This is a genomic window from Collimonas sp. GW821-FHT02H07, from assembly GCF_059421505.1.
Map to the genome: position 1 here is coordinate 256 of NZ_JBWKVC010000015.1, position 57414 is coordinate 57669.

The 57414-nt window shown below is 58.8% G+C and carries 52 protein-coding genes, 1 tRNA gene, 1 pseudogene and 1 riboswitch (1 of these 55 only partly in view); of the genes and pseudogenes, 27 read left to right on the top strand and 27 right to left on the bottom strand.

Features of this window, described 5'->3' with window-relative positions:
* Window positions 1–362 precede the first annotated feature (362 nt).
* The 12 genes from gspG to AC07V8_RS20615 are packed head-to-tail and all read left to right on the top strand — an operon-like array spanning window position 363 to window position 11249.
* Window positions 363–827 (top strand): type II secretion system major pseudopilin GspG, encoded by a 465-nt coding sequence (gspG, locus tag AC07V8_RS20560; protein WP_494680076.1) that lies wholly within the window; start codon window positions 363–365, stop codon window positions 825–827.
* A gap of 9 nt (window positions 828–836) precedes the next feature.
* A complete protein-coding gene (locus tag AC07V8_RS20565) occupies window positions 837–2069 on the top strand; it encodes a type II secretion system F family protein (RefSeq protein WP_494680075.1) in 1233 nt (410 codons plus the stop codon).
* A gap of 5 nt (window positions 2070–2074) precedes the next feature.
* Entirely contained in the window at window positions 2075–3790 is a 1716-nt protein-coding gene (locus tag AC07V8_RS20570) for a GspE/PulE family protein (RefSeq protein ID WP_494680074.1), read from the top strand.
* On the top strand, window positions 3771–4604 hold the full coding sequence (locus tag AC07V8_RS20575) for a hypothetical protein (RefSeq protein WP_494680073.1): 834 nt from the start codon (window positions 3771–3773) through the stop codon (window positions 4602–4604). The genes AC07V8_RS20570 and AC07V8_RS20575 overlap by 20 nt, the downstream gene beginning before the upstream one ends.
* Before the next feature lie 12 nt (window positions 4605–4616).
* Window positions 4617–5156 (top strand): hypothetical protein, encoded by a 540-nt coding sequence (locus AC07V8_RS20580; protein ID WP_494680072.1) that lies wholly within the window; start codon window positions 4617–4619, stop codon window positions 5154–5156.
* A gap of 5 nt (window positions 5157–5161) precedes the next feature.
* Complete coding sequence (locus tag AC07V8_RS20585) at window positions 5162–5710, top strand: hypothetical protein (RefSeq protein ID WP_494680071.1); 549 nt, start codon at window positions 5162–5164, stop codon at window positions 5708–5710.
* Between the two features lies 1 nt (window position 5711).
* Window positions 5712–6245: a hypothetical protein gene (locus AC07V8_RS20590; protein ID WP_494680070.1), complete on the top strand. Its 534-nt coding sequence runs from the start codon at window positions 5712–5714 to the stop codon at window positions 6243–6245.
* Between the two features lie 17 nt (window positions 6246–6262).
* Window positions 6263–9097, top strand: coding sequence for a secretin GspD/PilQ domain-containing protein (locus AC07V8_RS20595; protein ID WP_494680069.1), 2835 nt, complete (start codon window positions 6263–6265; stop codon window positions 9095–9097).
* The gene (locus AC07V8_RS20600; protein ID WP_494680068.1) at window positions 9094–9564 is read left to right on the top strand and encodes a type II secretion system protein; all 471 of its coding nucleotides are present in this window, start codon (window positions 9094–9096) and stop codon (window positions 9562–9564) included. The genes AC07V8_RS20595 and AC07V8_RS20600 overlap by 4 nt, the downstream gene beginning before the upstream one ends.
* A 2-nt stretch (window positions 9565–9566) precedes the next feature.
* Entirely contained in the window at window positions 9567–9989 is a 423-nt protein-coding gene (locus tag AC07V8_RS20605; protein ID WP_494680067.1) for a type II secretion system protein, read from the top strand.
* Window positions 9967–10509, top strand: a complete 543-nt coding sequence (locus AC07V8_RS20610; protein ID WP_494680066.1) for a type II secretion system protein — start codon at window positions 9967–9969, stop codon at window positions 10507–10509. The genes AC07V8_RS20605 and AC07V8_RS20610 overlap by 23 nt, the downstream gene beginning before the upstream one ends.
* Complete coding sequence (locus AC07V8_RS20615) at window positions 10506–11249, top strand: response regulator (RefSeq protein WP_494680065.1); 744 nt, start codon at window positions 10506–10508, stop codon at window positions 11247–11249. The genes AC07V8_RS20610 and AC07V8_RS20615 overlap by 4 nt, the downstream gene beginning before the upstream one ends.
* A 112-nt stretch (window positions 11250–11361) precedes the next feature.
* Here the strand turns inward: AC07V8_RS20615 and AC07V8_RS20620 are convergent, their stop codons facing one another.
* Both AC07V8_RS20620 and AC07V8_RS20625 read right to left on the bottom strand, forming a co-directional pair.
* A complete protein-coding gene (locus tag AC07V8_RS20620; protein WP_494680064.1) occupies window positions 11362–11649 on the bottom strand; it encodes a high-potential iron-sulfur protein in 288 nt (95 codons plus the stop codon).
* Window positions 11650–11742: 93 nt separating this feature from the next.
* The gene (locus AC07V8_RS20625; RefSeq protein WP_494680063.1) at window positions 11743–13095 is read right to left on the bottom strand and encodes a cytochrome C; all 1353 of its coding nucleotides are present in this window, start codon (window positions 13093–13095) and stop codon (window positions 11743–11745) included.
* 557 nt (window positions 13096–13652) lie between these two features.
* Between AC07V8_RS20625 and AC07V8_RS20630 the strand changes: the two genes are divergently transcribed.
* The gene (locus AC07V8_RS20630; RefSeq protein WP_494680062.1) at window positions 13653–13925 is read left to right on the top strand and encodes a fucose-binding lectin; all 273 of its coding nucleotides are present in this window, start codon (window positions 13653–13655) and stop codon (window positions 13923–13925) included.
* A gap of 263 nt (window positions 13926–14188) precedes the next feature.
* Here the strand turns inward: AC07V8_RS20630 and AC07V8_RS20635 are convergent.
* The 9 genes from AC07V8_RS20635 to AC07V8_RS20675 all read right to left on the bottom strand — a co-directional run bounded on the left by AC07V8_RS20635 (window position 14189) and on the right by AC07V8_RS20675 (window position 20598).
* Window positions 14189–14264: transfer RNA gene (locus AC07V8_RS20635), tRNA-Lys, on the bottom strand.
* Window positions 14265–14353: 89 nt separating this feature from the next.
* Window positions 14354–15100: a tol-pal system protein YbgF gene (gene ybgF, locus AC07V8_RS20640; RefSeq protein WP_494680081.1), complete on the bottom strand. Its 747-nt coding sequence runs from the start codon at window positions 15098–15100 to the stop codon at window positions 14354–14356.
* 2 nt (window positions 15101–15102) lie between these two features.
* Entirely contained in the window at window positions 15103–15621 is a 519-nt protein-coding gene (pal, locus tag AC07V8_RS20645; RefSeq protein ID WP_211444727.1) for a peptidoglycan-associated lipoprotein Pal, read from the bottom strand.
* 51 nt (window positions 15622–15672) lie between these two features.
* Window positions 15673–16956 carry a Tol-Pal system beta propeller repeat protein TolB gene (tolB, locus tag AC07V8_RS20650; RefSeq protein WP_494680061.1) on the bottom strand — a complete coding sequence of 428 codons (1284 nt, stop codon included), beginning with the start codon at window positions 16954–16956 and terminating at the stop codon, window positions 15673–15675.
* Window positions 16957–16959: 3 nt separating this feature from the next.
* Window positions 16960–17892 (bottom strand): cell envelope integrity protein TolA, encoded by a 933-nt coding sequence (gene tolA, locus AC07V8_RS20655; RefSeq protein WP_494680060.1) that lies wholly within the window; start codon window positions 17890–17892, stop codon window positions 16960–16962.
* Between the two features lie 10 nt (window positions 17893–17902).
* Entirely contained in the window at window positions 17903–18334 is a 432-nt protein-coding gene (locus AC07V8_RS20660; protein WP_494680059.1) for an ExbD/TolR family protein, read from the bottom strand.
* A complete protein-coding gene (gene tolQ, locus AC07V8_RS20665) occupies window positions 18334–19035 on the bottom strand; it encodes a protein TolQ (protein WP_494680058.1) in 702 nt (233 codons plus the stop codon). The genes AC07V8_RS20660 and tolQ overlap by 1 nt, the downstream gene beginning before the upstream one ends.
* 280 nt (window positions 19036–19315) lie before the next feature.
* A complete protein-coding gene (ybgC, locus tag AC07V8_RS20670) occupies window positions 19316–19762 on the bottom strand; it encodes a tol-pal system-associated acyl-CoA thioesterase (protein ID WP_494680057.1) in 447 nt (148 codons plus the stop codon).
* An 89-nt stretch (window positions 19763–19851) separates the two neighbouring features.
* Window positions 19852–20598 (bottom strand): SDR family oxidoreductase, encoded by a 747-nt coding sequence (locus AC07V8_RS20675; RefSeq protein ID WP_494680056.1) that lies wholly within the window; start codon window positions 20596–20598, stop codon window positions 19852–19854.
* 289 nt (window positions 20599–20887) lie between these two features.
* Here AC07V8_RS20675 and AC07V8_RS20680 point away from each other — a divergent pair, with 289 nt between their 5' ends.
* The 11 genes from AC07V8_RS20680 (at window position 20888) to AC07V8_RS20730 (ending at window position 32130) form a co-directional block, all read left to right on the top strand.
* Entirely contained in the window at window positions 20888–23239 is a 2352-nt protein-coding gene (locus AC07V8_RS20680; RefSeq protein ID WP_494680055.1) for a TonB-dependent receptor, read from the top strand.
* A 132-nt stretch (window positions 23240–23371) separates the two neighbouring features.
* Window positions 23372–23499, top strand: a riboswitch (ZMP/ZTP riboswitch).
* A gap of 87 nt (window positions 23500–23586) precedes the next feature.
* A complete protein-coding gene (gene glyA / locus AC07V8_RS20685; protein WP_168230657.1) occupies window positions 23587–24834 on the top strand; it encodes a serine hydroxymethyltransferase in 1248 nt (415 codons plus the stop codon).
* 210 nt (window positions 24835–25044) lie between these two features.
* On the top strand, window positions 25045–25512 hold the full coding sequence (gene nrdR / locus AC07V8_RS20690) for a transcriptional regulator NrdR (protein ID WP_061942946.1): 468 nt from the start codon (window positions 25045–25047) through the stop codon (window positions 25510–25512).
* 95 nt (window positions 25513–25607) lie between these two features.
* Window positions 25608–26150 (top strand): GspH/FimT family pseudopilin, encoded by a 543-nt coding sequence (locus tag AC07V8_RS20695; protein WP_494680054.1) that lies wholly within the window; start codon window positions 25608–25610, stop codon window positions 26148–26150.
* Window positions 26144–27055, top strand: coding sequence for a PilW family protein (locus AC07V8_RS20700; RefSeq protein ID WP_494680053.1), 912 nt, complete (start codon window positions 26144–26146; stop codon window positions 27053–27055). Before AC07V8_RS20695 ends, AC07V8_RS20700 begins: the two co-directional genes overlap by 7 nt.
* A gap of 109 nt (window positions 27056–27164) precedes the next feature.
* A complete protein-coding gene (gene ribD, locus AC07V8_RS20705; RefSeq protein WP_494680052.1) occupies window positions 27165–28250 on the top strand; it encodes a bifunctional diaminohydroxyphosphoribosylaminopyrimidine deaminase/5-amino-6-(5-phosphoribosylamino)uracil reductase RibD in 1086 nt (361 codons plus the stop codon).
* A 16-nt stretch (window positions 28251–28266) separates the two neighbouring features.
* Window positions 28267–28890: a riboflavin synthase gene (locus tag AC07V8_RS20710; RefSeq protein WP_494680051.1), complete on the top strand. Its 624-nt coding sequence runs from the start codon at window positions 28267–28269 to the stop codon at window positions 28888–28890.
* Between the two features lie 14 nt (window positions 28891–28904).
* Complete coding sequence (locus AC07V8_RS20715) at window positions 28905–29561, top strand: Pr6Pr family membrane protein (RefSeq protein WP_494680050.1); 657 nt, start codon at window positions 28905–28907, stop codon at window positions 29559–29561.
* A 138-nt stretch (window positions 29562–29699) separates the two neighbouring features.
* Window positions 29700–30023: a hypothetical protein gene (locus tag AC07V8_RS20720; protein ID WP_230427523.1), complete on the top strand. Its 324-nt coding sequence runs from the start codon at window positions 29700–29702 to the stop codon at window positions 30021–30023.
* 134 nt (window positions 30024–30157) lie between these two features.
* Window positions 30158–30382 (top strand): hypothetical protein, encoded by a 225-nt coding sequence (locus AC07V8_RS20725; RefSeq protein ID WP_098493700.1) that lies wholly within the window; start codon window positions 30158–30160, stop codon window positions 30380–30382.
* Between the two features lie 152 nt (window positions 30383–30534).
* Window positions 30535–32130, top strand: a complete 1596-nt coding sequence (locus AC07V8_RS20730) for a GMC family oxidoreductase (protein WP_494680049.1) — start codon at window positions 30535–30537, stop codon at window positions 32128–32130.
* A gap of 490 nt (window positions 32131–32620) precedes the next feature.
* Here the strand turns inward: AC07V8_RS20730 and AC07V8_RS20735 are convergent, their stop codons facing one another.
* The 5 genes and pseudogenes from AC07V8_RS20735 to AC07V8_RS20755 form a co-directional block, all read right to left on the bottom strand.
* On the bottom strand, window positions 32621–34393 hold the full coding sequence (locus AC07V8_RS20735) for a M14 family metallopeptidase (RefSeq protein ID WP_494680048.1): 1773 nt from the start codon (window positions 34391–34393) through the stop codon (window positions 32621–32623).
* Between the two features lie 278 nt (window positions 34394–34671).
* Window positions 34672–34968: a 4Fe-4S dicluster domain-containing protein gene (locus tag AC07V8_RS20740; RefSeq protein ID WP_494680047.1), complete on the bottom strand. Its 297-nt coding sequence runs from the start codon at window positions 34966–34968 to the stop codon at window positions 34672–34674.
* Complete coding sequence (locus AC07V8_RS20745) at window positions 34961–35272, bottom strand: hypothetical protein (protein WP_494680046.1); 312 nt, start codon at window positions 35270–35272, stop codon at window positions 34961–34963. Before AC07V8_RS20745 ends, AC07V8_RS20740 begins: the two co-directional genes overlap by 8 nt.
* Window positions 35273–35290: 18 nt before the next feature.
* On the bottom strand, window positions 35291–35863 hold the full coding sequence (locus AC07V8_RS20750; RefSeq protein WP_494680045.1) for an RNA polymerase sigma factor: 573 nt from the start codon (window positions 35861–35863) through the stop codon (window positions 35291–35293).
* An 86-nt stretch (window positions 35864–35949) separates the two neighbouring features.
* Window positions 35950–36060: pseudogene (locus tag AC07V8_RS20755) on the bottom strand (VOC family protein); the annotation flags it as partial.
* Window positions 36061–36197: 137 nt separating this feature from the next.
* Between AC07V8_RS20755 and AC07V8_RS20760 the strand changes: the two are divergent.
* Entirely contained in the window at window positions 36198–36593 is a 396-nt protein-coding gene (locus tag AC07V8_RS20760) for a DOPA 4,5-dioxygenase family protein (RefSeq protein WP_494680044.1), read from the top strand.
* 299 nt (window positions 36594–36892) lie between these two features.
* Here AC07V8_RS20760 and AC07V8_RS20765 read toward each other — a convergent pair whose 3' ends face one another.
* Window positions 36893–38503 (bottom strand): sensor domain-containing diguanylate cyclase, encoded by a 1611-nt coding sequence (locus AC07V8_RS20765; RefSeq protein ID WP_494680043.1) that lies wholly within the window; start codon window positions 38501–38503, stop codon window positions 36893–36895.
* Window positions 38504–38900: 397 nt separating this feature from the next.
* Between AC07V8_RS20765 and AC07V8_RS20770 the strand changes: the two genes are divergently transcribed.
* The gene (locus tag AC07V8_RS20770) at window positions 38901–39317 is read left to right on the top strand and encodes a hypothetical protein (protein WP_494680042.1); all 417 of its coding nucleotides are present in this window, start codon (window positions 38901–38903) and stop codon (window positions 39315–39317) included.
* A gap of 73 nt (window positions 39318–39390) precedes the next feature.
* Here AC07V8_RS20770 and AC07V8_RS20775 read toward each other — a convergent pair whose 3' ends face one another.
* From AC07V8_RS20775 to AC07V8_RS20820, 10 genes are all read right to left on the bottom strand, one after another.
* Window positions 39391–41778, bottom strand: coding sequence for a GspE/PulE family protein (locus AC07V8_RS20775; protein ID WP_494680041.1), 2388 nt, complete (start codon window positions 41776–41778; stop codon window positions 39391–39393).
* A gap of 70 nt (window positions 41779–41848) precedes the next feature.
* A complete protein-coding gene (locus tag AC07V8_RS20780) occupies window positions 41849–44389 on the bottom strand; it encodes an EAL domain-containing protein (protein WP_494680040.1) in 2541 nt (846 codons plus the stop codon).
* The gene (locus AC07V8_RS20785) at window positions 44386–48042 is read right to left on the bottom strand and encodes a response regulator (protein WP_494680039.1); all 3657 of its coding nucleotides are present in this window, start codon (window positions 48040–48042) and stop codon (window positions 44386–44388) included. The genes AC07V8_RS20780 and AC07V8_RS20785 overlap by 4 nt, the downstream gene beginning before the upstream one ends.
* A 54-nt stretch (window positions 48043–48096) precedes the next feature.
* Window positions 48097–49251 carry an ABC transporter substrate-binding protein gene (locus AC07V8_RS20790; RefSeq protein WP_494680038.1) on the bottom strand — a complete coding sequence of 385 codons (1155 nt, stop codon included), beginning with the start codon at window positions 49249–49251 and terminating at the stop codon, window positions 48097–48099.
* A gap of 10 nt (window positions 49252–49261) precedes the next feature.
* On the bottom strand, window positions 49262–49696 hold the full coding sequence (locus tag AC07V8_RS20795; protein ID WP_494680037.1) for a type IV pilin protein: 435 nt from the start codon (window positions 49694–49696) through the stop codon (window positions 49262–49264).
* Window positions 49697–49706: 10 nt separating this feature from the next.
* On the bottom strand, window positions 49707–53231 hold the full coding sequence (locus AC07V8_RS20800) for a pilus assembly protein (protein WP_494680036.1): 3525 nt from the start codon (window positions 53229–53231) through the stop codon (window positions 49707–49709).
* Between the two features lie 22 nt (window positions 53232–53253).
* On the bottom strand, window positions 53254–53769 hold the full coding sequence (locus AC07V8_RS20805) for a pilus assembly PilX family protein (RefSeq protein ID WP_494680035.1): 516 nt from the start codon (window positions 53767–53769) through the stop codon (window positions 53254–53256).
* Window positions 53766–54848: a PilW family protein gene (locus AC07V8_RS20810; protein ID WP_494680034.1), complete on the bottom strand. Its 1083-nt coding sequence runs from the start codon at window positions 54846–54848 to the stop codon at window positions 53766–53768. The genes AC07V8_RS20805 and AC07V8_RS20810 overlap by 4 nt, the downstream gene beginning before the upstream one ends.
* Window positions 54845–55384 (bottom strand): type IV pilus modification protein PilV, encoded by a 540-nt coding sequence (gene pilV / locus AC07V8_RS20815; protein ID WP_494680033.1) that lies wholly within the window; start codon window positions 55382–55384, stop codon window positions 54845–54847. Before pilV ends, AC07V8_RS20810 begins: the two co-directional genes overlap by 4 nt.
* A gap of 11 nt (window positions 55385–55395) precedes the next feature.
* Window positions 55396–55998 carry a GspH/FimT family pseudopilin gene (locus tag AC07V8_RS20820; protein ID WP_494680032.1) on the bottom strand — a complete coding sequence of 201 codons (603 nt, stop codon included), beginning with the start codon at window positions 55996–55998 and terminating at the stop codon, window positions 55396–55398.
* A gap of 641 nt (window positions 55999–56639) precedes the next feature.
* On the opposite strand from AC07V8_RS20820, the gene AC07V8_RS20825 reads away from it, so the two are divergent.
* Window positions 56640–57414 carry the 5' end (the start) of a thiamine pyrophosphate-binding protein gene (locus AC07V8_RS20825; RefSeq protein ID WP_494680031.1) on the top strand. The gene runs 1085 nt beyond the window's last position, so 775 of the gene's 1860 nt are visible here — the first part of the coding sequence; its start codon is at window positions 56640–56642; its stop codon lies off the right edge, out of view.

Consider the following 57414-nt stretch of genomic DNA (forward strand, 5'->3'; position numbering starts at 1 on the left):
TTCAATTTCAACAGCAAATCGCCCCCTCGATTTTTATTGATTGCTTGAAGAGAATATTCACGATTGCGGGTGGCTGGTCTTCAGCTACTTGATTGTCCTACCTTGCAAAGCGCAGCGGGAGTAAACGCGAAGCGTTCCTACGTGCTTTTTCGGTCGTACTTCATTGCGGAAAGCGGGTCCATTTGCCAGGTTGAGGATAACTACCCATGCACCCCCTAAATGGAGGGAATATACCCAGTAGCTTTTAAGACAAGCCGTAGTAATCTACAGAGCATAGGGGTCGGTCTCGCAGGGTCTTCTAAAAATCAAGCACAGAAGAACCGTCGAAAAAAATACCATACGCCGGCCTAGGGAGAATAATAATGACGCGTCTCGCTGCCGCCTGTTTGGAGCATCCTGCGCCGGCCCCTAACCAACGGCGCGCAGGTTTCACGCTGCTTGAACTGCTCGTCGTCATCGTCATCATCGGCCTTCTCGCCGGGATGGTCGCTCCCCGTTATTTCGACCAGATCGGCAAATCCAATACCAAGATCGCGCGTGCCCAGATCGTGTCTCTGGAGAAAGCGCTCGATCAATACCGGCTCGACATGGGGCGTTACCCCACTACCGACGAAGGCCTCGACAGCCTTTTCGTGAAGCCCAACAACGAAGAAAAATGGCAGGGCCCGTATCTGAAGAAGGCTGTGCCCATGGATCCATGGGGCCGTCCTTATATTTACAAATCGCCTGGCGATCACGGCGAACTGGACCTGAGCACGCTGGGCGCGGATGGACAGCCCGGCGGCACAGGTGAGAACGCTGACGTCGGCAACTGGATGTCGAACTAGGCGGTTGACATGAACAATACGCCCGTCACCCGCGTCGTCGAATTCGACATTGTGGCTAAAGCCAAGGCTGGCGCGATGCGCTCGCTGCGATTGGCCGCCATCGACGCGGCGGCGGCGACCCGGCTCGCCGAAAGAGAGGGCTTGCGCGTCCTGTCCTGCACACCGCACCGCAACAGTTTTTCCTGGGGCGGCCGGGGCGTTGCCGGTATCACCCGCACGCGCCTGGATATCGCGCTGTTCGCACACGAGCTGGCGTCGCTGCTTGACGCGGGACTGGGAATCATCGATGCCCTTGAGACCCTGGCCGAAAAAGAGCGCCTGCTGGAAACCCGGCGCGTATTCGAAAAAATGGTGCAGGCGCTGAAGGAAGGACGCAATTTCTCTGCGGTGATGGGCGAACGGCCAGATGTCTTCCCGCAACTGCTGGTCGCCAGCATCTCCGCCAGCGAGCAGACCGGCGACATGGCGGCAGCGCTGCGCCGCTACTCCGCCAATTTCGAAACCCTTCGCACGATCCGCTCCAAGGCGCTGGGGGCGGCAGTCTACCCATTGATGCTGCTGGGGGTAGGGTCGCTGGTGGTGTTGTTCCTGCTGGCGGTGGTGGTGCCGAAATTCTCCACCTTGATTGAGTCTACCCGGGGCGAGATCCCGTTTGCTTCGCAGGTCCTGATCCAGCTCGGCAAAACCATCCATGCCCATCCGCAACTGGTCGCCGCCGTGTTTATCGGCGCCTTCCTGGCGCTGATCTGGGCGATTCGCCATGCTTCGCGTGCGGGCTGGAACCTGCCTGTGCTGCAGCGCCTGCCCATCGTCGGGCCGCTGATCCGGATGTTCCGCCACGCCCAGTTTTATCGCACCAGCGGCATGCTGATCGAAGGCGGCATTCCGGTCGTCCGTGCGTTCGACATGTGCGGCTCGCTGCTGACGCCGGAAGACAATCGCAAGCTGGTCCGCGCGGTGGCGTCGATCCGCGAGGGCGGCGCTATCGGCCCGGCCTTGCAGCTGGTCGGCCTGGCCGATCCGGTGGCCTTGCGCATGCTGATGGTGGCGCAGCGCACCGGCAAGCTGGCCGAGATCCTGGCGCGCATTGCCGCTTTTCAGGAGGCAACCCTGAGCCGCGCCATCGATGTGGCGACACGCTTGTTCGAGCCGGTGCTGATGCTGTGCATCGGCCTCGTTATCGGCGCCATCGTGGTGCTCATGTATTTGCCGATTTTCGACCTTGCATCCAGTATTCAGTGACCGCCATGGACAACGTCTACACGCCCGCTTTCCGCCCCGCCAGGAACGCCTTGGATGCAGAATCCATCCGCGAGATCCAGGGGCAGACCGGCTCCACGCAGCAGACCATCGAACAGATTGCGGAGGGCTTCGGCGACGATGCCGCCGCTTATCTTGCGGCGGCCGCGGCTTACTTCAGGATGCGGCCGGTGACGATGGCGATGATGCGGCAGCTCAAGCCGGATTTTGAATTGCTGTCGTTCATCGAGGCCGGCAAGCGCCTGTGCGTGGCGTTCGTCGAACCGGCGGGCGGATTGCTGCTGGTGACCACGGATCCTTTGGATGTGCGCACCCGCGCCTGGATCAATGCGCGTTTGCGCAGCCGCGCCGAGCAGCCGGTCAGCTGGGGCATCGCCACTGCCGGCGACGTGCGCTCTTATCTGGCAGTCATCGAGAAAACAGTGCGGGCGATGGATTCGGTAGGCATTGCCGATACCGTCAACGCGACTGACCACAGCGTATTGTCGATCTCGATCGAAGACATCAGCAGCACCGAGAGCACCATCGTGCGCCTGGTCAATTCGACCATCTATGACGCATTGCGCGCCGGCGCCAGCGATATCCACCTCGAAACCCAGCCGCAGGGCCTGAACATCAAATACCGTCTGGATGGCGTCCTGAGCATGATCAAGCGCCTGGACGGCAGCGATCTGGCGAACCAGGTGCTGTCGCGCATCAAGGTGATTTCCGAGCTCGACATTGCAGAGCGCAGGATTCCTCAGGACGGCCGCTTCAAAGTGCTGGCCGAAGGGCGCGAAATCGATCTGCGCGTCTCGATCATGCCTAATCTGTTCGGCGAGGACGCCGTATTGCGGGTGCTCGACCGCTATCATCTGTCGGGTGAACTGCAAACCTTGAGCCTGGAAACCCTGGGCTTCGCCGAGCCGGCCAAGGAATTCGTGCGCCGGCTGTCGCAGCTTCCCTACGGCTTGCTGCTGGTGACCGGGCCTACCGGCAGCGGCAAGACCACCACCATCTATGCGGCAATTACGGAAATCAATACCGGCCTCGACAAGATCGTGACGATCGAGGATCCGGTCGAATACCAGTTGTCCGGCGTGCTGCAGATCCCGGTCAACGAAAAAAAGGGACTGACCTTTGCGCGCGGACTGCGTTCGATATTGCGCCACGATCCGGACAAGATCATGGTGGGTGAAATACGCGATCCGGAAACCGCGCAAATCGCGGTGCAGGCGGCGCTGACCGGCCACCAGGTGTTTACCACCGTGCACGCCAACAACGTGTTCGACGTCATCGGGCGTTTCACCAACATGGGCGTCGATTCCTACAGTTTCGTCTCTGCCCTCAACGGCATCCTGGCGCAACGGCTGGTGCGCATCAATTGTCCGATGTGCGTCACCGACGATCACCCTGACAAGGAACTGATAGTGCGCTCGGGCCTGGGAACTTCCCCCATGGCTCTGGCCAGCTTCGATTTCAAGCACGGCGTAGGGTGCGCGCATTGCCGCGGCAGCGGCTTCAAGGGCCGGCGCGCGATCGCGGAGACGCTTTCGCTGAACGACACTTTGCGCGATTTGATGGTGGAGCGCGCCGCCATTTCCAAGATCAAGCATGCCGCCCGGCAAAACGGCCTGAAAACGCTGCGCGAAGCGGCGGTTGCCCTGGTGGCGGCTGGTATGAGCACTCTTGAGGAGATCAATCGTGTTACGCCTGTGGAATAAGCCGCTGCAAATCGTGGTCGAGCCGCATCAAGTGACGGCGTCGATGCCAAAAGCCGGCCTGCGGCAGGACGGCATCGTCGTGCCGGTCGCCAAGCCTGACGGCGCGCCAGGTGCATATGACGGCATCGGCAAGGCGATTCGCGATATCTTGCCGCAGTTGAGCAGCAGGGCGGAGCACGCTGTGTACCAAGCCTCCAGGCTGAATGTCGAAGTGGCCGACACCCTGGTGCACTACGATGTCCTGCATATCGATGCACGCCGCTTGCCGCCGGCCGAGCTGGACCGCCTGGCTGCGCTTGGCATGGCGGATACCCTGGGCATCGATGCCAGTTCGCTGGCGATGCGTTGTTCGGTCCAGCTGGATGGTTTGAGCGCGGTCGTGTGCGGCATGCCGGCAGCCCTGACGGATGCGATCAGATTGGCCTGCGACGATGCCGGATGCCGCTTGAACCGGCTGGAGCCGGGCTTCGCGGCGTTCTGGAACGGCTACTTTGCACGCAACAAGAACGACAGCGCACTATTGGCGCGTTTGCGCGGCAGCGCTTTGATGCTCGGCTGGCTGCGGGATGGCAAATGGCAGGCGCTTGCCGCCGAACGCTTATCGGAAAACGACTGGCCCGCCTTGAGCGACAGCTGCGAGGCATTTTGCCGCCGCCTGTGCGTGCCGGACTACGCTGGATTGCCGATCTATTTCGATGCCGACATAGGCGACATCCCGGCCGCGGCAAGCAGCCGCTGGCAGCGCCTGCCGCCGCGGCCGGAGATGGCGGCCGCTGCCGATGCAGCGCCCGATCTGGCTTCGAATTTCGCCTAGGAGCCATATGCCATGGCCTCTCTTCAAAAACTGGATCTGGATTTTTCCACCGAGCGTCGCAAATTGCCGTCGATCGGGCTGGCGCTCCTGATCGCGGGCGCCGTGGCAAGCATCTATGCGGGCGTGCAGCTGTCATCGGCTTACGGCGCGCGCAAGGCCCAGCAGACGGTGTATGACGCCATGGTGCTGCGCCTCCATTCGGTCAAGAATGCCGACCAGGTTGGCGCCAAGGTCACGCCTGCCGAATTGCAGAATTTCAAGAACGCGGCACAGATCGCCGGCCAGTTGAACACGCCTTGGGATCGTCTGCTCAAAGTGCTCGAATCGGCGCCGATGGAGCATGTGGCCTTGCTGTCGGTGGAGCCGGTCGCTTCACGCCGGCAATTGCATCTGGTCGGCGAGGCGAAGGATCTCGCCACCATGCTGGATTACCTGTCCTATCTCCAGGACCAGCCGGGCCTGCAGCGCGTCATCCTGACTTCGCACCAGATACAGACGCAGCCCGGCTCGCCGGTCCGCTTTCAAATCCAGGCGCATTGGGAGGAGCGATGAACCGCATGAGCTCAATGGCGCTGGCGCTGCGTTATACGCTTGCGCGCCGCATCGGCTGGCCAGGCACAGTGGGCATCTTGATGCTGCTGCTCACTTTGATCATTGCTTTCGCAGTTGCGCCGCGCTGGCAAAAAAATGCCGGCGAGATCAAGCAGCAGACCGGGGCCGCGCTGGTCGATCTGAATCGGGCCCGGCTCGAACATCGGATCCAGCCGAAAACCAGCGAGCAGCTGCTGCGCTTTACCGCGTGGTTTCCGACGATTGACCGCAATGCGGGCGATCTGCGGCGCTTGATGGAGCAAGCACAGCTGGCCAAGCTCGATCTGGTCAAGGGCGAGTATCACATGTCGGATGCGCAGGGCGCGGCCTTCGTCAGCTATGAGGTGGTGCTGCCGGTGAAAGCCAGCTACGACACCCTGCGCGGCTTTATTGCCGGCGTGCTCAATGCCATCCCCAATGCCTCGCTGGCCGAGCTGCATATCGAACGCGCCGCGGTGAACAGCACGATCCAGGATGCGCGGATCCATTTCACTTTTGTCTACCGCGGAGCCTGACATGCGCAACCGATTCTCACGGCGGCAAATAGGACTGGTGCTGGTTGCCGGCGCGCTGGTTTCCTATGGCGCCATGGTGTTTTCGGGCGGGTCTGCCGAATCCGGGGTGATTGAGCCGGTGACGCGAAGCGCAGGCAGTCATCCAGCGGGGAACGGCAAGCCGGCCGCGGCGGAGGCAGCTCTGCCAAAAACGATAGCCCCGCCGGTGCGGGCCAGCCTGGACCAGAGCGCGGCAAGCAATTTATTCGCCGCCAACAGCTGGCTGCCGCCGCCGCCACCGCCGCCCAAGGAGTTGCCGCCGCCGCCACCGCCGCCGCCGACAGCGCCGCCCATGCCTTTCAATTTTGTCGGATTGCTGCAGGACCAGGCCAAGCCTACCGCGTTTTTGGCGAAGGACGACCAGTTATTGCTGGTGACCACGGGAGACACCGTGGAAGGCACCTATCGCATCGATTCCGTCAGCGCCAAGGAAATTGTCCTGACCTATCTTCCGCTCAACCAGCGGCAATCCATTTTGATTTCCGGGGGGCTGTAATGCGCCTTATCCAAACCATGTCAAAAAGCTGGCATCGTCCGGCTGCGCTGCTGCTGATCGTAGGCGCGCTGGCCGGATGCGCGACACAGCAGCTGCATTCGGACGGCCTGCGTCAGATCAAGGAGGGCCATGTCGCCGAGGGACTCGCCAACATGCGCGAAGCGATGCGGCAGGATCCCGGCAACCTGCCGTACAAGCTCGATTACATCAATCGCCTCGACGAAGAAACAAAAAAATTGATACGGCAAGGCGATGAGCAGCGTTCGGCTGGCGACACCAAGGAAGCGCGCAATTCTTATCTGGAGGCGCTGGAGCTTGACGGTTCCAACGAGCGCGCCCGGCGCGGCGTTTCTGACATCGACATGGACGTGCGGCACAGGGACATCCTGGCCGAAGCCGAGAAGATGTACGCCGCCGGTAAACTGGATATGGCGCGCGAACGCACCATGGTGGTGATACTGGAAAATCCATCCAACCCCAATGCGCAGCTGTTGCTGCGCAAGGTGAATACCGAGATCGATACCCAGCATCGCGTCAAAGAGGCGTTGACTGCCTCGCAGTCGGTGATGAAAAAGCCGGTCACGCTGCAGTTCCGCGACGCCAATCTGCGCATGGTGTTCGAGGCTTTGTCCCGCACCACCGGTCTCAACGTGATCTTCGACCGCGACGTGCGCCCCGATCTGAAAACCACCATCTTTGTGCATGAAGGCTCGGTCGAAGACACCGTCAATCTGATCCTGCTGCAGAACCAGCTCGAAAAGAAAGTGCTCAACGTCAATACGATGTTCATTTATCCGGCTACCGCGGCCAAGCAAAAAGAATATCAAGAGTTGAAAGTGCGCACCTTCCATATTTCGAACGGCGATGCCAAATACATCCTGACAGTGCTGAAGTCGGTACTCAAGATCAAGGATGCCTTGGTTGACGAACGCACCAACACGCTGGTCTTGCGCGATACGCCGGAGGCGCTGGATGTCGCCGCCAAGGTCATTGCGGCCCACGATCTGGCGGATGCTGAGGTGATGCTGGAAGTCGAAGTGCTGGAAATTTCCCGCGATCGCCTGACCGATCTTGGCATCACCTGGCCCAACAGCGCCACCATATCGACTCCGACCGGGGCCGCCGGCGCGTTGACGCTTGGCGCCCTCGGCGATCTCACGCGCGGCCAGCTGCAGGTCACGCCGTTTTCGCTAGGCATAGGTTTCAAGCTGCAGGATACCGATGCCAATCTGCTGGCCAGCCCGCGCATCCGCGTGCGCGACCATGAAAAGGCGAAGATCCTGATCGGCGACAAGGTGCCAATCATCACCAATACCGTGACGCCGGTGCAGACCGGCGCCTCGGTGGTTACCGGCTCGATCCAGTATATCGATGTCGGCATCAAGCTTGAAGCTGAACCGCATGTCTATCCGGAAGGCGAGGTCGGCATCAAGCTGAACCTGGAGGTCAGCAATATCGTCAAGGAAATCTCAGGGCCTTCCGGTTCGCTCGCCTATCAGATCGGCACCCGCAGCGCCACCACCAGCCTGCGCCTGCGCGACGGCGAAACCCAGGTGCTGGGCGGCCTGATCAGCGATTCCGATCGCAATGCCGCCGCCAAGGTGCCTGGCCTCGGCCAGTTGCCGATCATCGGGCGCTTGTTCTCGGAACATAACGGCGATCGCACCAAGACCGAGATCGTATTGTCAATCACGCCTCGTATCATACGTGCCCAGGGTATCGCCGAAGACACGATGCGCGATGTCTGGTCCGGCACTGAAACCACGATTCACTCGGGGCAGTTCCGCCTTGATCCGATTTCCAGCGTATCGGGCACCAGTAGCGGCGTTGGCAGCAACAGCATGCCGCGCGCCGACGCTGCACCGCTACCTGTTCCGGCAGCTGCAATCATGCCGCCGGCGCCGCCTGCCGCGGTATCCGCACCAACGGTGCCGCCGGTTACCCCGGCCATCCTGAACGGTGTGTCGACGAGTGCGCCGGCGCCGTCGGCGACGCAGCCGCAAGGCGTCGAGAAAGTCGTCAATCCGCCCCCGTTCGATGGCGCCTACCCATCAGCCGCGCCTATGCCTGCACCTCCGGCGTCTGCACCTGTTCCCGCGCCTGCGCTGATACCGGAGCCTGTCACGCCGGCGCCGGCCGATCAATCGGCGGCCCTGCCGTCGGATAGTGTGCCGGCCGCTGCGGTGCCTGCGGTCGCGCCGGCGGCCGTGCCGGTCAGTGCGGCCGCTGTGGAGATGCCCGCAGCCGCGGTCGCCGCTGCGCCTGCGAGCGCCGCTCCGGTCATGGTTGCCGCCAGCGTGCCGGCAGCGGCGGCGATGGCCGCGGGTGCCGCAGATAAAAGCGCGCAATTGGCAAGTCCAGTGACAAATCCGGCAGCAAGCCCGGCGACAAGCAGCGGGGATAGCGGCGCCGACGGTAGCGCTAACAGTGCCGGCGGCAGGCCGCAGATCACCTGGGGCAAGCTTGACAGCGTCAAGGCGGGAGACCAGTTCAAGGTCACTCTGAATGCGTCAAGTTTCAATGGCGTGCATTCGCTGCCATTCTTTATTCTCTACGATCCGCGCGTGCTGTCCTTCGTCGGCGCCAGCCCCGGTGCGGTCAGCAGCCGGGTCGGCGTCAATAACATCGATCCGACCGTCAACGACGCCGCCGGCCGCGTCAATATGACGCTGGACGCCGACGCCGGTAAGTTCTTCGCCGGCTCGGGGGCGCTGATGAATCTGACTTTCGCCGCCAAGATATCGAGCAGGCAGACAATGGTGGAGATGCAGCTGGCGCAGCTTGGCATGAGCGGCGGCGCTTTGCGCAACATCTCCCGGCCACAACCGCTGAAGCTGAAGATCGAGCCATGAAAACGCGCGGATTTACGCTCATAGAGCTGGTCATTACACTGGCCCTGGTAGGCCTGGTGGCGTTGGTCGCCTTGCCGCTCTATGAAATTTCTGCAACCCGCCTGAAGGAAACCGAGCTGAAACTGGCCTTGCGCCAGATCCGCGTCGCCCTGGACAACTACAAAACCGCAGCCGACACCGGCCAGATTACGCTGGAGTCGGGCGATTCCGGCTATCCGCCCTCCTTGGAAATATTGGTGAACGGCGTCGAAAACGCCAAGGATGTGAATCATTCCCGCCTGGTATTCCTGCGCCGTGTGCCGCGCGACCCGTTCTACCCCGATCCGACCCAGCCGGCGGAACAAACCTGGGCTTTGCGCAGTTATGGCAGCCCGCCCACCGATCCGGTGCCGGGGAACGATGTGTATGACGTCGCATCGCTCTCGACCGGCAAGGGCTTGAACGGCATCGCCTACAAGGAGTGGTAGCCATGTCACGACCGTTCCCACTCTTGCGCGGCAAGCATCCAGGGCAAAAATCAGGCGGTTGCCGGCATGGCTTCACGCTGATCGAAATGGTGATCGTCATGGCGCTGATCGGCCTGCTGCTGACGCTTGCCGTGCCGCGCTATTTCGTCGCACTTGATAACGGCAAGGTCAAGGTGCAGCAGCAAAACCTGGCAACCATGCGCGACGCGCTGGACAAATTCTTCGGCGATCAGGGGCGCTATCCGGAAACACTCGAGGAGCTGGTGCAGAAGCACTATTTGCGCAGCGTCCCGGTAGACCCGATTACGGAGAGCCCTAACTGGATCGCCATTGCTCCCATCGATCCCGCCCTGAGCGGGGTTTACGATGTGCGGAGCGCGGCAAAGACCGCGGGGAGCGAGAATGTTAGCGCAACCACGAATTAAGCGTCCCGTCCGCGGCATCGTCTTGCTGGCGTTGCTGCTGACGCTGGCCCTGATGGCTGTGGCGCTGATGGGGGCGGTCGAAGTCTGGTCGTTCGAGCGGCAGCGCGAGACCGAGGCGGAGTTGCTGTATGTCGGCGACCAGTACCGGTTGGCGATCGAACACTACTATTACGCCACGCCAGGGGCCGGCAAGACGCTGCCAACGAGTATTGACGATCTGGTCGAAGATCAGCGTTTTCCGGTGCCGGTGCGGCATTTGCGGCGCGCCTATGCGGATCCGGTCACCGGCCAGGCATTTGAATTGCTGCGCAATGGCGAACAGATCAGCGGCGTCGTCAGCAGTTCTGCAACGCCGACCATCAAACGCAGCGGTTTTTCTCGCGCCGATAGTGCATTTGAAGGATTTGAGACCTACAATCAATGGAGATTCCTGTTTAGTCCACCTGTATCGGGGAAAACCAGCCGCAAATCGCCGTCGCCATTGTCGCATCCACCCGGAGCCAGCGGAGGAAAGCCATGACCTACCGAATTCTGATAGTCGAGGACCACAATCTGCTACGGCACGGGCTGCGGTCAATGATCACGGCATTGCCCAACTACGAGGTGGTGGGCGAGGCGCGCGAAGGAAAAGAGGCCATCCGCGAGGCATTGTCATTGCGTCCTGACATGATCCTCATGGACCTGTCCCTGCCTGGCATGAACGGCATCGAGGCGACGGCGCAGATCAAAAGGCGCGTGCCGGATATCCGCGTGCTTGTGCTGACGGTCTACAAGACCGACGAATATGTGACGGAAGCGCTGCGGGTGGGGGCGGACGGCTATGTCTTGAAAGATGCTTCGTACGATGAGTTCGTGATTGCGATCCAGACGGTCATCAGCGGCAAGAAATATATTTGTCCCGACGTCTCCATGCATTTGATCAACGATTTCCTGCATCGATGCGATGCGCCGAAGGCGGTGACGCCCTGGAACAAGCTCACCGCGCGCGAACGCAGCATCCTCAAGCTGGTCGCAGAGGGGCGCACCAATCGCATGACCGGCGAATTTCTCAATATCAGCGCCAAGACCGTCGAAAAGCATCGCGCCAATCTGATGCACAAGCTTGGCCTGCACAATTCGGCTGAACTGATCCTGATGGCGCTGGACATGGGTTTGATCGAGCATGGCAGCCATTCCTCTCACGGGGCCAACGGCGCGGCCGTGTCGCCGGACCTGTCTTCCAAAAAGCCGCCTGACGGCTCGGCAATGTCGCTGGAATGAGCGGGACGCGCAGTCGGAAGCTGCTTCATCCGGCGCAGCGTCTGCACATGCCGCGGCGCTGGATTGGCGCGCCGTTTTTTCCGGCTGTGTGACGACAGTTTGCTGCGATCCTTCAGCGGTGCGAGTATGCCATGCACCAGCCTTGAGGATTGACGGGACCCTCCACAATTTTGCAGGTGCCGCTGCCTGCATCCGCTGACGCCGCCGGGGTGTACGCGGCACAGTCGGCGCACATCTTTCCATCCTTGGGGCTATCCTGGTAATGCAGCATGCCTTTTTTCGTGGAGCCTGCCTGGGCAGGCGGCGAGTGCGTCGCGAGAGGAGTGAGAATGATCGCTCCCAGCACCGCGCCGCTGCGGCGTAGCATAATGCGGCGCGATGTTTTTTTCTCTTGGTTCATGGCGTTTCCTCTTCGAATAAAATGGGCCAGCCTGGATTGCCCGCATCTATCCGTTACGCCCGCACGACGGTTTGGAAAATACGCCTGGCAGCGTCAGAACATGAGCCAGGCGTACAGGTAAAGCGTGTTGTTGTCTTTGGCATCTCTCAGGGTGCCGTCGTAATTCGTTTTACTGCCATTGAATTTCGTATAGCCGGTGTATTGCAGCCCGAAGCGGATGTTGGCCTGCGGGTCCCAGTTGAAAACGTAGTGCGGCCAATAATTCAGTTCGACGATATACCCCGCGGTGTCCGGTTTGCCGTTGTTGGTGCCGAAGCGCGCGAAGTCAGCGTCGCCGGTCAGCTTGAACACAGCACCCGTAATGCCGTAGGTACGGTCATAAAGATAGCTGAGCTTGGCCCGGGTGGAGCGCAGGTTCGAGCTCGGATTATCGTTGTTCCCGTTCGGGAAGCCGGCCCGCCAATCGGCTTTCTCGTGGATGGTGGAAGCCATGGCTGTGACGATATGGTGATCGTCTTTGCTGAAGAACTGATACGTGGCGTCGAATCCCAGATCGGTGAAGCGGTCACCCTGGGGAGTGGTGTCCGAAGCCGCCATGGCGACCCTGGCGGCGGTAGCGCCGATGGTGAAATTCTGATGGTCGCTGCCAAAGGTGTAGGTTGCGCGCAAGTAGGGGTTGGAGCCTGACAGCGATACTCTTTGCGCGTCGGGCGTACCTGAGCGTAAAACCGACAGCGGACCTTTGGCAGTCTGGTAAGAGGCTGCCTCCAGATAGAGCGCATCGAACAGGTAGGTGTAGGCGCCGATGCCGGCCACCCGCGCACCGGACTCAAGGAAGGTCGGCACGCCGCGGCCCGGGCCGGCGATGGTCGGGCTGTAGTACGGGAAGCTCCAGGCCGGCGTCGTATTCCAGATGTCTTGAACGGTAGGGTTGTTGTGCAAGGTCAGGCCGAAAAACGTTGGCTGTTCTTCCGTGCCGGTCATTTTCACCAGCCGCAGATCGGTGTTGTCCAGCGCGCCGTGCCCGACATATCTCTGATTGTCGGTGGTGCTGATATTGTTGTAGGTCCACTGCACAAAGCCGCCGGCGTAGTCGGTGAATTTGCCGCCGGTGAAGAGGCTGGCAGCCTCGACCACCAATTCGCGGTTCTTCGCGAACAGCATGTCGCCGCTGGATTTGTCCGTATTATTGTTGATCGAGTTGCGCGAGACGATGGCCATGAAGGCCAGCGGGATCTTCTCGCGTTCCCCCAGGGTATATCCCCCCAGCTTGAATTTGCGGCCGAATGGCGTCAGCTCGGGATAGATGGTGTGGCAGGAAGAGCACTTCAGGCTGGTTTGCCTCGCAAAAAGAGGATTGGCGCCGGCATTGGATATCAAGCCCAATGGAATAATCAGCCACAAGGCGGCTGCGGCGCGTATCAGCGACGTGCAAATATTCTTCATTATGAATCTCCCCTGATGATTGGATTGCCGGCGCAGCACAATGCACAATCGTATGAGTAGAAATTAGGCCTTCCGAAGCCGCATGTCAGTGGGGGGATTTACTACGATTGCTTCGTCATGCTCCCCCATAACGATGCGCAGGATCTGCGCTTCGTTTGACTCAAAATGCGTTTTCAGCAGCCAAGAGGGATCGGCGATGCATGATCCTTGTCGACCAGATTACATTGTTTCTCATGGGAAATAAATAGTGTCTATGAATTTTCTCTGACTGGCGGCAAGCCTGGGACAGCCGGCGTTTGCGAGGGAAGGGGCTGCAGTTTTGGCGGGCTGTTGCCAGAATTTGATGACGCATCATTTCTCATCCAACCCAACGGTATTGACCCCGGATCCAGCGCTCGCAAGATTGTGCCTGCATCCGCTAGCTGCGAAAGTTGACAGGTATTTATTTCGCTGGTCGCTTGCTACTCTGAATGAGCATCATCACAGTGACGCGTATGTCGTGATCGCTGAAGTGTTTTAGTTCGTCACTTTACTCAACTCATCCTAGGAGTTTAAAAATGTCAACTCAAACTGCCGCCGTTTCGTGGGGAACCAGCTCGCCGTCGATCCGTGTTTATACTTCCAATGGTTCTACAATCACTGAACGTTGCTACGACGGATCGAAGGGTTGGTACACAGGCGCCTTTAAGCAACCAGGTGAAAATGCCTCTGCAACCTGCTGGTTGAACGGAAGCGCTATCCATATCCGCGTCTATGCAACCACGGGTAGCCAAACGACCGAGTGGTGCTGGGATGGCGAAGGCTGGTACAAGGGCGCCTACACCGGCTAGTTTTGTGCCGACGAAGCGCGAAATTGATTTGACGAGGCTCACAGAAATGCGGGCCTTTTTTGTTTTTAATTTCTGTGCATGCGTTGCCGCATGCTAACGACAAATGTCGTTCGAAACAGTCAGGTTGAGCAAAGCGAATAGAACAGAAATGAACTTGCCAATTCAAATTTTGCGGAACTGGAACTGGTCAAGAATTGCGGAACTGAGTAGAGGCAAAGAAAAAGGCCCCCATTGCTGGGGGCCTTATCTGTACTGCTTATTCGTGGTAGGCCGTGCGGGATTCGAACCTGCGACCAACGGATTAAAAGTCCGCTGCTCTACCAGCTGAGCTAACGACCCGAAAGACCGCTATTATAGACAAAGTGCATATCAGGTGTCAAACCCATATGCGCTTTTATTTACGAAATCCGCAAAATAATATTCGGCGCCTACTTCAGCGTGGCCAGACGCTCTTTTGCCGTCTGCGCTGCCGGCGTGTTGGGGTACTGCGACAGCAGTTGTTCCAATGCGCGCTTCGACTGCGGCTTGTTCTTCAGCTCGGTGTAGCTGCTGGAGATATTCAGCAATGCATCCGCGGCCTTGGGGTTGTCGGCATATTTGGCGACGACCACCTGTTGGGCTGCAATCGCATTCTTGTAGTCGCGCAGAGCATAGTAGGCATTGCCCAGCCAGTATTGTGCCGATGGCGCCAGGCCTGAGTCGGGGCTGCTGCGCACGAAGTTGGAGAAGGCCGTGGCTGCACCCTTGTAGTCGCCGGACTTGAAGGTCGCCAGCGCTGCGTCATAGGCTTTCTGATCGTTGGCGCCGATGTTGACTTCCTGGCCGTCGACGCTGACCTTTTGCGGTTCCAGCTTGCGCAGGCGCGTATCCAGGTCGACGTAGAAATCTTTCTGGCGCTGCTGCGTGTTGGCCAGCTCATTGGTGAGCACTTCGATCTGTCCGCGCAGCTTTGCCAGTTCCTGATTCAGGCGCTCATTCTGGTCCGACAGGCTGAGCGAACTGGTTTTGTCCGCCTTGGCGTCGACCCGTGCATTGACCGCGTCAATCTTGGCGCGTATGTCCAATATCGCCCGACGTGCTTCATCGTCGTCAAACAGCCCGGCGTGGGCGGTCGGAGCGGAAAAAACCGCGGCCAGCATGGCCGCGGTCATCGTAGCTTTGAAGAACGTCCGCATCATTATTGATAAACGATATCTGAACGGCGGTTTTCAGCGTAGGACGCTTCGTCGCTGCCGAGGGCCTTAGGCTTTTCCTTGCCCAGCGAAACTGCTTCGACCTGGGTGTCGGATACGCCTAACAATACCAGTGCCTTGCGAACCGCTTCAGCACGTTTTTGTCCCAGCGCCAGGTTGTACTCGCGGCCGCCGCGGTCATCGGTATTGCCTTGGATGATGATCTTGCGGTTCTTGTGGCTGTTCAGGTACTGGGCGTGCGCTTCGACCACCGACTTGAACTCGTCCTTGACGATGTAGCTGTCGAAGTCAAAGTAGATGCTGCGCTTGGAGAGGATGCCGCCTGGCTGGTTCAGCGGATCGCTGGAGCCGGCGTCAACCGTATTGACCGAACGTGCGTCTGCGCCGGTGGCGCCGCTATCGACTACCGGAACCGCTTTGTCGTCCAGCTTGACAGGGGACGAGCAGGCAGCCAGCAAGATGGCGCTAGCGACGATAAGGGCAAAGTTTCTGATATTTAGCATTTTTTAATTCTCCAGAGTGGGAAACGAACGTCGATTCAAAGTAAAACCTGATTATTTCATGAAAGGACCCCAAGTAGGCTCCCGTATATCGCCTGCCTGCATAGTTAAACGCTGTTTCACGCGGCCGTCAACCGAGACCACTGCCAACGAACCGCGGCGCCCTGATTCCGTGGCGTACATGATGTATTTACCGTTGGGTGAAAAACTTGGGGATTCATCCTTGACCGTATCCGACAAACGCTGCTCCTGGTTGTTGCTCAGGTCCAGCGCATACAGCTGGAAGCGGCCGCCGCGCTGCGAAATATACGCCAATGTCTTGCCGTCCGGTGAAATCCGCGGGCTGATGTTGTAGCTGCCGCCGAAGGTCACGCGCTGGGCCTCGCCGCCGTTGGCGCTCATCTTGTAGATTTGCGGGCCGCCGCTGCGGTCGCTGGTGAAGTAGATGCTCTGGCCGTCAGCCGAGAATTGCGGTTCGGTGTCGATGCCGTTGGTCTGGGTCAGGCGGCGCAGGTTGCCGCCGTCGCTGTTCACCACGTAGACCTGGGTCAGGCCGTCGCGCGCCAGCGCAATCGCCAGCTTGCTGCCGTCCGGCGACCAGGACGGCGCCGAGTTGCTGCCCTTGTAGTTGGCCACCACGATGCGCTGCTTGGTGATCAGGTTCTGCACGTACACCACCGGCTTCTTTGCTTCAAACGAAACGTAGGCCACCTTGGTGCCGTCCGGCGACCAGGCCGGCGAGATGATCGGCTCGTTGGAACGCAAGGCCACTTGCGTGCCTTCGCCGTCGGAGTCGGCTACTTCCAGCCGGTATTCCTTGCCGGCCTTGATGATGTAGGCGATGCGGGTAGCGAAGGCGCCGCGCGCGCCGATCAGTTTTTCGTAGATGTCATCGGCGATCTTGTGGGCGGTAACCCGCGTGTACTGTGGCGCGGCAGCCATCGCCAGGGCCGACAGCTGGGACGATTTGACGGTATCGAGCAAACGGTAGCGCACATCGAAACGGCCGTCGGCCAGGCGCTGCACGCTGCCGACCACCAGGGCGTCGGCGCCGCGCGCTTTCCAGTCGGGCAGGTTGACCTGGCTGGCTTCGGAGATGACGTCGCCGGTATCGATGATCTTGAAGAAGCCGCTGCGCGCCAGGTCGGCCTTGATGATGGCGGTGACCTGCTGCGGCGCCAGGTTTTCATCGCTGAAGCCGGCGATGGCGATCGGGATCTGGCTGGCGCCGACGCCGGAAGTTTCGATGCGCAGCTGGGCGCTGGCCGGGACGCTGGCAACCAGCGCGCTCACCGCAAGTCCGAGGACTGCGAATATTTGATGCAATTTGTTTTTCATGGCTTACTGATCTTTCGGTCTATGAGTTCCGATAAAGCTGGATGGTACAGTACCGGTCTTGTCTTTCGGATAAGGCGCCGATTTCTCGATCGCGCGTTTCACCGCTTCGTCAAAGCCGGATACCCCGGAGGATTTCTTCAGTCGGATGCTTGCCACCGAGCCGTCGGGAAGCAATTGGACATCGAATTGCACGTCAGGGTTTCCGGCCAGGCTTTCAGGCACATTAAAGATGATGTTCGACTTGATCTTGGCGCCTACCTTTTGTCCATAGCCAGGATCGCCGCGCGGCCCTTGCGACTGGGCAGCGGTGCCGCTGCTGTTGGCGGCGCCGTTGCCGACCGCCTGGCCCAGCATGCGCTTCATTTCATCGCTGCGGCGCTTGGTTTCAGCGGCGGCATCGGCAGCCTGTTTCTTCTTGGCGGCGTCGGCTTCCAGTTTCCTGGCAGCGTCCTGCTTCTGCTTTTCCTGGGCAGCGGCCTTGTCCTTGGCGGCTTTTTGCTCGGCTTCCGCTTTCAGCTTGTCCTTGCGCTCTTCCTCGGCTTGCTCTTTTTGCAATTTCTGTTGTTTTTCGAGCTCTTCCTGGCGTTGCTGGTCCTTGCGCTCCTGTTCTTTGCGCTTCTTTTCCCTTTCCAGGGCGATTTCAGGATCCGGCTGCGGCGGCGTCACCACCTTCGGCGGCGCGGTTTCCTGCACCACCGGCTCCGGTTTCGGCTCGGGCGTCGGCTGCGGCACCGGGGTCGGCTCCGGCGCCGGCGGCGCGGCTTCCTTGATGTCCGGGCTCCAGACTTCAGCCTCCACGGCGATCGGCTGCTGGCTCTGCCAGTGAATGCCGAACCACAGGAATGCGAACAGGACGGCATGCACTGCCGCTGCTAGGATGATGGCGCGGATGCTGCCGGGTTCTTTTGGTACGGAATACGGGGAGTTGCCTGTCATAACCAGATCGTCACTTTGTCGCCAGTCCGACGCGGTTAATGCCAAGCATCTTGGCCTCGGAAATGACCTGGATCACTTCATCGTACTTGATGTCCTTGTCGGCCGAAATCATCACCGGCATGTCGGGCTTGTCGGCGTGCAGGGCTTGCAGCTTGCGTTTCAGGCCGTTGCGCGGAACCGTTTCAGCGACGCTGGTGCCGCTCTTCTGGCCGTTGATGCGCACGCTGGTCTGCTGCTCAGGCTTCAGGGTGATCTCGATATATTCGGTCGGCGGCGTCGCCGATTTCGCCGCATTCGGCAAATTGATGACGCTCGGATTGGTGAGCGGCGCCGAGACCATGAAGATCACCAGCAGCACCATCATCACGTCGATATACGGGACGACGTTGATTTCCGCCTTGAACTTGCGGGGGCGGCCACCGCGCATGGAAGAGCCGGACATTAGCGGGCCTGACGCTGCAAGATGTTAGAGAATTCTTCGATGAAGCTTTCGAAGCGGATCGCCAGGCGGTCGACGTCGTGCGAGAAGCGGTTGTAGGCAACCACCGCAGGGATCGCGGCAAACAGGCCGATGGCGGTGGCGATCAGGGCCTCGGCGATACCCGGCGCGACAGCTGCCAGGGTGGCTTGCTGCACATTCGCCAGGCCGCGGAACGCATTCATGATGCCCCACACGGTGCCGAACAGGCCGACGTAGGGCGACACCGAGCCGACCGAGGCGAGGAAGGCCAGGTGCGATTCCAGCGCATCCATCTCACGCTGGTAAGCCGCGCGCATCGCGCGCCGGGCGCCGTCCAGCAAGGCGGCCGAATCGTTGCCGCCTTTGTTGCCGAGCGAAGCCTTGACCTTGTTGAACTCGTCCATGCCGGCTTCGAAGATGCGTTCCAGCGCACCGGTCCGGCTCGCGCCCTTGCGGCGGTTGGAGGTGGCGTCCTGGTACAAGGTAGCGAGGTTGCCGCCCGACCAGAATGCACGTTCGAATTCTTCCGTCTGGCGGCGGGCGCTGCGGATCGCGAACATCTTGCGGAAAATATAAGTCCAGCTCATCACGGAAACCGCCAGCAGCAGCGCCATGACCAGCTGTACTAATACAGATGCGTTGGTAATAAGGGTGATAAACGAAAGATCTTGGGTGACAGTCATGGATAGCGGTCTTGAGGAATGGTCTTAGGTTTAAGTAAAAGACTTAAACAGTGAATTGTAAACGTAAAGTGCTTGCCGCAATATCTGCGGTGGGGCAGGCAATCTTGCCGGGCGCTATCGCTTTACTCCAAGTTCGCTGCAACGAAGCTTCAGACCATGCTTGCCTGAGGAAGGTTCATTGCACTGCAAAAAATTGCTTTTCAGAACCATAAGAAGCGGACGCCCTGGCGCGGCTTTCATCTCATTGCCTTAGCGAAAGGCGTGCCGGCGCTGGACCAGGTTAGGCTTTGGCAGCGGCTTTGATGTTCTCCAGCACCTGCCTGGGAATGCCGCGCGGCCGGAACGTGTCGGTGCCGACGCACACCACGGTGATGCGGCCGGTGCACATCAGGGTCGGTTCGCCTTCGCCGACGCGCCAGGCTTGCTGGACGAAGTCGACGCCGGCCCGTCCGAGGCGTTCTATCACCACGGTCAGCTGCAGCTCGTCGTCCAGCTTGGCGGGCGCATGATAGTCGATGCTGGTGCTTTTGACGATGAAGATGGCGCCGTCGCTTTGTTCCAGCGCATGCTGGCCGATGCCTGCCGCGCGCAGCCATTCGGTGCGGGCGCGCTCAAAGAACTTCAGGTAGTTGGCATAGAAAACCACGCCGCCGGCGTCGGTGTCTTCATAGTACACACGGATGCGCCAGCTGAAATCGGCATGCGGGTCGGAAAGGGGGATGCTCATCGGTGCTGTTGCTTTAAGTTGTCTGGCGGAAATCTGAGGCAGGGCCTGGCAAGGGGGGCGCAAACGCCCACCCATGCGATCATGCTTGGCTAATTGCGTTTGATGCTCATGCCGGCGAAACCCTGGCAGGTCGGCATCATTTCAATGCGGTTGATGTTGATATGCGGCGGCAGGGTGGCGACCCAGAACGCGGTGTCGGCGATATCGGCCGGCGTCAGCGGCTGCGTGCCTTCATAGACCTTGGCAGCCGCTGCGTCGTCGCCGCGGTAGCGCACGTTGGAGAACTCGGTGCCGCCGCACAGGCCGGGCGCGATATCGGTGGCGCGCACGCCGGTGCCGACCAGGTCGGCGCGCAGGTTCAGCGTGAACTGCTTGACGAAAGCCTTGGTGGCGCCGTACACATTGCCGCCCGGATATGGATATTCGCCGGCGATCGAACCGAGATTGATGACGGTGCCGCGGCCGCGCGCCACCATGCCTGGCAGCACCAGGCGGGTCATGGTCACCAGCCCTTTGCAGTTGGTCTCGATCATGGTTTCCCATTCTTCCAGCGAAGCCTGCTGCGCCGATTCCACGCCCAGCGCCAGGCCGGCGTTGTTGACCAGGACGTCGATTTCCTGCCATGCCGCAGGCAGGGCCGCCAGCGCGCTGCTGATCGAGGCTTTGTCGGTGACATCCATGACGATAGGCAAGACTGCCGCGCCCAGCTCGGCTGCCAGCTGGTCCAGCCGGTCCTTGCGGCGGCCGGTAGCAATGACCCGATGGCCGTTCTTGGTGAATTTACGCGCCATTTCGGCGCCGAAGCCAGCGGTTGCGCCGGTAATCAAGACAATCATGGTCAATGCTCCTGTTGTTGCGGTGTTGGTCTAGCCGGAAATTGTAGCCCAATTCGGCGGGCGCGCCGTTGACAAACTGGGCAGGCATGGGCCGGGGCGGCCGATCCTGCGCTTTCATTGCAGTCTCAACCATGTTTGCTTTGGTGCAAGTTGCACCAGAACATGACAGCAGACGTCGGCGGCGCGATCGATTCTGGCGGATTTGATGAAAACTTGCGTGGCATAAATATTGCTGAAATGGGATCTCCAGCGCTGGGTATTGCTGAATGTTATAGGGGAGACCACAACGATGACAAAGAAACGCTATTCCGGAAATTTGACTTGCGCGCTTGCCATGGCCGCCGCCTCGTCCACCTTGTGGGTGGCCGGCGCCGCCGCCCAGCAGCTTGCCGACGGCGCCGCCGATGCGGCTGACGCACCTGGCGCAAAAAAATCGGCGCGGGCCAGCGAGCAGATCGAATCGGTGCTGGTCACCGCGCAAAAGCGCAAGGAAGATGCGAGCAAGGTGCCGCTGAGCATTTCGGTGATCAGCGGCGAAGATCTGCAGGCCTCGCATATCAACGATTTTTCCGATCTCACGCGGGCCATGCCGAATATTTCGTTCTCCGGCGCCAGCGGCTCCGGCGCCGGACTCAGCAATATCGAAATCCGCGGCATCAGCTCGGCGGCCGGCTCGGCCACGGTGGGCGTCTACCTGGACGATGTCTCGATGACCACGCGCAATCTGTACAGCCTCGGCAGTTCCGAACCAAAGTTCTTCGACATCGACCGCATCGAAGTGCTGCGCGGTCCGCAGGGCACCTTGTACGGCGCCAGCTCGATGGGCGGCACCATCAAATTCATCAGCAACCAGCCCAACCTGAAGGAGCGCGAAGCCAGCGTCTACTCGGAAGTGTCGGGGACCGCCGGCGGCGGCACCAACTATACCGTCAACGGCGTCGTCAACCAGCCGCTGATCCCGGGCGAACTGGCGCTGCGCATCGGCGTGCAGACCGGCCATCAGAGCGGCTATATCGACCAGGTCTCGCCGGCCACCGGCAACGTCATTGCCAGCGGCATCAATTCGCAGGATTCCAGCGTGGTCAAGCTGGCCATGAAGTGGGCGCCGACGCCGCAGCTCAGCCTGACGCCGTCGGTGTTCTACCAGGAAGTCAATTCCAAGGATATCGACGCCTCCTACCTGGCCCTGCCAAAGAACCAGACCGGCAAGCTGGTGCGCGAGCCGGGCAACGACCGTTTGCTGGTGCCTAGCCTGACGGTCAACTACGACATGGGCATGGCCGACCTGATTTCGGTCTCCAGTTTTTACCAGCGCACCTTCAACCGCACTCAGGACGGTACTACCGTCAACAACCTGGGATTTGCGGTACCGGCTACGCCACCAGGCTTGGCGGCCGCGATCGGCGCCTTGCCGTCGGCGGTCTACCTGCAAAACCAGGTGCGGCAATTCTCGCAAGAGTTGCGCGTCACTTCCAAGCCGTATGACCAGAAGGTCTCGCCATTCACCTGGCTGGGCGGGGTTTACTACGCCAACCTGCATACCAACGTCACCGACAACGAGCCGATTTTCGGCCTCAATGCGACCTATGCGGCGTTCGGCGCCAATCCGGCCGATCCGGGCCAGCTCGGCATCGCCTTTCCCAACGATAATTCGTATTTCAGCGAACGCCACTACCATACCGAGCAAGAGGCGGTCTTCGGCGAGCTGAACTACTATTTCATGCCTAGCCTGCACGCCACGGTCGGCATGCGCTACCTGCAAGCCACCGACAGCCTGAGCCGCAACGGCGATTTTTACTGGAACGGCGGCCCGACCAGTTCCTCTGTCACCAGCAAGTCGTCGGCATTTACGCCGAAGTTCTCGCTGAGCTGGGAAGTCGATCCCAACAACACCGTGTACACCTCGGCCACCGAGGGCTTCCGCTTGGGCGGCAACGACCGTCCGATCCCGGCTTCGCTGTGCGCGGCGGATTTCAACAATCTCGGCATCACCGCGGCGCCGACCTCGTTCAAGTCGGACAAGCTGTGGAGCTACGAGCTGGGCAACAAGTCGCGCCTGCTGGGCAACCGCCTGCAGGTCAATGCCGCCTTGTTCTACATCAAATGGAATGGCTTGCAGCAGGATATCCAGCTGCCGGGCTGCGGTTTCGACTATGAAACCAACGTCGGCAACGCCAGCAGCTATGGCGCCGAGTTCGAGATCAAGGCCAAGCCGACTTCGAATATCGTTCTCGGCCTATCGGGCGGTTATACCAATGCCACCTTGTCATCGGATGTGCCATCCCTGCATGCGCATGCAGGCGACCAGATCCAGGGCGTGCCTAAATACAACGCCACCCTGACCGGCCAGTACAATTTCAGCCTGCCCGGCGATTACTACGGCTTCGCCCGTGCCGCCGCCCACTGGACCGGCAGCAGCCACGGCACCTTGGTGGCGACCGATCCGGATTATCAGCGGCCGGCCTACAGCACTTTCGACGCCAGCGTCGGCGCCACCTTCGACCGCTGGGAACTGACCTTGTTCGTCAAGAATGCCTTCAATAACGACAAGGTGATCCAGCGTCCTAACGTGCAGTCGGTATCGGAAGGCTATCGGCTTGAGCCGCGCACGATAGGGATCAGCCTGGCCGGCAAGATATAACCATCCATCGTCATTGTCTTTTTAGTAAATTTCATGCGCAAGCCGCCCTCCGGGGCGGTTTTTTTTATCCGGCGCCGAAGCCCGGGCCAATCTTGCTCAAATCGAGTGCTTCGCTTACAATAAGCGCACCATTTCGTCTCACGTGACTGGCGAAAAAACCATACCGCCGCAGGTCCAAAAAATCGCGGCAGGCATTGGCAAAAGGTGGGCATCCACCGGGAAGCGTGAGATTTCATCCGCCGTGCGCCTGGGCAGCCCGAATGGAAAGTACGACTGAGGCTGCCGCATTCCCCTAATTTTCTGGCCCTCATTCGATTTAGGCTCACCCTTATCGATTGGAGTATTACATGTTCGAGAAAAACCATACCTTAGCCAATGTCGATCCAGAATTGTGGAGCGCCGTCCAGAAAGAAAACCATCGCCAGCAAGAACACATCGAGCTGATCGCGTCGGAAAACTACACTTCGCCGGCCGTGATGGAAGCGCAAGGCACGCAGCTGACCAACAAGTACGCTGAAGGCTATCCAGGCAAGCGCTACTACGGCGGCTGCGAATTCGTTGACATCGCCGAGCAGCTGGCGATCGACCGCGTCAAGCAACTGTTCGGCGCCGAAGCCGCCAACGTGCAGCCGAACTCCGGTTCGCAAGCCAACCAGGGTGTGTTCTTCGCCATGCTGAAACCGGGCGACACCATCATGGGCATGTCGCTGGCGGAAGGCGGCCACCTGACCCACGGCATGGCATTGAACATGTCCGGCAAGTGGTTCAACGTGGTGTCCTACGGCCTGAACGAAAAAGAAGAAATCGACTACGAAGCCTTCGAGCGCCTGGCGCACGAAAAGAAGCCCAAGCTGATCATCGCCGGCGCTTCCGCTTACGCCCTGCGCATCGACTTCGAGCGCATGTCCAAGGTCGCCAAGGCAGTCGGCGCCTACTTCATGGTCGACATGGCGCACTATGCCGGCCTGATCGCCGCCGGCGAGTATCCGAACCCGGTGCCGCATGCCGACTTCGTCACCTCGACCACCCACAAATCCCTGCGCGGTCCGCGCGGCGGCATCATCCTGATGAAGGCCGAGTTCGAGAAAGCCATCAATTCGGCGATCTTCCCAGGCATCCAGGGCGGTCCGCTGATGCACGTCATCGCCGGCAAGGCAGTGGCGTTCAAGGAAGCGCTGACGCCGGAATTCAAGGCATATCAGCAGCAGGTGGTGAAGAACGCCGACGCCCTGGCGAAGACATTGATCGCGCGCGGCTTGCGCATCGTGTCGGGCCGCACCGAATCGCACGTCATGCTGGTCGACCTGCGCGCCAAGAAGATCACCGGCAAGGAAGCCGAAGCGATCCTGGGTTCGGCGCACATGACTTGCAACAAGAACGCCATTCCTAACGATCCGGAAAAGCCGTTCGTCACTTCCGGCATCCGTGTCGGCAGCCCGGCGTTCACCACCCGCGGCTTCAAGGAAGCGGAAGCCGTCAAGGTCGGCAACCTGATCGCCGACGTGCTGGACAACCCGCACGATGCAGCGACCATCGAAAGAGTCAAAGCCGAAGTCAAGAAACTGACTGACGCGTTTCCGGTGTACGCAGCTTAATAGCGTAGTCTGATGTGCTGACCGGCATGCCGTTATGGATGCCAGTCAGGGAAATCCTGGGCCCGTTGCAGCTTTAACACTGCACGGGCCCTAGTACCAAGTAAGCTCCTGTGAAATACCGGTTGTCAGCGACCGGTGCGTGGCCCCGAATAGGAATAATGTAGAGATGTCGACCCAGTCAGCCGCAATCACCTTCGGATTACTGCCATCATGAAATGTCCATTCTGCCAGCATGAAGAAACCCAGGTGCTCGACACCCGCGTGTCGGAAGAGGGCGATTCGATTCGCCGCCGGCGCCGCTGCATGCATTGCGACAAGCGCTTCACCACCTTTGAACGGATCGAGCTGGCGATGCCGGTGATCGTCAAGAAGAACGGCAGCCGCACCGATTTCGATCCGCTCAAATTGCGCGCCAGCCTGATGCTGGCCTTGCGCAAGCGGCCGGTCTCGGTCGAGGCGCTGGATGAGGCTTTGCAGCGCATCAAGGACAAGCTGCTTTCCAGCGGCGAGCGCGAAGTGCTGTCCGGCCACGTCGGCGAGCTGGTCATGCGCGAACTGAAACGGCTGGACAAGATCGCTTATATCCGCTTCGCCTCGGTCTACAAAAGTTTTGAAGACGTCGCCGAATTCCAGAACATGATCGAAGAATTCTCCGGACCGCCGAGCCGAAGGAAGTAATTGCTTAAATAAGCCAGCGCCGCGACTAGCGGCGCTATTTTTTTGCCAGAATGCTTGTCGGAAATATAACTTTACGGATAAGCAGGAGGCAGCTGATGTCCTTTCCTCGACCGCCTGGGCAGCTCTTGCCGCGACAGGGTGGCATAACGCTGGTGGAAGCCTTGGCCGTGCTGGCGATCATGGGCATTCTGCTGGCTCTGGCGCTGCCATCGATGCGCGCGTTTGTGATCCAGAACCGGCTGGCGGCGGAAAGCCGCCTGCTGATCGCCGCACTTACCCTGGCGCGCAGCGAAGCCGTCAAGCGTGGCCGCGCCGTGAAGGTCTGCCGCAGCAGCACTGCCGAGACGGATGGCGCGCGCTGCAGCGCCGCCGCCAGCGGCGATCGCGACGGCGCCGACTGGGCCGCGGGCTGGCTGGTGCTGGAGGCCGACAGCCGCCGGATACTGCTGCGGCAAGGCGCGCTCGACGCCAATACCCTGGCCCGTGCCGGCCGCGCCACGATTACCTATCACGCCGGCGGCGATGCCAACGGCAACTTCGCCAAGGTGGTCTTCAGCCACAAGGGCGAGTTTGCGCGCACGGTATGCGTCGCCGGTTCCGGCCGCATCAGATTCAAGAGCGATGGCAGCGAATGCTGAAGCCAGCGGCGCAACCTGGCTTTTCATTGGTGGAACTGCTGGTGGCGATGGCGCTGGGAGCGGCGCTGCTATTGTTGAGCACGACCCTTTATCTCAGCAGCAAAGCCGGCTTCCGCCTGAGCGATGAAAAGTTGCGGCTGCAGCAGGACGGCAGCCATGCCATGGGGTTGATGGAGCGGAATCTGCGGCAGGCCGGTTTCGGCAACCTGGTGTCGGCGGGTACGCCGGCGGTGACCGATTTCATTCAAGCGGACGGCCGGCCGGCGCAAGGCTTGCGCGGTTGCGCGCATGGCTTTGCCAGGCCGCTTGGTTCAGGCAAGGATTTTTCCTGCGGCAGCGGGCCAGGGACGGCGGCTTTTGAAGTCGCCTACCGGACTGACGATGATGTGGATTCGGACAGCGGCGCCGGGGTGGATTGCAACGGCAACCAGGTAGACCCGATGGCGGTGCCTGACGATCATCCGGCCCACCGCCTGAGGCCGCAGGTCCGCATCGCGCGCAATCAGTTCTTTGTCGCCAGCAGTCCCGACAGCTCCGTCAACGCCTTGTATTGCCAGGGCAATGGCAGCAACAACGCGCAGCCGCTGCTCAACAACGTCGAACAATTGCAGCTGATGTACGGCGTGGCGGCGGCGGGAGACGCGACGCCGGGCCAGCTGCTGGACGCCAGCCAGGTCGCGGCGTTGTCGGAGGACCAGCAGGCCAACTGGAAACGCGTGGTCAGCGTCCGGCTGTGTTTGCAGATCCGCGGCGAGCAGATGTTCGCCGCCGCGCCGCAACACTACCTCGATTGCGACGGCGCCGCCCGGGTAGCGGGCGACCGCAGCCTGCGCCAGGTATTCATGCGCACCGTCACGCTGCGCAACCAGGCCGCCGCCAGCCTGGCTCCGCCGCCGGCGCCATAACTGCCTAAACTCCCTATCCGATTTAAATTCGCTGGCGATACGGCATATTTTGTACAATCAATACATCTCCCCTTTCCGACGGTTTACCTATGATTTTCGTGCTCACCCCATGACCCAGGCTGAAATCTTCATGTCGCAGGCCTTGCAGCTTGCTGAAAACGGCCGGCTCTCCAGTTCGCCCAATCCCGCCATCGGCTGCGTGATCGTCAAGGATGGCCAGCTGATCGGCAGCGGCTTTACTCAGCCGCCGGGCGGCAACCATGCCGAAATCCAGGCCTTGCAGGATGCCGCCGCCAGGGGCCACGACGTGCGCGGCGCCACGGTGTACGTGACGCTGGAGCCGTGCAGTCATTTCGGCCGCACCCCGCCTTGCGCCGATGCGCTGGTGCGCGCCGGCGTCGGCAAGGTGGTGGCAGCGCTGGAAGATCCTAATCCGCTGGTGGCCGGGCAGGGCATGGCGCGCCTGCAGGCGGCCGGCATCGCCGTCGAGTCTGGCGTGCTGGCGGCGCCGGCGCGCGAACTGAATATCGGTTTCTTTACCCGCATGCAAACCGGCAAGCCCTGGGTCCGGCTCAAAGTGGCCGCCAGCCTGGATGGCAAGACCGCGCTGCATAACGGCCAGAGCCAGTGGATCACCTCCCAGGCGGCGCGCGACGACGGCCATATGTGGCGCGCCCGCGCCGGCGCCATCCTGACCGGCATCGGCACCGTCAAGGAAGATAATCCCCAGCTCACGGTGCGCACCGTTAAGCTGGCGCGGCAGCCGTTGCGGGTGATTGTTGACAGCAAGCTAAGCATCAGTCCGGACGCCAAGATCCTGATCGGCGGCGGCAACCTGATTTTTACCGCGACTGCCGATGCCGCCAAGCAAGCCATGCTGGAGCAGCAGGGCGCCGAGGTAGTGGTGCTGCCGAATTCCGGCGGCAAAGTGGATTTGCCGCAAGTTATCCTGGAGCTGGGCAAGCGCGAGATCAATGAACTGCACGTGGAAGCCGGCTCCAAGCTGAACGCTTCCCTGATCCGCGAGCATTGCGTGGACGAGCTGCTGGTCTACCTGGCGCCGGCCATCCTGGGCGACGGCCGTGGCATGTTCGGCCTGCCCGCGCTGGAAAACCTGCAGGATAAAATTGCCCTGAAATTCCACCAAATCGAGCAAATCGGCGAGGATTTGCGTATCCTTGCACGATTCCATTAATTTTTTGATTGCTATCATGTTCACTGGTATCGTCGCCGCCGTCGGCAAAATCACTTCCGTTAAACCACTGGGCAGCAGCGCTGATGACGGCGTCCGGCTGGCGGTTGACGCCGGCGGCCTGGCGCTGGCCGACGTCGCGCTGGGCGATTCGATTTCGCTCAACGGCGCCTGCATGACGGTGGTCGCCAAGACCGAGAACACCTTTGAAGTGGACGTCTCGCGCGAAAGCCTGAACCGCACTGTCGGCCTCGACGCCAGCGGCGAGATCAACCTGGAAAAGGCGCTGACCCTGGCCGACCGCCTCGGCGGCCATCTGGTGTCGGGCCACGTCGACGGCCTCGGCCGCGTCGAAAAATTCGAGCCGGTGGGCGAGTCCTGGGAACTGGTGATCAAGTCGGCGCGCGAGCTGGCAAAGTATTTCGCCTACAAGGGGTCGGTGGTGGTCAACGGCGTCTCGCTGACGGTCAACCGGGTCGACGACGTCGCCGACGGCTGCCTGTTTTCGATCAACCTGATTCCGCATACGATCGAAGTGACCGCGCTCAAGCATCTGCAAGTCGGCAAGCAAGTCAACCTGGAAGTCGACCTGATCGCCCGCTATGTGGAACGCATGCTGAGCCTTGACCAGGGCGTCGCTTGAATCCAGGCCCGACCATGAATAAAAATACTGCCCTTGCGCCGCGCTTGCTGCTGCTCCTGATCGCCCTGATTGCGTGGTTTGCCATCATTGCGCAATTCTCGATTTCGATTCCCTTGCTGCTGTCTCAGGGCATGACTTATGGCGAGGCGGTGTGGCGCATGTTCGGCTACCTGACCATCCTCACCAATATACTGGTCGCAGTGGCCTGCAGCGTGCTGCTGCTGAAACCGGACTCGCTGCCCGGCCAGTATTTCTCCCGGCCCGGGGTGCAGACGGCGGTGACCCTGTACATCATCTTCGTCGGGCTCGGCTACAACCTGCTGCTGCGCAACCATGCGCCGTTCACCGGCCTGCACCGCTTGTCCGACGAGGGTTTGCACACCGTGGTGCCGCTGCTGTGCGTACTGTACTGGTCGCTGTATGTGCCGAAGCAGGGTTTGCAGGCGAAGGACAGCTTGCTGTGGCTGATCTATCCGCTGGCGTATTTCGTGATGGCGATGCTGCGCGGCAGTTCGTCCGGCTTCTATCCTTATCCTTTCCTGAATGTCGACAATCTGGGCTACCCGCGGGTGATGGGCAATGCCGTCATGCTGCTGGCGGGGCTTTTTCTGATCGCCCTGGGGATGGTCTTTGTTGCCCGGTTCAAGCGCAGCGAGCTGGCGGCCGATTAGCTTCCGGCTGTGCCTAAAATGCCACGGTTTGGCCATAGCGATACATGTTGTTACAGGCCTTACGACTTCTGCGTGGCGATGTGTCCGGAATTTAGGTTAAATATAGTTATGTTTAACCCAGATACATTGAGAACTGCCATGAAAAAGACCATGCGCGTTACCTTGCTTGGATTGTTTGCCGCTGCCGGCCTGATGTTTTCGGCGGCGCCTGCCTTTGCCGGCGTCAACTGGTCGGTGAATGTCGGCGTGCCGGCTTATTATCCGCCGCCACCGGTCTATTTAGCGCCGCCGCCGGTCTACTATGCACCGCCGCCGCCAGTCTATGTGCGTCCGGCGCCAGTCGTAGTGTATGGCGCTCCGGGCTACTATCCTCCAGGCTATTATGGCTATGGCCGTCCGGCCTACTGGCGCGGACGCGGCTGGCACGATCACTGGCATGACCGCGGCGGCTGGCGTCGCTGATCTTGCCGCACCGGCCGGCAAGATCAGCAATATAGTGCGGCGTGACTAAAAACAGACACGCTGCATTTTACTGTATGCATATACAGTAGTTATGGTACAGTTCAATCTTCTTCAACGAGATTGGAATTGCTGCCATGACGAACTTGGATATTACCTCCGGCTCCCGCTTTGGTATGGAGTCTACCCCTTCCTCAATCATGATGCGTTTCGGCAAGCGCGAGTTGTTCATCTGCCGCGATTTCTACAAACGCCTGTACCGAAGCAATCCTGTGGTCGAGTGCAATGCCGGCATCCAGGCCGGACACCTGGAAATCCTGCTGTTTCGCAAATGGCTGGTCGTCATGTCGAAAGCACACTGAATCCTCTAGGTATTGCATTGATCCTTTTGCGTAATTGAAACAATTGCTCTAGCTCACCACGTAGCGTGATTTTCCCGTAGCTGTTAAATTTGTTGCATCGGTTGGCTAAGCCTGCTGCACGCAATGCCTATAACAAGACGGGGAGACGCGACGTGGATGAAGAGTTCGACTTTGTGGTGGTAGGCGGCGGTTCTGGCGGTTGCGTGATGGCAGGGCGCCTGACGGAAGATCCGGCAGTGTCGGTATGTCTGCTGGAGGCTGGCGGCAGCGGCGACAGCTGGGCGGTGAAAATGCCGGTCGGCGCGGTCAGCATGGTGCCCACCAGGCTCAACAACTGGGCCTTCGAGACGGTGCCGCAAGCCGGCTTCAACGGCCGCCGCGGTTATCAGCCGCGCGGCAAGACGCTGGGCGGTTCCTCGGCGATCAACGCCATGGTCTACATCCGCGGCCATCGTTCCGACTACGACCACTGGGCGCAGCTGGGCAACAGCGGCTGGGCCTTCGACGATGTGCTGCCATACTTCAAGAAATCAGAACATAACGAACAGTTTTCCAATGCCTGGCACGGGCAGGACGGTCCTTTGTGGGTCAGCGACCTGCGCACCGACAATCCCATCCACCAGCACTATCTGGAAGCCGCGCGCCAGGCCGGCTATCCGCTCAGCACGGATTTCAACGCCGAGCATCAAGAAGGGCTGGGCATATATCAGGTGACGCAAAAAAATGGCGAGCGCTGGAGTGCGGCGCGCGCCTATCTGCTGCCGCATATGGGGCAGCGCAGCAACCTGAGCGTGCAAACCGGCGCCTATACCGAGCGCCTGATCATGCAGCAAGGGCGGGTCGTCGGCGTCGAAGTGCGGCAGGGCGGCCAGCTGCGCACTTTGCGCGCGCGGCGCGAAGTGATCCTGTCGGCCGGCGCTTTCCAGTCGCCCCAGATCCTGATGCTGTCGGGCATAGGCGACGGCACCGAGCTGCGCAAGCTGGGCATCCAGGTGCAGCACCATTTACCCGGCGTCGGCAAGAATCTGCAGGACCATCCCGACTTCGTGTTTTGCCATAAGTCGGACAGCCTGGATACCTTCGGTATTTCCGCCAGCGGCTCGCTGCGCATATTCAAGGAACTGCAGCGCTTTCGGCATGAACGGCGCGGCATGCTTACCAGTAATTTCTCTGAATGCGGCGGCTTTTTGAAGACGCGTCCGGAGCTGGCGGCGCCGGATCTGCAGCTGCACTTCGTCATCGCCTGCGTCGAAAACCACGCCCGCAAACTGCATCTGGGACACGGCTTTTCCTGTCACGTCTGCCTGCTGCACCCGCGCAGCAAAGGCGAGGTCAGGCTGCGCAACACCAATCCGCAGGATGCGCCGCTGATCGACCCGAATTTTTTCGGCGATCCGCAAGACCTGGAAGATATGGTGGCCGGCTTCAAGATGACGCGCAAACTGCTGGACGCGCCGGCGCTGGCCGCCTATAGCAAACGCGATATACGCACCGCGGGAGTGGAGTCGGACGACCAGATCCGCGACGTGCTGAGGACTTACACGGATACGGTCTACCATCCGGTCGGCAGCTGCAAGATGGGCACCGACCCGGCCGCGGTGGTCGATCCCACCTTGAAAGTGCATGGCATACAGGGTTTGCGGGTGGTTGACGCATCGATCATGCCGACCCTGATCGGCGGCAATACCAACGCGCCGACCATCATGATTGCCGAAAAGGCCATGGATTTTATCCGGCAGGGGCGGTGATGTCATCGCTACGCGAAATCCACCTGAGCAACAAGTTGTATCTGTTTGTGTGGGTGCAAAACAACGCTATGTTGCGGCGCATGATGACTGTTAAAGTTTTTTAGCTCAGTATCACTTTCACGCAAAAAAGAGTCCATCTCTCTAGAGGTGAGGAGACAGGGAAAGCCCGCATCGTTAAAGATAGCGGGCTTTTTATATGGGGAAACGGGAAAGTCGGCGCCGTGTTATTCACGAAACTGATAGTAGGCATCAGAAATAAGAATTGGCCATATGCGCAGCGTTTTTATATGCTGCAATGCATCAATACTGATTCTATTCTTTCGGAGCCCTGCCATGACCTTTCTTCAAACTTTGCCGCTGCTGGCCGTTGTCGCCGCTTTTGCCCTGCGTTTCTACCTGTCCCGTAAAGCCGGCGGTTCGCAAGAGTAAATCGTTGCTGCGCCGGCAGTCATTCCGGGCGCAACAACAAAACCAGCGTTCAGCGCCGTTTTCACCCCGGCACGACATCGGTGCGCAGCACCGGGTACAGATTGAACCGTTCATCCCAGGAAGAGTGCCTGCGCGCGAAGAACTCCAGCCGCGCTGCCGGATCCTTGGCGAATTCAGGATCGTCGGCCAGCTTCTTCTTGAACTCCGCCGCCAGCGCAGGATCCGCCGCCAGTTGCGCGCGCGCGACGTCTTCCGCTACATACGCTTCCATATATTCCTTCTTTTCGAAGGCATTGTTGAATCGGCCCCAGGCTGCCAGCGAATCCGGCGCCTGCGGCTCCAGCAAAGCCATCACCAGCCGTGCCTTGGCCTGCGCGATCGGCACGAACAAGGCGCCGGCGCCGAGCTCGCGGGTTTCGGCATGCCACGCGCCCTGCAGCTTGAGCGCCTGATGGCTTTCCATCGACTGCGCATCAAACGTGGTTTTGGTGGCGCGGAAGGTTTCCAGCTCGGCCCGGTTCAGCGCCGCGGGTAACACGCGGAAAGCGATCCCGTGCTGCCGCAGTTTTTCCCCGACCCAGGCGGCGTGCGCCGCCGGCACCAGATAACCGGCCCGCGGCGCGTTGACGCTCAGCTCCGGCTGCAGGTCGTCGCGCACCGCGACATTCCAGATCTGCGGCTTGCTCTCATCGTAGCGCGTCATCAGCGCACCCGAGATGTCCGACTGGGTGCGCGTATATTCGTAACCGCGGAACGCCACCGGGCGGGTCTTTTCGCTTGCCTCATAGCTCAGTGCAACCGGCTGGCCGGCCAGCTTGGCAGCCCGCTGGTCAGCCTGCTGCGCCGTCTTTAGCCAGGCGTCGCCGTGCGCGGCGATCTGCGCCATGATCGAGACGATGGTGTTGTGGGTGATGCGCACGCGCGTCGGATAATCTTTCCAGGAATGGGTCTCGACCAGCATCCCGAAGCGGTTGCGCAGATGAAAATAGCCAGTGGAAAAGCGCGGCGGCGAGACGCCGTCGACAAAGCCGGAACTAGGGTCGTCGTCGACCTTGAACGACATGTAGAACGGCAGCGGCAGCGAGCCCTGTTTGCTCAGGTCGCTGATCACGGCGTCGCGCAGCGCCTCGCCATCCTTGCGCTGGGCGAGGTCGCTGGCGTGCACCGGTTCAACCTGGATCGAGACGTCATGTTCGAACTTGGCGCCGTCGGTGACGTGCAGGTCGATATAGGCCAGCGGATCCCACTGGTTGACCAGCTTCAGCATGGCCTGCATTTCCGGCGCATCGGCTTTCGCATAATCGCGATTGAGGTTGAAGTTCTGGCCGGTGGTGCGCCAGCCCATCTCTTCCGGACCGCGCTGGTTGGGACGGTTCCAGCGGCCGAAGCGCTCATGGCCGTCGATATTGAAGACTGGCACGAAGACCAGCACCTGCTTGCCGAGCGGGCTGTCGGCGGATGTATCCTGCAAGGCTTCGCGCAAAGCCAGGAAGCCGGCATCCTTGCCGTCGATTTCGCCGGCATGGATACCGCCCTGCACCAGCAGCACCGGCAAGCCGCGCTTGTGCGCCTGCTCTGCGCTGAGCGCGCCGCTGCGCGAGACGATCAGCGCCAGCATGGGGCGGCCCTCCGGCGTACGGCCGAACTCGGTGCAGCGCACCTGCTTGGGATACGCTTTCTGGAAGGCGGCGCACAGCGCAATGACTTCTTCGTAGCGCCCGGTTTTCTGGAAACCGGAGCGCTCGGCGATCGTGCTCAAGGGATCGCTGGCGGCGTTGACGAGGGGAGTGACGGTGAGGGCAAGCAAGGCGGACAGCACGGCAGAACGCAGCATGAATCGGGCTCCATTGGTTTGGACGGCATCCGTGCAGTGTTTCGTAGCTAATGACACTTTATAAACGGCGTCTGGCCGACCGCGTCTTTTCGCGCCATGCGTCGTTGCAAATCCTCGCGATAGTCTTACTATCGCTCCGGTTCGCGCGGGGCGGCCATCCGCCTAGCCTGACGCGAAAATCCACCATTTCTAAAGCGCCATTAGCTACGAAACACTACACGAGCGGAATGTAGCTTCGATTTTAGCGCGCCTGCTGAAATATTGCTTGGAGGCACTGATCAGGCCGCCCTGGTCAGGCTGATCGCTTTTTCCGGACAGGCTGTCACACACAAGCCGCAAGCGCGACAAGCGTCGGCATTCGGCGTGTAAGCCACCTGCATGCCGTGCACCCGCAGCTTGAACTTGTTCAGCGGCCCCAGCGGCTGGTAATCGGCGGCGTCGATGCGGCGGATTTCAAACACGTTTTCCGGACACACCGCCACGCAATCCGCCTTGCCTTCACAGCGCTTGAAATTCACCAGCGGCACGATGACGCCGGGCGGCTGCTTGCAGTGTGCTGAAACCGGCTTACTCATGCCATTTACCGCGGCCGCGGAACATGCGCATGCCATCCTTGAATTTTTCTTTTTCCTCTTCCGTCATCTGTTCCCAGCGCCGGCGATGATGGCCGCCATGCCAGCCGCCACGGCCGCGGAAGCCGCCGAACAGGATGCGGCACAGGACCAGCAGGCCGATGGCGCGCAGGTAGTCGATCTGCTGCGCGCCGGCGAACAGCGACGGCAATAGCCAGTTCCACAGCGACATCACGATCCAGCCGAGGACGGCGATGCCGAGCAAGACCAGCAACGCGATTTTCAGGAACTTCCATTTTCTGTCCATCTTCATTTCTCCTTCATATTACAAATCGAATTCGTCATAGATTTCTTGCAGGCGCTGGCGCAGGTGCAGCACGGCGTAGCGCTTGCGCGCCAGCAGCGTGTTGACGCTCTCGCCGCTCTCCGCCGCCAGCTCCTTGAAGCTGCGCCGCTCCAGTTCGTGAGCGATGAATACATCGCGCTGCTTGGGCGGCAATTCATCGAGCGCGTCATACAGCGCCGCCAGCAGCACGCTGCGCGCATAGGCCGCTTCCGGGCCGGCGTCGGCCTGTGGCAGCAGCTCGGCTATGCCGATGTCCTCGTCGTCTAGCTGTTCCGTGTCCGGCAGCTGCTGCTCCCTTTTCTTGCGGAAGCGGTCGACGATACGGTTGCGCGCCACCCGGAACAGCCATGCGCCCACCTGTTCTATCGGCTCAGGCAGCCGGCTGGCTTCGACCAGTTCGTGGAACACTTCCTGCAGCACGTCTTCCGCCTCGTTGGCATCGGGCATGCGCTTGCGGATGAAACTGCGCAACCGCGCAGTTTCGCGCAAGACGGTATCGGTGATTTGCTTGTCGGATGCGGCCATCAGGTCAGGGGTCAGCGTCGTTGCCATACTGTGAAGACGTATCACAGGCGGAAATATTGTATTTGCCGGGGATTTACATGCCGGCAGGCGGAGCTTGACCCGGGGCGGGGATATTGGGCGAACAACTGCTTCAGGTCCTTGAATGCCTTGAATTCAAGCGCATTGCCGGAAGGATCGTAAAAGAACAATGCGGCCTGTTCGCCAGGCTCGCCCTTGAAGCGGACAGTCATGGCATCTCCGCGCTGAGCATTTGATGGGGAAGGAGGGGACAGGATAGGTGATTCAAAATGCGCTGTAAAATGATTTGCGTCTCAGGCTAGTCGCGGCAGCTTCATCATATAACCTTCAAACTGAAAACAACATGAATGATCAAAACGCTCCTTATCACGCCCATATCTACTACCAGCTCGATGAGCGCGCAGGCGCCGAAGCCTTGCATCGGCGCCTGAGCGGACTGAAAGAACCTGCAGGCGCTGCACCGATTCTTTTTGTCGGGCAGCTGCGGGACCGCAAGGTCGGACCGCATCCGATTCCCCAGTTTGAAATCCATTTTATAAAAGCGGACCTGGAAGCAATTGTTCCCATCATCGAGTCCTCGGGGCTGACGGCGCTGGTGCATCCGCTCACCGACGACGACCTCGCCGATCACACCAGTCTGGCGCATTGGATAGGCGAGCCCATCGATCTTGATCTTGCGCCGCTCGATCCTCCCGGCATGAACAAGGGCGTCGCCCGTTTTGGGAAAACGGATTTCTAACGCTTAGGGCCTGTTAACATTTGATTTGTGAGTGCGAACGCGCGGCAGGCGTTACAGGCCTAGGCGCGACGACGCGACGTAGCGGTGCTACGGCAAGGAGTCGTAACGACGGCATGTGACGCCTGCAGCCGTTCCCGGAGGGTTCCCACCAAAACGTGCGCTGGCGGCGTTGCATGGCTTGCTGGGGCACCAGCCCCAGCTACGCCACGCGCCTTACCAGCACACGTTTTGGTTGGAACGCATCTCCCAAATCAAATGTTAACAGGCCCTAGCTGCTGTCTGCGCCGGCGATGGTCGCTTTACAGGATGGCAGGCGACTCCTGCCGGGTGGCGGATCGGTGAGAGCTGGCAGCGTCATTGTTTTCGCAAACACGATCGCGTCCGCCGGATTTTGCTGCGTATAGGGCCTTATCTGCCGCTTGTATCAGCTCTAACGGGTCATCCAGATCTTGAATCGGAACAAACGCGTCAACGCCAGCGCTGACTGTGACCACGCCGGCTGAATTACCTTTATGTTCGATGCCCAGGTTGTGGATTTCCAGACGAATTTTTTCGGCAATCATCATTGCGCCGCGTACGTCTGTGCCGGGAAGCAGCACGCCAAGCTCCTCGCCGCCGTAGCGCGCGGCGACGTCGCCGGGGCGACTCTGACTGGTCTTTACAATTTCACTGATCTTTCGCAAGCATTCGTCGCCTGCTGCGTGACCATAGATGTCGTTATATTGTTTGAAGCAGTCGACATCAATCATGACCAGGGCCAGCGAACTTGCCTCTCGCACCGCGCGGCTAAACTCCTTGTCCAGCGCAATGTCGAAATGGCGGCGATTCGCAAGGCCGGTGAGGCCGTCTTGCAACGCCAGCCTTTCGAGCGTCTGGTTGAGTGTTTCCAATGCATCCCGTGCGCGGACGAGTTCTGCTTCCGCATTCAAGCGTCGCTTGATTTGAGCGACCAGATGAAATCCCAGCATGCTCAATACGATAAGCAGTATCCCCACGCCTGCGGAATGCAAATAAGTATCTGTGAGCCAATCCGCAAGGATTTCATTTTCCGACAGCGCTGTGGCGACGAACAAGGGATATTGCTCCAAGTGCCGGAAGCTGTTCAGGCGCCTCACTCCGTCCAGTGCGGAAACGATGAAAATCGTGTCTGTGGCCCTCTTTGCAACGTGGTCGCGAAACAGAGGGGTGTTTGCTATGCTTTTCCCGTTGGTATCCGCCAACAGCGGCCGACGGGTCAGCATGACGCCATTGTTCAGCCCAAGCACGATGGCGCCGTGGCGGCCGATATCGAAGCTTGCGTAAAAATTATTGAAGTAATCCATATCGATGGTGGCCAGCGCAACGCCGGCGAAGCTGCCATCGGCATGGTTGATTCTGCGCGAGACGGTGATGATCCATTTGCCTGTTGATCGGCTGCGTAGGGGCAGTCCGATGTAAGGTTTTAGATCCAAGTGGGTACTGTGATAGATGAAATAATCCCGGTCTGAATTATTGACGTTGGATGGCGTCGCCGGCAACGCATTGGCGAGCCAATTCCCTTTTTCGTCATAGATGAACAAACCTTGGAGTTGAGGCAGTTCGCGAACCCGCTGGATCAGCAGCCGATGCAGCCGCTGCAAAGCGTCAGGGCCGGTGCCGTCAGCTTGTACCCGCTCGACGAGACCGACAAGGGTGGTGTCGGCTGCTTTAATAGTATCGTCCGCATGTTGCGCTATGGCGCGCGTCATATTGGAGGTGGAAACCCGCATTTCCTGTAGCTGGATATGACGGGCTGTCCAGCTTCGCCAGCCATCGATGAATACCAAAGACAGGCATACAAGAATCACGAAAATCATGGCCAGCGACGTAATTGATATACGTTTGGCCGCTAGTCCTGCTTGCCGTGCCAATCTGTCTCGGAGACCGTTCATGGTTTTTTATTGTGGAAAGTGATTGCAAAATTGAAAGTCGGCGTGTCTCTTTTCTGTCGTAAAAGGGCGTACGGAAATATGTCGAAATGTTTTTATATGGAAACTATTATTCATCATAGGCCGCCACAGATCAATACAATAGTTATTTATTAATTTCATTGCGGTAATCAGCAATTTCGATAGCGGGTTCCGCTGCCTGATGGCTTGCATGCCAGAAAATTCTCAACATCGCCGAGAGGGAGCAATCGTTTCCAACGATTGAAAAGGTGTAGAATAAATTCCAATTGGAAACATTTTAGCCGCTTGTTGTCGGATGTATCAATTGACGCCAATCACCCGCCATTATTGCCTGGAGAGTGGCAACTTCGACTCTGGATTCCCTCTTTTAGGAGGTTTTATGGACGCAATTCCATTCGAAAAAGTCTCGGTTTCGGAAGCCAAGGCTGTACTGGACGCCGAGCTGCGCAGCAGGCAAGAAGAGAACTGGGAGAAATTGCGCCGCTTGCATGGGCCCGCCGATTTGAAGTTGCAGGAGCGGACATACAATTGGTTGCTGTCGCTGCCTACAGAAATCTGGCCTTTATGGCTCATCAAACATTATCCGCGTATCGCCAACCAATTCGCCGAAGTTTGGCCGCAGCGTCCGGCCGGTGAAAAATTGTTTGCCGAACTCTTGCTGGATCAACGAGGAACCCGCAAAGGTTTTCCAGCGGATGTCTCCCGCGAGATCATGGCTTTGAAGCTCTATTTCGACACCGGGGCCGCCGCGGTTGCCAAGCAGCCGATACAGCTGGAGAAGGCAAGTAGCACTTGATCATGCCGGCTAGAATTCCATCCACCTCCTGAACGGGAGGTGGACTTATCCATTCGGTCCGCCGATATTCGCCTTAGAGCATTCTTACCTGCTCCCAGTCGGTCAAGCCTTGGAATATCTTGTCGATCCCGTCTTGTTTCAAGGTCCGCATGCCTTCTCCAACAGCGGTTTTCAATATTTCCGGCACATTCGCTTTCGCATGGATTTGCTTCCTGATGGCTGGAGCGTTAATCAGCAATTCGTGTACGCCCAATCTGCCTTTGTAGCCGCTCTTGTCGCATTTTTCGCAGCCTACGGCCTTGTATAGCGTCGGCGCTGCACTGCCGTGGCCATATTGTTTTTGCCATTGCGCTATCATTTCTTCTTCCTGGAGCCCGGTCTCCAGGCAATATTCGTAAGCAAGCATCTTGATTTGCTCGGCAGTGGCGGAATAACGTTGACGGCAGGCGGTGCACAATTTACGCGTGAGCCGTTGACCGACTACGCCTAGCAGCGCATCGGCAAAGTTAAAAGGGTCCAGGCCGAGATCCAGCAACCTGACAACGCTTTCGACTGCGCTGTTGGTATGCAAGGTGGAAAATACCAGATGCCCGGTGAGTGAAGCTTCGATGACGGTCCGGGCCGTTTCCGGGTCTCTTGTTTCTCCCACCATGATGACATCAGGATCCGCCCGCAAAAAGCTGCGCAATACCGCGGCGAATGTCAGGTCGATTTTTGCGTGAACCTGTACTTGCCGCAGACCCTTCTGGGTAATTTCTATAGGATCTTCGACCGTCCATATTTTTCGTTCGCTGGTGTTGATATAGCTGAGCAGAGAATGCAAGGTTGTCGTTTTTCCCGATCCGGTCGGGCCGCAGACAAACAACAGTCCATGGGGCTTCAGGGCGAGCTTTTTGAGTCCTTCCAGCACCGTGGCAGACAGGCCTAGTGCATCCAGGGATAAGGCCTTTGGCGCCGCAAGTATGCGCATCACGATATCTTCCAGGCCTTCTGTGGTCGGCATGGTGACGACGCGAAGCTCAATTTTGGCAGGACCGAACTGCTCGAAATTCAGCTTTCCATCCTGGGAGCGGCGCTTCTCGGAAATATCGAGGCGGCTCATGATCTTGAGACGGGACACCAGCGCATTGCGATAGTTTGCCGGAATGTTCGAATAATCGACCATGATGCCGTCTTTGCGAAAGCGGACCCGGGTGGGTTCATTGCCTTTCATGACTTCGATATGAATGTCGGAGGCGCCTTGCTCGAATGCGTCGAGGATGATCTTGTTGACCAGGCGAACCATGGTGTTGTCGGATTCGGTAATGACCTCATTGGCAGCCGGGTTCAGTTCGGCGCCGATGCCATCGTCCATTTTAGAAACGAATTCAGAGATATCCTGACGTTCCCCCAGCCGGCCATAGAATCTTGAAATGACTTCCACCAGGTCAGTCTCGGACGCCATGACGGGGTCGATCGTGAGCTTGGCGCAAAACGATAATGCCTTCAACGCTTCTGACGACAGTGGATCTTCCATTGCCACCACCATGCGTGACTGGGTTCGGTAGAGCGGCATCACGATGTATTTTCGCGCCAGCTCGGCCGGTACGATCTTGGTCAGACTCAAGTCGAACTGGAACTGGGGCAGGGTAACGAAGGGAATGCCAAGCTTTTGCGCCAATATTCTTTTAATGCTTTCTTTGGTGACGAAACCCATGCCGACCAGGATTTCGCCCAGGTGCAGCTTTCTGTCTTCATTTTGCTTCTTCAGCGCTTGCGCCAGCTGTTCAATGGTGATCAGCTTTTCCTGGATTAATGCCTCTCCCAGCTTAAGGTGAGGCATCGATCGCTGCTTTTGCAACGCCATTTCCACTTGCACTTCCGTGACCAGGCTCTCTAGCTGCAGATACTCCCCCAGCTTGGATTCCCTTAGCTGGCTTTGCTTCCTTAAGCCGGCATCGACATCGTCCGCCGACGCCATTCTCGTATCGATCAGCATCTGGCCGAGTTTCTCGCCAATTTGATAGCTGGCAATTGCTTCAGTCGGAATAAACCAGCGCACCACGTTGTTGCCGACGCCGACAAGAAAGAGAAAAATCCCGCTTTCGCGCGGAACGTAACCTACCGTTTCGGAGAGCAGATGTTCCCCATCCTTGAACGAAATCATGCATTTTTGCCGAATCGGGATGGTTAAACCCCCTTGTGTTTCCACCGTTGAAGGCAATTCCATTTTCTTTAACTCTATCGGCAGCGTTAGGCGGATGCTTTTGAGATTGGCAAAGCCGATGCGCAGGTTGCCGCTGGCACGTTCCGGATGGAACTCTATCGATGAGGTTTCCAGGTCAAAGCTCAGCAGATTGCCGACTTTCCGGCTGCCGTCTGGCATGGCAACGATGCACGGCACTTTGCCATCGTTCATTGCAGAGGATGCAGAGATTGATTCGAAGTGTGGTGGCAGTGGCCAGTCGAAATCGGTATCCATAAACTTCTCCGTGATGATTCAAAAACCGTCGCATTTCAAGAAAAATTTTCGTTTGGCGTATTGCGATTCCCTATTTCAAGGCGGGCGCATTGAGCTTGAATTCCTGCGCCGGATTTTTACCCGTTGTGCGTGCTTCGTAGCGCCGAAACGACTCTCCGACATGCTGTCGCAGCAGGCGGTCATCCCACGGCTTTGTCAGGAATTTATAAACGGTTGTCTCATTGATTTCGCCAGTCGCCAGCTGTATTTCGGAATAACCGGAAAGCATGATCCGGACTATATGCGGATAGAGTCCCTTGACGCGGCTTAAGGGATCGATGACAGGTATTTCCGGCTTGCCCAGGTCAGATACGATGACGCCGACAGGATGGATCGCCAGCAGTTCCAACGCTTCAAGCGGGCTGCTTGTGCTGAAGATTTGATAGCCGTCTGGCAGTAACAGGCGATTGAGGGAGGCCAGTGTTTCTTCATCGTTGCAGACAAGCAGCAGAACGCGCTTGAGTGGATCGCTGGATCGGCTGTCACCCGGCAAATGCGTGCCTGCGCCAAGCAGCGCGTCCATTTCGTCTATCGGCAATGGACGGCTGAAATAATAGCCTTGCATGGTGTCGCAGCGATTATTGCTCAAAAATCCCAGTTGACCTTCCGTCTCGACTCCTTCAGCAACCGTCGTCATATGAAGAGATTCGGCCATGGCAATGATAGATTTGGTGAGCGACGCGCCATCGACGCTATTCGTCACGTCGGAGATGAACGACTTGTCGATCTTCACCACGTCGAAGGGAAATTCCTTGAGATAGGAGAGACTCGAATATCCGGTGCCGAAATCGTCCAGCGTCAAAACCACGCCTATCTCTTTGAGACTACGCAGGGTTTTCACCGCAGTCTCTCGATCTCGCATGAGCACGCTTTCTGTCAACTCCAGTTCCAGATATTCAGCGGCAAGGCCGCTGTCAAGCAGAGCGCTGCGGACGAGTTCCACAACATTTTGCTGCCGGAATTGGCGCGCCGACACGTTCACTGCCATGCTGAGCTCAAGATGCCCTGCAGCTTGCCAGGCTTTGGCCTGGACGCAAGCCGTTCTCAATACCCACTCGCCTATCGGTACAATCAATCCCGTTTCTTCCGCCAAGGGAATGAAGCTATCCGGAGGAATCAAGCCAACGCCTGGACGGCGCCAGCGCAGCAGCGCTTCAACGCCATTGACCCGGCGACTTTTGAGGTCGACCTTGGGTTGATAGTGGAGCTCGAATTCATGCTGCAGGACAGCCAGACGCAGTGCATTTTCGAGCTCCGCCTGTTCCTCCACCTGGACGCCCATCTCACGGGTATAGAGCTGGGAGCAATTCCTGCCCTTTTCTTTCGCACTGTATAAGGCGGCATCGGCCGTTTTAAGCAAGGTCTCGCTATTGCCGCCGTCTTCCGGATAAATGCTCACCCCGATGCTGGTCGTGATATGCAGTTCGTGATCGCCGACAGAGAAGGGAGCGGAAAATGCCTCTAGCACTCTGCTCACCGCGACCTCTGTATTGTCGGGAGCGCTGAAAGCCGGCAGCATGATGACGAATTCATCTCCTCCCAGCCGCGCTACAGTATCCTCTTCGCGCGTCGCCGCTTTAAGCCTGGTCGCAACGGCATTGAGCAAACTGTCTCCCGCGGGGTGGCCGAAATTGTCATTGATGAATTTGAATCGATCCAGATCGAGAAACATCACGGCCATATGCTGGCCGGTACGATTCGCATGAGCGATTGACTGTGTAATGCGGTCGCTTAACAAGTTACGGTTGGGCAGGTCGGTAAGCGCGTCATGGTTGGCCAGATATTCGATCCTTGCCTCGTACATCTTCCGTTCGGTGATGTCCTGCAGAGTGCCTCGCAACGCCAGGATTTGACCGTGCTCGCGCAACGCTTCCGCCTGCTGGAGAACAATCCGCTCGTCCCCGTCGGGACGCGTGATACGGTGCTCCAGGCTATAGCTGATACCCTCGGTGCGTAGATTCATGAAGCAATAAATCAACTTGGGTTGCTCATCGTTGGGCGCCGCTTGCAGCAGCGATTCGAAACGGGGCGGCGTGTTATTCTCGTCGAGTCCCAGAATTCGATAGACTTCCGGAGACCAGTAACCGTCGGCGCTTTCCGGGTCATATTCCCAGTTCCCCACATGCGCCAATCCTTGAGCATAGGTGAGACTGGCCTCGCTGCGGGCCAGATCCTTCAATGCTTCGCTTGCCCTTAACAAGTAGCGCACCCGGTGCGGAAGCAGTTTCCAGCGCATAGGCTTGGAAAGAAAATCAGTAGCGCCGGCCTCGAATGCCTGCGTAATCGATTCGTCATCGTCGTTTCCGGTGAGGACGACAATCGGTATACGCTTGCCATCAGGTAATTCACGTATGCGCTTGCAGCACTCGAATCCGTCCATTTCAGGCATGCTGACGTCTAACAGCATGATGTCAGGCTGGAGCCGCCGGAACATCTCGATGCCTTCGATGCCGCCGGCCGCTTCCGCCACCCTGAAACCCTCCGGTTCGAGCGCCTCTACGACAAGCATACGGGTCATCGCATCGTCGTCCACGACGAGTACCAGGGGAAGGTCTTTGGTTTCTTGGCTCATGCGGCAACCCTTTCCAGTGCAAGTGCTACAAGGACGCGATCAAGTTCTTCCACCGCGTCATCCAATGGTGTAACGGTCGCCGCAACATTCGCGGATCGCGCCAATTGTTCGATTTCCCGGCAGTGCGCGGCGAGCGCCACGGCGCCGACATTCGCACTTGTTGATTTCAGCGTATGTGCCGCATGCCGCAAAGCCTCGGCATCATTTTCCGTGACAGCGTTGCGCATTGCGGCAAGCAGGCGGGGGGCGTCAAGAATAAACAGATCGACCACCCGGGTCAGCACGTCAGGACGCCCAGGTCTTTGCAGTGCACGCAATGCCTGCAGCGCTTTAGGGTCGATGCTGACAGTTTCTATCGTGGCTGACGCGGTCGGCGTCTCGTCTGCGATTGATGCAGGACTTGGCGTGTTTTTTGCGGCTTGTGTCCAGTTTGCGAGCGTCTTTAACAATATGTCGCGCCGAAACGGCTTCGAGATATAGTCGTCCATGCCCGCTTCCAGGCAGCGTTCTCTGTCGCCGCCAATGGCATTCGCGGTAAGCGCAATGACGGGTATGCGCGGGCAGCCAGTGAGAAGTTCCTGGCGCCGCAGCACGCGCGTGGCCTGGAAGCCGTCCATTTCCGGCATTTGGCAATCCATCAATACAACATCGAAATCGCCGGTAGCAAGCATGGACAGCACCGCATGGCCGTTTTCAGCGATGGCGACGCGGTACTCGGTATCCTCAAGCATTGCTGCGGCGATTTCCTGATTGATTGTGTTGTCCTCCGCCAGTAAAACGTTGATCGCCATAGGGGGATGGGAAGCTGAACTGTCGGCCGGAGCGCATGCCGGAGCGATCGCCGGCAGCGTGTGCCGCGCCGCATTTGGCGCATTTCCTGCCATCGCTGTGACGATGCCGTCGTAAAGACCGGTTCCGCGTACCGGCTTATTGAAGCAGTATTCGACCCCCAGCTTGCGGGCAAGATTGATATCGTCGACAGTGTCGAACGAAGTCAGCATGATGATTTTCAGTTGCGCGAGGGAAGTATCGGCTTTGACCGCTTTTACGAGAGCGGCGCCGTCCATGACCGGCATGCAGACGTCGATGATGGCGACATCAAAGTGCGCGTCATTGGCCACGGCGGCGCGCAGCTGCTGCAACGCCTCTGCACCGCTCGAGGCGCTTACGACGTCCATCTTCCATTCGCCCGCATGCTCCAGAAGAATGCTGCGGTCGGTCGCATTGTCGTCGACGATCAGTATTTTCACTCCGGCCAGAGATGCCCGTATGGCAGGAGCATGAGGGGCGGCCGCCTCGGCCAGGCGCTCAAAGTGCAAGGTGAACGAAAAAGTCGACCCCTGATCTGGCGAACTCTTCAATTCGATCGTCCCGCCCATCATTTCGACGAGCTGCTTGGTGATGACCAGGCCCAGCCCGGTACCGCCATATTTGCGTGAAATTGAACTGTCCGCTTGCTGGAAAGGTTGAAACAGATTCGCCGCGACCTCCGGCGCTATGCCTATGCCCGTATCGGATACCGTAAAGCAGACACGATCCTGGTCGTGGCAGCGCACGTCCAGCACTACTTTTCCGTGGTCGGTGAACTTGATCGCATTGTTTATCAGATTCGTGATGACTTGTCGCAAGCGCACCGAGTCGCCTCGGACATTCTGCGGCAAACTCTCCGCCATATGGCAAATGAGATCGAGGTCCTTGCGATGGGCGCTGTGAGCAAGCAAGACGATGACATCGTCAATCGTCTGCCGCAAATTGAATTCGTTCTGTTCCAATGTCAGCTTGCCGGCTTCGATCTTTGAAAAATCCAGGATGTCGTCAATCACCGTCAGAAGCGATTCGCCGGAGCGGTACACCGAGTTGACGAAACGTTGCTGCTTGGCGCTTAGCTCGGTGCGCAGCAATAATTCGGTCATGCCCAGCACGCCGTTCATGGGAGTGCGGATTTCGTGGCTCATCTTGGCAAGAAATTCCGACTTCGCGCGGCTGCCGGCCTGTGCTTCCGCCGTCGCGAGCTTGAGCTGGGTATCGCGCTGGTCGATATTCTCAAGCATGCTGTTAAAGCCGTTGATCAGTATTCCGATTTCGTCCGAGCCGTGTTCGAGCACCCGCAAAGAGAGATCCTTGCCGCCTCGTATGTGTTCGATAGTGGTGGATAAGCGGGAAAGCGGGCGAACGATCGAGGCTCCGATTTTCGTATTGACAGCGATGCTGCCGAAACCCAGCAATAAAGCCGCGGCCATGATGACGATAAACGAGGCATTGACCGAACCTTGAACATTCGATACCACGCCTTGCTGCTGCTTGCCGATTTTTTCCACTTGCAAGTCGCTGTAGGCCACTTTTTCCCGCGAGACGGCATTTACCTGCTCAACGATTTCGCGCAACGCAACGTCGCTTGCAAGCACGCGCGCCTTTGCCGTGATGATTCTTTCAGACCCGTCATTGAGTATCCGGATAAGCCGGCTGACGGCATTTGCATCGGTAATATATTTTTTTTTCTGCGTGTCCAGGAGCTCCTTTCTGAACAAGGAATCACTCTCCTGCAACTCTTTGGCTTCGGTCCTTGCAACGGCCACGCTCGCTTTGAATTCGCTCTCCGATTCGCTCAGGATCACACCGCCAATTGCACTGTTCAACTCGTTGACATCGATGGTGATGGCGTTGCCAGCGTCTTTCACGCGTGTCGCTTGCCGCAAGAATGCATTGGCTGCTTCAAGTTCGTGGCGGTCACGGACGAGCTGCATTTCTATCGGGTCGATGGCCTCGGATATCTTTGCGTCAACGGACTCCAATTCCTGGATGATATTTTTCTTTTCTGAAAAATAATCGGCCTCCGCGTTGATGTTCGTGAATACTTTTGCGCGCAAGGCAATCAATCCGCTTTTGTTGTTGAGAACGCGCTCAACCAATGCAGAAACGGAATTGCCTATTTCCTTGATTTTTATCGTGTCGCCCTGGGCGTAAGAAATATTCTTGACCGCATTTTCCGCGGCTTTCATGCGTTCCACCAAGGGGGTGAGCCGATAGCGGTTCTTTACAGTTTCGAGCTCGCCCACGATGATGATCAAGTCTTTCACGTGCATTCTGATGCTGGCAAATTCTTTGATAATCTGGTTCGAGGAAAGATTTTCCTGCTGCGCCGCGGCGACCACTTTTTCTGCCTGGATATTCAGCGAGCCGATGCTGCTCTTAACGGTGCTGATCGATTGCTCTATATTTGCCAGCGTGCCTTTAACGTTGCGGGCCTCGTCTCTGAATATTTCGGTATCCCTTAAACGGTCGCTGACTGCAAAATCCATCTTGCTCTGCATGTCTTTATACAAGACAGGATTGATCTCCATGCCTTGCCTATCCCGTTGCCGGATGTCGCGCGTGATGGTTTCGAGCGACTTGATATTGCCGTCGATTGCCGCCGATGATTGCGCTTGTTGCCGGCGATCTGTGGACATGCCGAGCTTGAAAAAATTGGCTGACATTTTTTCGATTGTCCGCTGCAGTTCGCTGGTCTTCAATTGCAAGGGTATTGATTCATCGGTCAGCCTGTACACGCTTGAAGAAACACCGGTTAAAGCGATGAAACTTGTCACGGAAATCGCCATCACTCCCAATAACAGCAATCCGGTGCCCGCCATCAGTTTCGTTTTGATTTTCACGAAGACCTCGTTTTCTAACGCCTAACTTCTTTGTCAGGTTGGATATCGCATGGGCTATTTTGGAATGGTCTCAACCGAGGTTATTTTTCCTTGCGATATTCTGGTCAAAAAAACCGAGTTCGAGGCTTGATGATTGTCCGGCCCGAGATTGAGTTGCATGCCGCCGATATCCAGCCCCTTGATCGATTCGAGAGCGTGGATCAGTCCCAGCCGCGTCAATCCCGAGCCGGTTCTTTCCAGGGCGATTGCCATGGCCCTGGCGGCAATGCATCCTTCGAAATTGACAAACCCGAGCTTTTCCCCTGGGGCATATTTTTCGATCAAGGTTGCGCATTCTCTGGCGAGCGGCAAGCCGCGATTTTCTGGAAAAGGGACGACTTGCGATATGACGACGCCGTCGCCGTCGACTCCCAATAGCTTCACCAGATTGTCGGTGCCGACGAAAGACACGGTCGCCAGATTGGCATTCAATCCCTCTTTCTTCGCATCTTTGATAAATGCCGACAGCGGCGTATAAGGACCAGCCATGATCACGACGTCAGGCTTGCTCTCGATTAAGGTGGCGAGCCCGGCCTGGATTGCAATCGTCCCGCGCTGGAAAGTCGCTTTGGCGACAACGTCGATGTTGCGCCGTTTTAATGCCTGTTCTGTTCCGGCCAGCACCGCCAGGCCGAATCCGTCGTCCTGATAAAAGACTGCGAAGCGTTTGGCGCCTTTATCCTTGATGAAATGATCGACCAGAATTTCCGTTTCATCTCCGTAGCTGGCGCGCAGATTGAACACTTCCGGAATGAGCGGCTTTCGTAAAAGCATCGCTCCGCTGAATATCCCCACGAGAGGTATTTTCGTGTCCTTGATGATAGGCAGGACGGCGTTCGCGGTTGGCGTTCCTACATACCCGAACAAGGCAAAGACATTCATTTCCTCAGTCATTTTCAATGTTGCATCGATTGCCTTGTTGGGATCGTAGGCATCGTCATCCACCAGCAAATTTATCTGCCGCCCATGAATCCCGCCGCTGCTGTTGACATCGTTGAAAACCGCCATGGCGCCAACCCGCATGCCCTGGCCCAGCCCGGCGGCCGCCCCGGATTGGGCGTTGACCATGCCCAGGCGTATTTCAGTGTCGGAAATTCCCGGATCCGCGGCATGCGGCTGGCCTGCAAGCATCGTGCCAAATACGAAAAAGATAAGCGATTTTCTCATCATGGGTTGCCTCCTAAGGGTTCCAGCAGACGGTCTGCACATTGCCACTGCTATCTAGTGCGGATTTCTGGTTCGCCTGGTCGATGGTCAGGGAGGCGCATTGGGTATCTTTCGTTTGTGATCCAATGGAGGTAGCGCTGAGCGTATAGGTCGTTGCCGTCAGGTTGGACAGGGCAACGGAATAAAAACCCTGCGGAGAGGCCAAAGGAAAAGTCGGGAGTGCCGCGCAAGCCTGGCTATAGGAAAAATTCTGGGCGTAGCAGCGTTCGATGATCACCTGGTCTTGCGACAACGCCGTCAGGGCGTCCGCGCGGCGAGAGTGCAGGACGTAAGACTGGAACGATGGATAGGCGACGGCGGCAAGGATGCCTACGATCGCTACAACTATCATCAGTTCAATCAACGTGAAGCCGCCGACAGGGCGCTTCGTTAAGTGGAATGGATGCATGGTATCGGCCTTATTGAAGTTGCCACCAGGTCAGGCGTCGTGGCGTGCTGTTAGGATCGATAATGGATACTTGTTGCCCGCCCGACTGGGTAATCAGTTTTACAATCTGGTTTTGCTTGTTGGGGCCGATGGGCGTCGGCGCGCTGGAGAAGCCGGTTCCCAGTCCGACGCCGACAGGATTGCTGCCGTTCACAACATCGCTGGCGCTGATGACGCCATTGCCGTTGATGTCGAGTTGAGGCTGATTGAACGCGCCGCCGGTCTGGAAATTCAATTCAAGAAGCACTGAGGTGAAGCCGGCGTTGCAGGAGTTGGCAGCCGGAGGCGTATTCAAGGTCGCCAGGAAGGCGCCGTTGAGCAGCTGCGGCGCAGTGACGATGCGCTGTCCCGCGACAAGAAGGTCATCGTACCAGCCGAACTGCTTGCTCCAGTCGATCGCATTGCCGGTATCGGTCAGCACATCCTGCGGCAAGCCGGAGGATGCGGCGGTAACCAAGGCGAGCGTTTGCGATTGCAGGTTGCCGCGCGCCGGCACGCTGGTATTCCCCGGCTTATCCCAAATGCCGTATACAGTCTGTTTTTGCTGGCTGCTCAGGTCGGCCGAGGTCAACAACTGGCCGGTGCCGAACATGACGAGCTGCCCTTGCAGGCGCGGATAGTTTGGGTGCAATGTGACCAACGGCGCCGTGGTGATCGCCTGGACATTGCCGCTGGCGTCGCGTGCCTGGAACAGAAGACGCACTACCCACTTGGTCGCATCGGCGTTGCCGACATCGACCGCCCAGAGATTTCCTTGCAGGTCGCCGGCATAGATCTGCGTGATAGCCTGTCCCTGGAGGCCGTCCGAGTTGCCGATCGCCACGGTGGACAAGCCTTGCGGCAGGCCGCTGTTGCAGGCGTTGGCCGAGGTGGTGTTGCTGACCGTCGCGCACAGGTCGATTTTGCTGACGGTTTGCCCGGTTTTCGGATTGAGTGCGTACAGCACGGCCTTGTTGTTGGGACTGTTGTAGCCGTTGCCGAAAAAGACCGCAAAGCCGGTTCCGGTGGTGACGGGGGCAATCTGCGGCTCGCTGTAGCCGAGGCCCATGTCGGCCTCGCTAAATTCCCACAAGGCCGCGCTCGCCAGCGCCGATTCGGACGTCAGGGATTGAGGATTGGTTACATCGATGGCGTAGATGGTTTTCCCGCCGGCGGCTTCGCCGCCGACCAGCAGCGTGTGCCATGTGCCGTCGGCAAATTGAACGTCGCCGACTTGCGGCGATCCGTCTACAAAGAAAAGATGGTTCTGGTTGTATAGCGGGTTGCTCAGTGCTTGCAGGTTGGCGAAGACGCCGTTCGGCACGAAAGCAAATTGCTCGGCCCCGGTCGCTGCATTGAATGCGTGCAGCATGCCGTCGTTGGCGCCGCCATACAGCATGGGCTGGCGGCTGGCCTGGGCTTGCTTGAAAGTGAGATAACTCGCGGAAAAATAAGGAGCCGAGGGTGCGCCGACATAGGCCGGCTGGCTGTCGACGATATCCCCGAGAATATGGGAACGGTTACGGAAGCTGCCGCCGTTGCGTTGTTCCAGCGCGCTATTGCCGCGCAAATAGCCGAGCCGGTTCTGGCCCTGCGTGTCGGCAGGCTGCAGCAAGCCTTGCTGCGCCGTGCTCAAGCTGGTCCATTGAAACGGCGCTCCGCCTCCGCTGCCGTTATTGAGCGCCGGATTCCAGGTGGCGATGAGACGGCTGCTTGACCAGCCGCCGCCGGATGCTTTGGCATCGAGGAGCGATTGTGCCGACCATAGCGCCGCCCCGGTGGGTACGCCGGTCGCCGGGTTAAGCGCTTTTTCGATCAGATTGCCGGTCCAGTCCTGGTACGGCGTGTCGCTCGACGTGAAATTTGATTGATATTCAACGCTGCCGCTCTGCAAAGTGGTCGAATTCACGGCCGCGGCGGTCGTCGACAATGAGCCGCTCTGGACTGAAATGAGAATATTGTTGAGGTCGCTGACCAGCGCACTCGGACTGCTGGCCGGGTAATAGCTCCCGGTGCCGCCGGCAATTGCCATTGCCTGCAAGGTGGCCGCAGCTTGCGGATTGACTGTCGGATCGACGCCCGCGCCGAGGCCGATGACATAGGTATTGATACCGGCGCTCTTTAGTTTGGCGAGATTGGCGATCGTATCCGTCAAGGCCTGGTCGTTGGTCGTGCCTAAAGAGCCGTCGGCGTTGAAGGTGGCAGTCAAGCCGTAGCCCAGGGCCGCGGCGCTGCCCAGCGGCGGCCAGGATGCGCCGTTCAGGTCCTGGGTCGGCAGGCCGTCGGAAATCAGCACGACATATTGTTTTGGCGTACAGCCGCTGCTGGAGCTTGCCACGGACGCCAGATAACTCTGCGCCTTGGCCAGCAGTCCCGCAGTCGGCGCCTGCCCGGCCACGGCCTTGATTTCGCTGGTCTGCAGACTATTGGTTTCCGGCGCCAGGTAGGGCACGAATTTATTGACGGCGGTGCTGATGGAACTGGTCGTCGGCACCGTGCCGGCAGTCGTCATCGTCACCAGGACGCTGCCCGTGGTGGCTGACTGGCTTCCGCCGTAGCCGAATCCCCGCTGCGCATACATGACCTGCGGCGAGTACGGCACGAATCCGGCGTTGGTCGGTCCGGTCGACTGGTTGGCGGCCGGTACGCTGCTGGCATACGAGATATTGATGGTGCCGCTATTGTAGTTTGCCAGCGAATAATTAGGCGGGTAGGGCGTACTAGGCGATACCTTGCCGTAGTTGACATAAATGCTTGCCTGGGAACCGGAATACAGGACGTCGTTGATATTGGCATCGTCGCTCGATGCGCCTATCTGCATGTACAGCGAAGTCGACACCGCAGTTGCCGTATACAAGCCGGATTTGGCAATCGCATTGCAATTGCTGTTGACGGTGGATGACGCTGTCAGATAGCCCAGGCATGGATTGGCGACATATCGATTGCCGCTGGTCTGCGTACTTGTGAATGCAAAGCCGCTTGCGGCGGGAGACATGTAGTAGACCCAGGTCGTATAGAGGCTGGTGCCGCTGGTGCTGTAGGTGGCGAGCGCAAAATCGGTATTTTGCATATAGGCTTGAATGATCGCCTGGATGCCGGCTTTGGCGATGTTCAGGCGGCTGGCGCCGTTGTCGGCAAGATTGCCGCTTTGCGTCACGGTATAAGGGGCGTTTCCCAGGACGTCGGCAGCCTGCAGCGGCGGCGTAAATCCCGCGGGCACCGCATAGGTCGAGGGGGAACTGGAACCGGTGAGCGAGGTCAGGCCGCTGGCCAGGCTGCCCGAACCGATCATGATGGCGCCGCTCAGGGTGCCATCCATCGATTCCGAGTTGCCCATGGCGATCAGCACCTGAGGATGCACCGGCGACGAAACGGTGAGCGGCACCTGGGAAATTGGCAGGATCACGCTTGAGCCGGCGTTGGCGGGAAGCAGAAAATGCGTCAATGCCGCCAGCAGCGCGGCAACTGCCGCCAGGCCGGCGAAACCGATTCCGCTTCTTCTTTGTCGCTTCATCATTCGCTCTCTGGCATCCCTGTGGCTATTGTTGAATCTGTACGGTGCTTTGCAGCATTACCGGGGCGCCGCCGCTGGGGCCGACCGCGCGCGCGGTGATGCGGAATACCGAGGTGGCTCTCTTCATGCTTTGCCCGGGAAGAATGACTGACGGCAGCAGCTCGATAATGTAGGCAGCCGGCGTCTTCGATCCGCCCTGGAAGCTCTGGATGACCGCGCTGCTGCTGGCCCAGTTGACGCTGCTCCATAGCGCAGAATTGGCCGGATTGAAGACATAGAGGCCGTTGCTGTTCGCCAGGAAGCTGTTGGCTGGATAACTGCCCGCCAGAATATTGCTCTGCGCCTGGTTGAGAGCACCTTCGGCGGTCTGAAATGCAATCTGCACATCGCCGCTGTTGGCGGCGATCCTGGTCTGCGTGCTGTTCAGGGACACCAGGCCGAGCCCGAGCACGGTCAGCATCAGCATCAACATGATCGTGATGAACAGCACCGCGCCGCGCTGGACGGGCGCCGGCAGGAATGGCGATGGATAAGCGTTCATACCGCATTCCTCAAGTTGATGCTCAGCTCATAGACATGTCGCAAACGCCCGTCTGCAGGGACTGTGACAGTGGTGCCAAGCACTGAGAACTGCCTGGAGGCAGTATTGCTGGTGGTGCCCGACCCCAGCAGCCCCTGGACCAGGAAGCCGAGGCGGACGGCGTAAACCTTGGTCCAGTCGTTGACTGCGCCGGCGGCGACATATTGGGTGACGACGCCGTTCGCGCCAATCCCGTAGAGTACTTGCATGGTTTCCACGCCAGGCACCAGCGGCTGTGCGGCCCATGCGCCGTTGCCATAGACCGCCCGCATCAGCGTGCTTTGATCGCCCGCTCCACGGGCAACATAAAATGCGGTTTGCTGAAGCGGGACAAACTGGGAGCCAGCGGCATAGTTAACCGCCAGCGCAGCGCTGCTGTTGGTCATCGCACCGCTGCCGGCGGCATGCGTGATGGTATTCGCCGAGACCGTTGTGATTTGAAAAATGCTGGCTTTCAGGCAGTCGGAAACTATCCCGATCTGACCAGCGCTAAGACCTGCGGCACTTTGCAATGTCATGGCGCTGCTGCCGGTAGCGATCGTGGTCACGCCGACGGGATTGGCGCCCGGTGCGGCGCCAAGTAAAACAAGTACATCGCTGCCGGTTTCGACATTGCCAGCCAGCGTGGAATCGAGCGCGGGCGACCAGTCGCCGGCGCTGGCATCGTTGGCGCTGTTGTCTTGCGCGATGCTCAATGCGCTGCCGCTGCCTGCGGTTCCCACAGCGTCATATCCGGACAGCAGGCTGGCCTTGGCGGCAATCGTGCCCAATGGCGGCGGGCCTCCTGCGTTCAGATTCGATAAAGACTGTGTCACCGAGGAGCAGCCGTTAAAGCCGGCTGAGCGTATGACCGGCGTTACAAGCGCGGCAATGGCGTTTTCCGCATTTTGAATGGCGACCTGCGATGCGCTCGACTTGTACATCTGCGCTTGCACCAGATACACGCTGATCACTGCTCCGCTTACGAACAAGCCGATAGCCATCGCCACCATCAGCTCTACCAATGAGAAGCCGCGGCAACGATGGTTCGCCCTGTTCATAGCAATGTCTGCACAGTGAATTGTGCAAGATTGGATTTGGATGCCTGCGTCTGGCTGGCGGCGCCGAGCTTGCTCTGTGCCGGACTGTCGTCCCACTGCACGACGATGGTCACCAGGGTGTTGCTGCCGGTCGGCGCCGCGCCGGTTGCAATCGAGCCGCTGCCGTTCGGCAGTTGCGCCAAGTCTTTGGCTAGCCAGTACCAGACGTCGTATGCGGCCAGCTGGCTGGCGCTGCATGCAGCCGCACTGCAATCCGGAGATGCCGCCGCCGGGATGACCGGCGTGCCGCCAGTCGTGATGTTGTTGACCGCATAGCCGCCGTTGATAGCGACCTGACTGTTGGCGCGGACACGATCGATGACGTCATAGGCGGACTGTACTGCCTGCTGCTTGACGTAGCTCGAGCTGTTGGCTTTATGCGCGGTCAGCAGCAGTCCGGCGATGCCCAGCATGCCGAAAGCCAGTACTACCACCGCGATCAGCACTTCCAATAAGGCAAATCCGGAGCGCCCGTGAGATTTTCTTTGCAGATTCATCGCGGCTCGCTTTACGGACACGCCAAGGCGCCGCCCCATATTGCCTGACCCGGGGTGGGGCCCTGCTGGACGGATCCTGTGGCAATTACCTGCAATGAACGCGCGTAGGTCGCTCCGCGACTGTCGCAAATCTTGAAATTGGATTGCGTAGCAGCCAGTCCGCGAGGATCAAAGACGATCGCGCTTGCCGTCACTCCGTTGAAAGCGACTGCCGACAGTATCGGATCGTGCGGTCCGGTCTGATAGCTTTGCAGAAGCACGCCCGTTCCCGCAGCCGGCAGCGTGGCGACGATCCAGCCGGCGCCCCAGTTGGCTCCGCATGTCACGGATCCGGCGGCGCCTAGCGGACAGACCTGCGCGTTGACATTCTGGGTGAGCGCATTGGATCTGGCGTAATTCAAGGCATTCACAAAGGCATTTGCCTGCGCCGACAAGCGATTGTTCATCAGCATGGAACTGAAGGATGGCATGGCAAGCGCCATCAGGATGGCGGCAATCACGATCGTGATCAACAGCTCAATCAAGGTGAATCCCAGCCGATGCGGAAAAATGGCCGCCAGGCGCTCCAGGAAAAAACGTTCGCCAAATTGCTTGTGCCGAAGAACCGGCTGCAATGAATCCGCGGCATGCCGGGCGAATGCCGACCTGGGCCGGACGCGATCCGTCGCTAGTTCTGTCAACCTGGAAGAGCAAATTGACATCAAGGCTGTCGGTACAGTCATGGCGATCGTTACCTTATGTCTGCAGTCGGCCAGGAAGATAAGCAAGTAGTCCATGACCGGCGTGCCGAGTGCGCACGTCTATGCCATTGCGATAGCCGTGGTTGGCTTTCCCTCCCCCGGTAAGTGGCGGGTTGCGTCGGATGACAGCGCAGTTCAAGAAATCGTTAACCGCTTATTAACATTAATGCATTAGACATCAGAAAAACAGCTGTCAATATTGATAGGTGGCAATATTTGAAGAAAACGGCAACATTGGGCATCAAGTACCCATGATGCTGATCGGCATTTGCCATCTGCAGCGTTTTGTATAGGTATTCAATCGGGCGGCGGCCGTTTGCCGGCGGTGCATGTCTTCCTGGTCTGGATCGTTGTCAGAGCGACGCGATTTGATTATTTGCTTTGCGATTTGTTAAGAGAAGACTACACTTAATTTCCATGTAGAAATATTTTCTCCTGCATTGGCGCCCGCGAGAATGTCCGATGCGCATCGACGTACCGCAGCAATCTTCCCGCCATCAAGAGAGGGATTTGATATGGGTGCTGATAATTTTCCGGTGTATGGCGATATGCCGGGCAAGAATTGGGAGCGGCCTTCCGCGTCGCCGATGGTAGTCGCCGATCTGCTGGTGGCCTATCTGGACCAGATGGAAATCGAATGCGTCTTCGGTGTTCCCGGCGGCGCCATCGAGCCTTTTTTCAATGCCCTTGCCAGAAGCGGCCGCAGGGGCGGAGTGCGTCACGTCCTGGCGCGGCACGAAGCCGGGGCTGCCTACATGGCCGACGGCTATGCCCGTGAAACCGGCAAAATCGGCGTCTGCTGCGCCACCTCCGGCCCCGGCTCCACCAATTTGATTACCGGGGTGGCTTGCGCCTACGATAACAATATCCCCATGCTGGTGATCACAGCGCAACCAGCCTTGCCGACTTTCGGTAAACATCCTCTGCAAGAGTCAACTTGCACCGGCGTCGATACGCTGAGCATGCTGCAGCACTGCACGCACTACAACTCTCTGGTATCCCATCCGCAGCAGTTCGAAAACAAGCTCATGACCGCTTTGCAGCGGTCCATCCGTACGCCTGTCGGACCAGTGCACCTAAGCATACCTGTCGATGTGTTTCGCAGTCCGAACACGCAATTAGCTCCTTCCTACGATTTGCAGGCGCTTTTGCAGCCATCGTCGTCGGTTGACGACGAAGCGTTGGCAACGCTGCTGCTGATGCTTTCCAAAGCTGAAAATATCGTTTTACTGATAGGCGTGGGCTGCGGCGAGGCCATTGGTTCCATACTGGAATTTGCCGACCTGAGCG

Bases quoted from the DNA above. Each gene is read 5' to 3' on its own strand.
- AC07V8_RS20595 (WP_494680069.1), top strand. From the start codon at position 6,263: ATGTCAAAAAGCTGGCATCGTCCGGCTGCGCTGCTGCTGATCGTAGGC.
- AC07V8_RS20795 (WP_494680037.1), bottom strand. From the start codon at position 49,696: ATGCATCCATTCCACTTAACGAAGCGCCCTGTCGGCGGCTTCACGTTG.
- AC07V8_RS20710 (WP_494680051.1), top strand. From the start codon at position 28,267: ATGTTCACTGGTATCGTCGCCGCCGTCGGCAAAATCACTTCCGTTAAA.
- ribD (WP_494680052.1), top strand. From the start codon at position 27,165: ATGACCCAGGCTGAAATCTTCATGTCGCAGGCCTTGCAGCTTGCTGAA.
- AC07V8_RS20725 (WP_098493700.1), top strand. From the start codon at position 30,158: ATGACGAACTTGGATATTACCTCCGGCTCCCGCTTTGGTATGGAGTCT.
- AC07V8_RS20695 (WP_494680054.1), top strand. From the start codon at position 25,608: ATGTCCTTTCCTCGACCGCCTGGGCAGCTCTTGCCGCGACAGGGTGGC.
- AC07V8_RS20600 (WP_494680068.1), top strand. From the start codon at position 9,094: ATGAAAACGCGCGGATTTACGCTCATAGAGCTGGTCATTACACTGGCC.
- AC07V8_RS20680 (WP_494680055.1), top strand. From the start codon at position 20,888: ATGACAAAGAAACGCTATTCCGGAAATTTGACTTGCGCGCTTGCCATG.
- AC07V8_RS20800 (WP_494680036.1), bottom strand. From the start codon at position 53,231: ATGATGAAGCGACAAAGAAGAAGCGGAATCGGTTTCGCCGGCCTGGCG.
- ybgF (WP_494680081.1), bottom strand. From the start codon at position 15,100: ATGCGGACGTTCTTCAAAGCTACGATGACCGCGGCCATGCTGGCCGCG.
- AC07V8_RS20780 (WP_494680040.1), bottom strand. From the start codon at position 44,389: ATGAGCCAAGAAACCAAAGACCTTCCCCTGGTACTCGTCGTGGACGAC.
- AC07V8_RS20675 (WP_494680056.1), bottom strand. From the start codon at position 20,598: ATGATTGTCTTGATTACCGGCGCAACCGCTGGCTTCGGCGCCGAAATG.
- gspG (WP_494680076.1), top strand. From the start codon at position 363: ATGACGCGTCTCGCTGCCGCCTGTTTGGAGCATCCTGCGCCGGCCCCT.
- AC07V8_RS20775 (WP_494680041.1), bottom strand. From the start codon at position 41,778: ATGGATACCGATTTCGACTGGCCACTGCCACCACACTTCGAATCAATC.
- AC07V8_RS20805 (WP_494680035.1), bottom strand. From the start codon at position 53,769: ATGAACGCTTATCCATCGCCATTCCTGCCGGCGCCCGTCCAGCGCGGC.
- AC07V8_RS20590 (WP_494680070.1), top strand. From the start codon at position 5,712: ATGCGCAACCGATTCTCACGGCGGCAAATAGGACTGGTGCTGGTTGCC.
- AC07V8_RS20810 (WP_494680034.1), bottom strand. From the start codon at position 54,848: ATGAACAGGGCGAACCATCGTTGCCGCGGCTTCTCATTGGTAGAGCTG.
- tolQ (WP_494680058.1), bottom strand. From the start codon at position 19,035: ATGACTGTCACCCAAGATCTTTCGTTTATCACCCTTATTACCAACGCA.
- AC07V8_RS20735 (WP_494680048.1), bottom strand. From the start codon at position 34,393: ATGCTGCGTTCTGCCGTGCTGTCCGCCTTGCTTGCCCTCACCGTCACT.
- ybgC (WP_494680057.1), bottom strand. From the start codon at position 19,762: ATGAGCATCCCCCTTTCCGACCCGCATGCCGATTTCAGCTGGCGCATC.
- AC07V8_RS20585 (WP_494680071.1), top strand. From the start codon at position 5,162: ATGAGCTCAATGGCGCTGGCGCTGCGTTATACGCTTGCGCGCCGCATC.
- AC07V8_RS20615 (WP_494680065.1), top strand. From the start codon at position 10,506: ATGACCTACCGAATTCTGATAGTCGAGGACCACAATCTGCTACGGCAC.
- AC07V8_RS20745 (WP_494680046.1), bottom strand. From the start codon at position 35,272: ATGGACAGAAAATGGAAGTTCCTGAAAATCGCGTTGCTGGTCTTGCTC.
- AC07V8_RS20770 (WP_494680042.1), top strand. From the start codon at position 38,901: ATGGACGCAATTCCATTCGAAAAAGTCTCGGTTTCGGAAGCCAAGGCT.
- AC07V8_RS20605 (WP_494680067.1), top strand. From the start codon at position 9,567: ATGTCACGACCGTTCCCACTCTTGCGCGGCAAGCATCCAGGGCAAAAA.
- nrdR (WP_061942946.1), top strand. From the start codon at position 25,045: ATGAAATGTCCATTCTGCCAGCATGAAGAAACCCAGGTGCTCGACACC.
- AC07V8_RS20570 (WP_494680074.1), top strand. From the start codon at position 2,075: ATGGACAACGTCTACACGCCCGCTTTCCGCCCCGCCAGGAACGCCTTG.
- AC07V8_RS20760 (WP_494680044.1), top strand. From the start codon at position 36,198: ATGAATGATCAAAACGCTCCTTATCACGCCCATATCTACTACCAGCTC.
- AC07V8_RS20790 (WP_494680038.1), bottom strand. From the start codon at position 49,251: ATGATGAGAAAATCGCTTATCTTTTTCGTATTTGGCACGATGCTTGCA.
- tolB (WP_494680061.1), bottom strand. From the start codon at position 16,956: ATGAAAAACAAATTGCATCAAATATTCGCAGTCCTCGGACTTGCGGTG.
- pilV (WP_494680033.1), bottom strand. From the start codon at position 55,384: ATGAATCTGCAAAGAAAATCTCACGGGCGCTCCGGATTTGCCTTATTG.
- AC07V8_RS20765 (WP_494680043.1), bottom strand. From the start codon at position 38,503: ATGAACGGTCTCCGAGACAGATTGGCACGGCAAGCAGGACTAGCGGCC.
- AC07V8_RS20660 (WP_494680059.1), bottom strand. From the start codon at position 18,334: ATGTCCGGCTCTTCCATGCGCGGTGGCCGCCCCCGCAAGTTCAAGGCG.
- AC07V8_RS20625 (WP_494680063.1), bottom strand. From the start codon at position 13,095: ATGAAGAATATTTGCACGTCGCTGATACGCGCCGCAGCCGCCTTGTGG.
- AC07V8_RS20620 (WP_494680064.1), bottom strand. From the start codon at position 11,649: ATGAACCAAGAGAAAAAAACATCGCGCCGCATTATGCTACGCCGCAGC.
- AC07V8_RS20715 (WP_494680050.1), top strand. From the start codon at position 28,905: ATGAATAAAAATACTGCCCTTGCGCCGCGCTTGCTGCTGCTCCTGATC.
- AC07V8_RS20720 (WP_230427523.1), top strand. From the start codon at position 29,700: ATGAAAAAGACCATGCGCGTTACCTTGCTTGGATTGTTTGCCGCTGCC.
- glyA (WP_168230657.1), top strand. From the start codon at position 23,587: ATGTTCGAGAAAAACCATACCTTAGCCAATGTCGATCCAGAATTGTGG.
- AC07V8_RS20750 (WP_494680045.1), bottom strand. From the start codon at position 35,863: ATGGCAACGACGCTGACCCCTGACCTGATGGCCGCATCCGACAAGCAA.
- AC07V8_RS20610 (WP_494680066.1), top strand. From the start codon at position 9,967: ATGTTAGCGCAACCACGAATTAAGCGTCCCGTCCGCGGCATCGTCTTG.
- AC07V8_RS20740 (WP_494680047.1), bottom strand. From the start codon at position 34,968: ATGAGTAAGCCGGTTTCAGCACACTGCAAGCAGCCGCCCGGCGTCATC.
- pal (WP_211444727.1), bottom strand. From the start codon at position 15,621: ATGCTAAATATCAGAAACTTTGCCCTTATCGTCGCTAGCGCCATCTTG.
- AC07V8_RS20700 (WP_494680053.1), top strand. From the start codon at position 26,144: ATGCTGAAGCCAGCGGCGCAACCTGGCTTTTCATTGGTGGAACTGCTG.
- AC07V8_RS20580 (WP_494680072.1), top strand. From the start codon at position 4,617: ATGGCCTCTCTTCAAAAACTGGATCTGGATTTTTCCACCGAGCGTCGC.
- AC07V8_RS20565 (WP_494680075.1), top strand. From the start codon at position 837: ATGAACAATACGCCCGTCACCCGCGTCGTCGAATTCGACATTGTGGCT.
- AC07V8_RS20630 (WP_494680062.1), top strand. From the start codon at position 13,653: ATGTCAACTCAAACTGCCGCCGTTTCGTGGGGAACCAGCTCGCCGTCG.
- tolA (WP_494680060.1), bottom strand. From the start codon at position 17,892: ATGACAGGCAACTCCCCGTATTCCGTACCAAAAGAACCCGGCAGCATC.